General features: G+C 53.2%; 51 protein-coding genes and 3 tRNA genes (2 of these 54 running past the window's edge). 17 read left to right on the forward strand and 37 right to left on the reverse strand.

What is annotated here, in order from left to right:
- From ACH518_RS17985 to ACH518_RS18075, 19 genes are all read right to left on the reverse strand, one after another.
- Positions 1–979, reverse strand: the 5' portion of a protein-coding gene (locus ACH518_RS17985) for a glycosyltransferase (protein ID WP_445371071.1). Its footprint begins 137 nt before the window's first position; only the first 979 of its 1,116 coding nucleotides appear in the window; the start codon lies at positions 977–979; the stop codon falls past the left edge of the window.
- An 82-nt stretch (positions 980–1,061) separates the two neighbouring features.
- The gene (locus ACH518_RS17990) at positions 1,062–2,276 is read right to left on the reverse strand and encodes a TIGR04063 family PEP-CTERM/XrtA system glycosyltransferase (protein ID WP_445371072.1); all 1,215 of its coding nucleotides are present in this window, start codon (positions 2,274–2,276) and stop codon (positions 1,062–1,064) included.
- A 52-nt stretch (positions 2,277–2,328) separates the two neighbouring features.
- A complete protein-coding gene (locus ACH518_RS17995; RefSeq protein WP_445371073.1) occupies positions 2,329–3,396 on the reverse strand; it encodes a nucleotidyltransferase domain-containing protein in 1,068 nt (355 codons plus the stop codon).
- A complete protein-coding gene (locus tag ACH518_RS18000; protein WP_445371074.1) occupies positions 3,393–4,250 on the reverse strand; it encodes an HprK-related kinase A in 858 nt (285 codons plus the stop codon). The genes ACH518_RS17995 and ACH518_RS18000 overlap by 4 nt, the downstream gene beginning before the upstream one ends.
- Positions 4,251–4,619: 369 nt before the next feature.
- The gene (locus tag ACH518_RS18005; protein ID WP_445371075.1) at positions 4,620–5,405 is read right to left on the reverse strand and encodes a hypothetical protein; all 786 of its coding nucleotides are present in this window, start codon (positions 5,403–5,405) and stop codon (positions 4,620–4,622) included.
- 99 nt (positions 5,406–5,504) lie between these two features.
- Entirely contained in the window at positions 5,505–7,394 is a 1,890-nt protein-coding gene (locus ACH518_RS18010; RefSeq protein ID WP_445371076.1) for an XrtA/PEP-CTERM system amidotransferase, read from the reverse strand.
- A gap of 21 nt (positions 7,395–7,415) precedes the next feature.
- Positions 7,416–8,552, reverse strand: a complete 1,137-nt coding sequence (locus tag ACH518_RS18015) for a TIGR03088 family PEP-CTERM/XrtA system glycosyltransferase (protein WP_445371077.1) — start codon at positions 8,550–8,552, stop codon at positions 7,416–7,418.
- A 4-nt stretch (positions 8,553–8,556) separates the two neighbouring features.
- Positions 8,557–9,753: a TIGR03087 family PEP-CTERM/XrtA system glycosyltransferase gene (locus tag ACH518_RS18020; RefSeq protein WP_445371078.1), complete on the reverse strand. Its 1,197-nt coding sequence runs from the start codon at positions 9,751–9,753 to the stop codon at positions 8,557–8,559.
- Between the two features lie 2 nt (positions 9,754–9,755).
- A complete protein-coding gene (locus ACH518_RS18025; protein WP_445371079.1) occupies positions 9,756–10,775 on the reverse strand; it encodes a FemAB family XrtA/PEP-CTERM system-associated protein in 1,020 nt (339 codons plus the stop codon).
- Positions 10,772–11,641 carry an XrtA system polysaccharide deacetylase gene (locus ACH518_RS18030; RefSeq protein WP_445371080.1) on the reverse strand — a complete coding sequence of 290 codons (870 nt, stop codon included), beginning with the start codon at positions 11,639–11,641 and terminating at the stop codon, positions 10,772–10,774. Before ACH518_RS18030 ends, ACH518_RS18025 begins: the two co-directional genes overlap by 4 nt.
- A 7-nt stretch (positions 11,642–11,648) precedes the next feature.
- Positions 11,649–12,773 (reverse strand): non-hydrolyzing UDP-N-acetylglucosamine 2-epimerase, encoded by a 1,125-nt coding sequence (wecB, locus tag ACH518_RS18035; protein WP_445371081.1) that lies wholly within the window; start codon positions 12,771–12,773, stop codon positions 11,649–11,651.
- Positions 12,774–12,781: 8 nt separating this feature from the next.
- On the reverse strand, positions 12,782–13,810 hold the full coding sequence (locus ACH518_RS18040; protein ID WP_445371082.1) for an XrtA/PEP-CTERM system-associated ATPase: 1,029 nt from the start codon (positions 13,808–13,810) through the stop codon (positions 12,782–12,784).
- Positions 13,811–13,822: 12 nt separating this feature from the next.
- Positions 13,823–15,490, reverse strand: coding sequence for a TIGR03016 family PEP-CTERM system-associated outer membrane protein (locus ACH518_RS18045; protein ID WP_278211353.1), 1,668 nt, complete (start codon positions 15,488–15,490; stop codon positions 13,823–13,825).
- The gene (locus ACH518_RS18050) at positions 15,477–16,388 is read right to left on the reverse strand and encodes an XrtA-associated tyrosine autokinase (RefSeq protein ID WP_278211352.1); all 912 of its coding nucleotides are present in this window, start codon (positions 16,386–16,388) and stop codon (positions 15,477–15,479) included. Before ACH518_RS18050 ends, ACH518_RS18045 begins: the two co-directional genes overlap by 14 nt.
- Positions 16,389–16,395: 7 nt before the next feature.
- A complete protein-coding gene (locus ACH518_RS18055; RefSeq protein WP_140910598.1) occupies positions 16,396–17,949 on the reverse strand; it encodes an XrtA system polysaccharide chain length determinant in 1,554 nt (517 codons plus the stop codon).
- 55 nt (positions 17,950–18,004) lie between these two features.
- Entirely contained in the window at positions 18,005–18,685 is a 681-nt protein-coding gene (locus tag ACH518_RS18060) for a polysaccharide biosynthesis/export family protein (RefSeq protein WP_445371083.1), read from the reverse strand.
- Between the two features lie 21 nt (positions 18,686–18,706).
- Positions 18,707–21,127: a tetratricopeptide repeat protein gene (locus ACH518_RS18065; RefSeq protein WP_445371084.1), complete on the reverse strand. Its 2,421-nt coding sequence runs from the start codon at positions 21,125–21,127 to the stop codon at positions 18,707–18,709.
- A 41-nt stretch (positions 21,128–21,168) separates the two neighbouring features.
- Positions 21,169–21,906 (reverse strand): PEP-CTERM/exosortase system-associated acyltransferase, encoded by a 738-nt coding sequence (locus ACH518_RS18070; protein ID WP_140910595.1) that lies wholly within the window; start codon positions 21,904–21,906, stop codon positions 21,169–21,171.
- Between the two features lie 31 nt (positions 21,907–21,937).
- Complete coding sequence (locus ACH518_RS18075; protein WP_445371085.1) at positions 21,938–22,411, reverse strand: Crp/Fnr family transcriptional regulator; 474 nt, start codon at positions 22,409–22,411, stop codon at positions 21,938–21,940.
- A 75-nt stretch (positions 22,412–22,486) separates the two neighbouring features.
- On the opposite strand from ACH518_RS18075, the gene prsK reads away from it, so the two are divergent.
- Both prsK and prsR read left to right on the forward strand, forming a co-directional pair.
- Positions 22,487–24,571, forward strand: coding sequence for an XrtA/PEP-CTERM system histidine kinase PrsK (prsK, locus tag ACH518_RS18080; RefSeq protein ID WP_445371086.1), 2,085 nt, complete (start codon positions 22,487–22,489; stop codon positions 24,569–24,571).
- Positions 24,571–25,950 (forward strand): PEP-CTERM-box response regulator transcription factor, encoded by a 1,380-nt coding sequence (gene prsR / locus ACH518_RS18085; RefSeq protein WP_140910592.1) that lies wholly within the window; start codon positions 24,571–24,573, stop codon positions 25,948–25,950. Before prsK ends, prsR begins: the two co-directional genes overlap by 1 nt.
- Before the next feature lie 6 nt (positions 25,951–25,956).
- Here the strand turns inward: prsR and ACH518_RS18090 are convergent, their stop codons facing one another.
- The 5 genes from ACH518_RS18090 to ACH518_RS18110 all read right to left on the reverse strand — a co-directional run bounded on the left by ACH518_RS18090 (position 25,957) and on the right by ACH518_RS18110 (position 33,882).
- Positions 25,957–26,730, reverse strand: a complete 774-nt coding sequence (locus ACH518_RS18090) for a PEP-CTERM/exosortase system-associated acyltransferase (RefSeq protein WP_445371087.1) — start codon at positions 26,728–26,730, stop codon at positions 25,957–25,959.
- A gap of 142 nt (positions 26,731–26,872) precedes the next feature.
- Positions 26,873–30,187, reverse strand: coding sequence for a transglutaminase family protein (locus ACH518_RS18095; protein WP_445371088.1), 3,315 nt, complete (start codon positions 30,185–30,187; stop codon positions 26,873–26,875).
- Positions 30,184–31,440 (reverse strand): hypothetical protein, encoded by a 1,257-nt coding sequence (locus tag ACH518_RS18100; RefSeq protein WP_445371089.1) that lies wholly within the window; start codon positions 31,438–31,440, stop codon positions 30,184–30,186. Before ACH518_RS18100 ends, ACH518_RS18095 begins: the two co-directional genes overlap by 4 nt.
- A gap of 79 nt (positions 31,441–31,519) precedes the next feature.
- The gene (locus ACH518_RS18105; RefSeq protein ID WP_278211344.1) at positions 31,520–32,461 is read right to left on the reverse strand and encodes an alpha-E domain-containing protein; all 942 of its coding nucleotides are present in this window, start codon (positions 32,459–32,461) and stop codon (positions 31,520–31,522) included.
- Positions 32,455–33,882: a circularly permuted type 2 ATP-grasp protein gene (locus ACH518_RS18110; RefSeq protein ID WP_445371090.1), complete on the reverse strand. Its 1,428-nt coding sequence runs from the start codon at positions 33,880–33,882 to the stop codon at positions 32,455–32,457. The genes ACH518_RS18105 and ACH518_RS18110 overlap by 7 nt, the downstream gene beginning before the upstream one ends.
- 226 nt (positions 33,883–34,108) lie before the next feature.
- On the opposite strand from ACH518_RS18110, the gene ACH518_RS18115 reads away from it, so the two are divergent.
- Positions 34,109–34,990, forward strand: coding sequence for a carbohydrate kinase family protein (locus ACH518_RS18115; RefSeq protein ID WP_445371091.1), 882 nt, complete (start codon positions 34,109–34,111; stop codon positions 34,988–34,990).
- A gap of 4 nt (positions 34,991–34,994) precedes the next feature.
- On the opposite strand, the gene ACH518_RS18120 is transcribed toward ACH518_RS18115, so the two are convergent.
- The 5 genes from ACH518_RS18120 to ACH518_RS18140 form a co-directional block, all read right to left on the reverse strand.
- Complete coding sequence (locus tag ACH518_RS18120) at positions 34,995–35,729, reverse strand: DUF5765 domain-containing protein (RefSeq protein ID WP_140910585.1); 735 nt, start codon at positions 35,727–35,729, stop codon at positions 34,995–34,997.
- A 156-nt stretch (positions 35,730–35,885) separates the two neighbouring features.
- Positions 35,886–37,043 carry an HlyD family efflux transporter periplasmic adaptor subunit gene (locus ACH518_RS18125; RefSeq protein ID WP_445371092.1) on the reverse strand — a complete coding sequence of 386 codons (1,158 nt, stop codon included), beginning with the start codon at positions 37,041–37,043 and terminating at the stop codon, positions 35,886–35,888.
- 6 nt (positions 37,044–37,049) lie between these two features.
- Positions 37,050–38,501, reverse strand: coding sequence for an efflux transporter outer membrane subunit (locus ACH518_RS18130; protein WP_445371093.1), 1,452 nt, complete (start codon positions 38,499–38,501; stop codon positions 37,050–37,052).
- Positions 38,498–40,075, reverse strand: coding sequence for a DHA2 family efflux MFS transporter permease subunit (locus tag ACH518_RS18135; RefSeq protein ID WP_445371094.1), 1,578 nt, complete (start codon positions 40,073–40,075; stop codon positions 38,498–38,500). Before ACH518_RS18135 ends, ACH518_RS18130 begins: the two co-directional genes overlap by 4 nt.
- A gap of 22 nt (positions 40,076–40,097) precedes the next feature.
- Complete coding sequence (locus ACH518_RS18140; RefSeq protein WP_445371095.1) at positions 40,098–40,949, reverse strand: hypothetical protein; 852 nt, start codon at positions 40,947–40,949, stop codon at positions 40,098–40,100.
- A gap of 122 nt (positions 40,950–41,071) precedes the next feature.
- Here ACH518_RS18140 and ACH518_RS18145 point away from each other — a divergent pair, with 122 nt between their 5' ends.
- Positions 41,072–41,971: a LysR family transcriptional regulator gene (locus ACH518_RS18145; protein ID WP_445371096.1), complete on the forward strand. Its 900-nt coding sequence runs from the start codon at positions 41,072–41,074 to the stop codon at positions 41,969–41,971.
- Here ACH518_RS18145 and ACH518_RS18150 read toward each other — a convergent pair.
- Together ACH518_RS18150 and ACH518_RS18155 are read right to left on the reverse strand one after the other, a co-directional pair.
- Positions 41,944–42,930 carry a 2Fe-2S iron-sulfur cluster-binding protein gene (locus ACH518_RS18150; RefSeq protein WP_445371097.1) on the reverse strand — a complete coding sequence of 329 codons (987 nt, stop codon included), beginning with the start codon at positions 42,928–42,930 and terminating at the stop codon, positions 41,944–41,946. The two genes, ACH518_RS18145 and ACH518_RS18150, sit on opposite strands and share 28 nt — an antisense overlap.
- A 15-nt stretch (positions 42,931–42,945) precedes the next feature.
- A complete protein-coding gene (locus ACH518_RS18155; protein ID WP_140910579.1) occupies positions 42,946–43,326 on the reverse strand; it encodes a group I truncated hemoglobin in 381 nt (126 codons plus the stop codon).
- 197 nt (positions 43,327–43,523) lie between these two features.
- On the opposite strand from ACH518_RS18155, the gene ACH518_RS18160 reads away from it, so the two are divergent.
- The 9 genes from ACH518_RS18160 to ACH518_RS18200 all read left to right on the forward strand — a co-directional run bounded on the left by ACH518_RS18160 (position 43,524) and on the right by ACH518_RS18200 (position 49,549).
- On the forward strand, positions 43,524–44,156 hold the full coding sequence (locus ACH518_RS18160; RefSeq protein ID WP_445371098.1) for a helix-turn-helix transcriptional regulator: 633 nt from the start codon (positions 43,524–43,526) through the stop codon (positions 44,154–44,156).
- A gap of 124 nt (positions 44,157–44,280) precedes the next feature.
- The gene (locus ACH518_RS18165; RefSeq protein ID WP_445371099.1) at positions 44,281–45,444 is read left to right on the forward strand and encodes a D-alanyl-D-alanine carboxypeptidase family protein; all 1,164 of its coding nucleotides are present in this window, start codon (positions 44,281–44,283) and stop codon (positions 45,442–45,444) included.
- Entirely contained in the window at positions 45,441–46,283 is an 843-nt protein-coding gene (locus ACH518_RS18170; RefSeq protein ID WP_445371100.1) for a D-amino acid aminotransferase, read from the forward strand. Before ACH518_RS18165 ends, ACH518_RS18170 begins: the two co-directional genes overlap by 4 nt.
- A complete protein-coding gene (locus ACH518_RS18175; RefSeq protein ID WP_140910575.1) occupies positions 46,280–46,546 on the forward strand; it encodes a YbeD family protein in 267 nt (88 codons plus the stop codon). Before ACH518_RS18170 ends, ACH518_RS18175 begins: the two co-directional genes overlap by 4 nt.
- A gap of 8 nt (positions 46,547–46,554) precedes the next feature.
- Positions 46,555–47,169, forward strand: a complete 615-nt coding sequence (lipB, locus tag ACH518_RS18180) for a lipoyl(octanoyl) transferase LipB (protein ID WP_445371101.1) — start codon at positions 46,555–46,557, stop codon at positions 47,167–47,169.
- Positions 47,166–48,128 (forward strand): lipoyl synthase, encoded by a 963-nt coding sequence (lipA, locus tag ACH518_RS18185; RefSeq protein ID WP_445371102.1) that lies wholly within the window; start codon positions 47,166–47,168, stop codon positions 48,126–48,128. The genes lipB and lipA overlap by 4 nt, the downstream gene beginning before the upstream one ends.
- Positions 48,129–48,358: 230 nt before the next feature.
- On the forward strand, positions 48,359–48,658 hold the full coding sequence (locus ACH518_RS18190; RefSeq protein ID WP_140910572.1) for a PilZ domain-containing protein: 300 nt from the start codon (positions 48,359–48,361) through the stop codon (positions 48,656–48,658).
- Positions 48,659–48,695: 37 nt separating this feature from the next.
- Positions 48,696–49,100 (forward strand): 6-pyruvoyl trahydropterin synthase family protein, encoded by a 405-nt coding sequence (locus tag ACH518_RS18195; protein ID WP_140910571.1) that lies wholly within the window; start codon positions 48,696–48,698, stop codon positions 49,098–49,100.
- Positions 49,101–49,102: 2 nt separating this feature from the next.
- On the forward strand, positions 49,103–49,549 hold the full coding sequence (locus ACH518_RS18200) for a DUF1249 domain-containing protein (protein ID WP_140910570.1): 447 nt from the start codon (positions 49,103–49,105) through the stop codon (positions 49,547–49,549).
- Here ACH518_RS18200 and recQ read toward each other — a convergent pair.
- Complete coding sequence (gene recQ, locus ACH518_RS18205) at positions 49,546–51,681, reverse strand: DNA helicase RecQ (protein WP_445371103.1); 2,136 nt, start codon at positions 51,679–51,681, stop codon at positions 49,546–49,548. The genes ACH518_RS18200 and recQ overlap by 4 nt on opposite strands.
- A gap of 246 nt (positions 51,682–51,927) precedes the next feature.
- Here recQ and gshA point away from each other — a divergent pair, with 246 nt between their 5' ends.
- Genes gshA through ACH518_RS18220 form a run of 3 tightly spaced genes read left to right on the forward strand, consistent with a single transcriptional unit; the run spans position 51,928 to position 54,952 of the window.
- Positions 51,928–53,514 carry a glutamate--cysteine ligase gene (gene gshA / locus ACH518_RS18210; protein WP_445371104.1) on the forward strand — a complete coding sequence of 529 codons (1,587 nt, stop codon included), beginning with the start codon at positions 51,928–51,930 and terminating at the stop codon, positions 53,512–53,514.
- A 3-nt stretch (positions 53,515–53,517) separates the two neighbouring features.
- Positions 53,518–54,240, forward strand: coding sequence for a phosphoadenylyl-sulfate reductase (locus ACH518_RS18215; RefSeq protein WP_445371105.1), 723 nt, complete (start codon positions 53,518–53,520; stop codon positions 54,238–54,240).
- Positions 54,241–54,268: 28 nt separating this feature from the next.
- Positions 54,269–54,952 (forward strand): DUF4336 domain-containing protein, encoded by a 684-nt coding sequence (locus ACH518_RS18220; protein ID WP_445371106.1) that lies wholly within the window; start codon positions 54,269–54,271, stop codon positions 54,950–54,952.
- A 69-nt stretch (positions 54,953–55,021) separates the two neighbouring features.
- On the opposite strand, the gene ACH518_RS18225 is transcribed toward ACH518_RS18220, so the two are convergent.
- The 5 genes from ACH518_RS18225 to ACH518_RS18245 all read right to left on the reverse strand — a co-directional run bounded on the left by ACH518_RS18225 (position 55,022) and on the right by ACH518_RS18245 (position 57,242).
- Positions 55,022–55,097: transfer RNA gene (locus ACH518_RS18225), tRNA-Glu, on the reverse strand.
- Positions 55,098–55,170: 73 nt separating this feature from the next.
- Positions 55,171–55,246, reverse strand: a tRNA-Glu gene (locus ACH518_RS18230).
- 21 nt (positions 55,247–55,267) lie between these two features.
- Positions 55,268–55,343 (reverse strand) — tRNA-Ala (locus ACH518_RS18235).
- Between the two features lie 50 nt (positions 55,344–55,393).
- Complete coding sequence (gene gltX / locus ACH518_RS18240) at positions 55,394–56,791, reverse strand: glutamate--tRNA ligase (RefSeq protein ID WP_445371107.1); 1,398 nt, start codon at positions 56,789–56,791, stop codon at positions 55,394–55,396.
- A gap of 7 nt (positions 56,792–56,798) precedes the next feature.
- Entirely contained in the window at positions 56,799–57,242 is a 444-nt protein-coding gene (locus tag ACH518_RS18245; protein ID WP_445371108.1) for a tetratricopeptide repeat protein, read from the reverse strand.
- A gap of 171 nt (positions 57,243–57,413) precedes the next feature.
- Here ACH518_RS18245 and ACH518_RS18250 point away from each other — a divergent pair, with 171 nt between their 5' ends.
- Positions 57,414–57,671 carry the 5' end (the start) of an OmpA family protein gene (locus tag ACH518_RS18250; RefSeq protein WP_445371109.1) on the forward strand. 924 nt of this gene lie beyond the right edge of the window, so only the first 258 of its 1,182 coding nucleotides appear in the window; it begins with the start codon at positions 57,414–57,416; its stop codon lies off the right edge, out of view.

Consider the following 57,671-nt stretch of genomic DNA (forward strand, 5'->3'; position numbering starts at 1 on the left):
CTTGCCGGTCTCCAAACCGGACAACGATTCCGAGGTCACTGCTGCAGACCACTTCCCTGTTACCGCCGACATCCGTCGTGACAACCGGCAGACCGCAAGCCATGGCCTCAAGAAAGACGTTTGCCCAGCCCTCGTTCGCGGTCGCCAACACAAATACATCGGCAGCGGACAATACCTGATACAAACGATCGGACGCCATGGCGCCCAGAAAACGCACATCGGCCGTCAAACCCAAGGCTTCGACTTGGGCGACCAAGCGGGCCTTGATATCGCCTTCCGGACTTGCTCCGCCGACAATGAGGTACAACAAACGGGAGTGATTGTTTTTTAAGTCGGGCAATATCTCCAGGACGCGATGAAAGCCTTTTCTATCCACCAAACCGCCGACCGAAATCAAGACCTGGGCATCGGCGGCAATATTTAATGCCTTTCTGGCTTGGGCTTTATCGATCGGAAAAAATTTTGTGGTGTCCACGCCGTTGCCGATCACCCGAATTTTGTTGGTATCGGCACCCAATCCGACCAAATGGGTTTTCAAAGACTCCGATACAGAAAACACTCTGGCCGCGCGCGCTAGGGCGCTTAACATACGCCTCCTCCGGGCAGGAATTTTAGACAACGGTAACTCGGTACCCCGCAAAGTAATAGTCACCGGCAATTTCAACCATAGTCCGAGCCAGGAGGCTGCATAGCCGTCCGGATAGGCGAAGTGGGCGTCAATCAAATTGACCGCCGACTTGTTTTTGAGCTTTAGAAGTACCGGCAAGCTGCAAATTGCCATGAAAAAACCGTCCAGAGCCCGCCCTATTCCCGGCAACGCCAGAAAACGCGGAAAATATACGGTGATGCCGTTTTGTTCTTCTACTAGATCGGGTTGGGGCCTGTATCCGGGATGGAGTTTCCGAATCAACCCTTGCAAAGGGAACCAAGGCACCGGCGAAACCACTACCAACGCGCAATGCCCGGCTACTTTGGACATGCGTTCCCGAATAAATACGCCGGCGTTCGGCCGCACTCGACTGGGATATAACGAACTAAAAACAACGATCCGAGGCTGTCGTTCACACATTGCGTTGGCTTAGCAATCCATCGTAAACGGCTTGGTAATGACTGACGCTTCGCTGCCAGTTACGTTCTCGTTCCACGTAAGCTCGGCCCGCTCTCCGAATTGCATCCCAGTGTCCCTGATCCTGCAACGCAGACAATATGGTATTAGCCAAGGCATCGGCATTGCCCGCCTCAAATAAGTAGCCGGTTTCGCGATCTTTGATCAACTCATGGTGTCCGCCGACATCCGATGCCACCAATATCCGACCTTGCGCCATAGCCTCCAATGGCTTTAGCGGCGTAACCAGATCGGTTAATCGCATCGACATTCTCGGGTAAACCAACAAGTCTACTAAGTTGTAATACTGTTGCACCTGATCGTGCGGTACCCGCCCCGGCATGACGACCCATTCCTGCAAGCCGAGATTTGCAATTTTTTCGACAATTTGCGGCTGTTGCGGCCCACCTCCGACCAACAGCAAGCGGACATTCGGTTGTTGCCGGGCGATTGCAGGCAAGGCGTCCAGCAATAACAACAGGCCCTCGTAGGCGTAAAACGAGCCGATAAAACCCAAAATGGTTTTTCCGGTCAAACCCAATTGCTTTAACAACTCAGAGTCGGCTTGTTCGCCGTAATTAAACTTTTCTATATCGACCGCATTCGGGATGACGGTGATTTTATCTGCCGCTATCCCGCGTTGAACGATATCGCCACGCAGGCCTTCGCATATTGTGGTCACAGCATCCGCCCGTTTGAACACAAAGGTTTCCAAGTACTTGGTCAACCGATAACGCAAACTACCTTCCAGAGTCGTACCGTGGTCCACCGCTGCATCTTCCCAAAATGCTCTGCACTCATAGACTAACGGTAATCTGAACTTATGTGCGGCTCGGAGTGCGGCCAGACCGTTTAAGGCTGGCGAATGCGCATGCAGAACATCCGGTTTTATTTGCGGAATTATTTCGGTAAGACGCCGATACAGAGTTTCGACTATCGCCCATTGGTTTAAGACCGGCAACCCAGCCAGCCAGCCTGTTGGCTGATCCGAGCGATAAAATTGCAAACCGTCTATCTCTTCGAACGCTGCGGTGTTTCCCAGATGCTTGGCCGATGTGACGTGATAAGTGTCCCAGCCCAATTTACGTTGCTGCTCCAAAATGGCCCGGGTGCGGAAGGTATATCCGCTGTGCAATGGGATGGAATGGTCCAATATATGCAGAATTTTCATGTCAATTATTATTGTTTTGCAATTAGCTGCGACCCCCAGAGAGCATCACAAACTAATGTTTTTCTTTACCCATCAGCCTAAACCAAGCTTTTCTAGACAAATGCGGAAACAGCAAATACCAGGGCATTTTCAACCAATGGGACCTTACATATAACAGCCATCGGGCTAACCCAGTCCATTGATCGCCGCAACTCGGGTGCGCCGGCATGAGCGCCCTGAGAAACAAGAAATCCATCATCTGTAATCCGAAGCGTCCCGGCGCCGCCTGTTGGCTTCGTTGCTGCACTTCCGCAGAAATGGGTGTTTGCAGAATGATATTCAGATACCGGAAAGCATAAAAAATACTCAGTTGCAGCCCCAACTCAAAAGCCCGCTCGACCACAAGCATAGCAATATCCTCAGAACTGTTTCTAAGCAAACTGTCCAGGTCCACCAAATCGCGCAATCCGTGATCCAATTCGCCATCGTAAAACAAATGTACCGCGCTGTGGACTACCATGTCCGGCATTTGCAACACACGAATTTGCGGATTGTCGCCTACATTGACTGCTGCTTCGATAAGCAAACTGGCATTAGGACAGGCTTTGGATGTGAGCGGCAGAATATTATGATGCAAATCGATAACGCTGCCGCGAAATACATGCCGCAACGGCGGTATTTCGTGCATCCATTTCCGGTAGTAATACTGATCGTACGTATTGTGCAAACTACTGACCCAGCCATGGGCCATTAACTTTTTCTCGGCATCGGCGATGACCGGTTTCGGTACCAACAAGTCGATATCCGAAAAAAAACGGCCTCTAGCAGCCGGACAGGCAGAAGCGGCATAGGCGGCACCCTTAAGCAAGATTAAAGGCAAGCCCAACTCAGCAGCCACTTTCTTTAGATGATGAATTTCCCACAACAAATCGTTGACTTGCTTATCGGAATGAACCCGCGCCGATTGCAAATGACGTAACGCTCTACTCGGAATCGAGTCAGGATCGAACCGATAACATAAGACGCCCGCGAGCATTGACGCTTGAGCTTGGCGAATCAATAGTTCCCATTGTTTCAACGTCAGTTCTGGCGCCGACATCTCGCCGCTAAGAACTTTTACGATAAGAGGAAACTCGATCATTTTTTCGAGTAGGCCAAGTTCTCGAATGCCGCTATTGCATCGTCAAGCCGACTGTATCGAAAACGGTAACAATCGGCTTGGTCAACGATATCAGTAAGCACATTAAACCCGGTTGTGGCCAATATGCTGTAGTTGAACGAATTATCCGCCAGTTCCATAACTGTCTCGGCTTTACCAATATTTAGAAGCTCGGCCTCAACTCCTTGCTGGTATTTAGGGAACACCACCCAACCAATGGGACTCGATTGGTGTTGCATTTCGACGCTGGCAGTAGGCGGTTGCACATGGCAAACGCTACCTTTGACCGTGTCAGAGCTTAATGGGCCGAATACCGCTTTGGGGTAGCGGCACCGGATTAGATCGATAGACGCATTCTTTAAACTAATGGGACGTGGGAAAGGACTCGCGGAACCGGTCTGAAGATCCACCAAGGTTAATTCGTCGGACAGCAAGCGCCACCCTTCTTGTACCAAACTAGCCGTCAACGTACTTTTTCCCGAACCAGGCGGCGCCGGCATTACCACTGCGTAACCGTGTTTCTCGACCACAGCGGCGTGAATGATCAAAAATGTATTGATTTGGCTGGAAACACACCAGTTCATACCCCACTCTATTAAAGCGGGGGCATGCTGATATGGCAGCGGGTCAAACGGTGCGAAGCCGTCCGATAGAAAAACAGCCTTCTTGCGAAAAAAAAGTCTGCTTACATCGTTTACGACATTTAAGTCGACATGAAAGTCAATGAAGGAGTCATCCGCTAATTCGTAATCTCCATAAAGAGAAGATATAGCTTCCGCCAGACACTTAATTCTTGACTTAATTGAAAATACGAAACAACCGATTTGAAGTATCAATCCGCTCCCGGATATCGCCTCGCGAACAGCAGGTAAACTTAACTCACGTACTCGCAACGAATTGTTTCGATAAGGTTAATTTTGGAAATTTCTGCGAGAGTCGATAGCATCAAATCGCGCGAATGACACACGTCGGTTTTATCGCCATTTGTTTGACCAGCCCACTCCAGCAAATCGTCTAGACTAAATATAGCCCCCGAACAGCAATATTCAAGGAAAGATTTTGAAACACCTGCCATAAGGTGGGTTTCGCCAGAGGGCTCATGGAAAACAAGCAATGCGTCATCATACTCATGGCATATAACATTTCCAACACTACGCCACAGCACGGTATCACCATTTAGCACGGCGGGATTACTTCCCCAAATACTAACAATTACCGATAAGGTGTTTGCAAAAACCGATAACCGTCGCCTCGTCATAATCTGTGTAACATCTTCTGACATCGGCCGGAGTAGTGCCTATAAAGTTTTTGCCATGGCAGGCATTTACAAACAACCAAGCGAAACAGTTGTCCAGAGTGTAACTTCCGGCACTCAAATCTCGAATGCAATCGTGCAACGATCTGTCGTCCGGCACTCCATTGCTTCGCGCGTATTCCAAGGTGATATAAGTTGAAGCATTTTCTAACGATTTGACATCAGCATGCTTGAACTGGCCCACAGTATTGTATTGGGATGCAGTACTTGTTCCAACAGTAGAGTCCCAAGTATCTCTGGCCCTCCACTTACCTTTATTCGTTGTAGAAGTCGATGGCGAACCGTCGCTTACCAATCTATCACGCAAACAATAGCCACCTTCCAAAGGCGCCCCACTTTCGTGAGTCTTGGTGAATGGTCTGCACTTGATTGTGGTGTTTGTCGGCCAATTTGTTGCCGTGCCTGCTCCACAGTAATGACTGGGCGGATTTGGAGTCGGCGGCACATAGGTTCCTGTGCCTGAGGGATCGACATTGCCAGCGCTGGCGTATGATTGAAAACCGGAAATCGTGCCACAACTCCGTTTCCCTCCGCCCCATGCCGAACGGTTGGCTAAAGTCATGACTATCGGAACAGCGACACCGGCCTTTGCGAACGTCCGCCGCGTTTTGTCTACGGCCGCACCGCCGGTTGTTTGTTCGCCATGTTCGGGCAACGTATTATTTGCATCGCTCATTTCTGCTCACCCTGGATTTAACTTTGAATTACGTCACACTTTAGCAAAACACTTTTCCGGTGTCTATTGCACAGTTGTACAAGGGATATTTCTTAACTATCAGGTCAGATTATTCCGCGCAAAGGCTTCGAACATCAATAGAGACCAAATTGCGGCACTGTAGTCGCGCAACCCCGATTGGTGCTGACTAACGATATGCTGCAAATAACTATGATCGAACCAACCTGTGTTCGCCAACGTGCTACCCAACAAAGCGTCTTGCACCCGCTGTTTCAAAGGGCCTCTAAACCAACTGCATAGCGGCACCGAAAAACCCATTTTAGGTCGATAGAGAACATCGTACGGCAAATATGACTCCAAAGCTTTCTTGAAAACATATTTACCTTCCCGACCTTTTAACTTTAATTCCGGCGGCAAAGTTGCCATCCATTCCACCAGTTTATGATCTAGCAACGGCACACGCACTTCCAACGCGTGAGCCATACTGGCCCGATCGACTTTGGTCAAAATATCACCAGCCAAATAAGTCTTCAGATCTAAATACTGGACCATCGACAACGAATCCTGCGGAGCCCGATCCCGGTAACGATGGAACACCTCAACCGCCTGATAGCCTTGCAAATCACGCCGCAAACTTTCGCTGAACAATTCGGTACGCATAGCATTCGACAACACCGAAACGCTATGGAAATAACCGGCCATAGAATCTCGACCGATCGCCTCCAAAGTCGTTTTTGCGCGAAGTATTTTCGGCGCCCAATCCAACTTCGGATAGGCCCTACCGAGAGCGGAAAACAACGGCATGCGCAATGCGTCCGGCAATACGCATCGGACCCGTTCTTCATAGGTGTGCCAGCGATAGCGGCGATATCCAGCCAGATTCTCGTCGCCGCCATCACCGGAAAGCGCCACGGTAACCTGCTTCTTGGCCAATTCGCACACCCGATACGTGGGCAACGCGGAACTGTCGGCGTAAGGTTCATCGTACAAGCCGGAAAGCTGATCGATCAAACTGAAATCATCTGGATCGACCTGCTCTACGCGGTGGGCGGTGTGGTAACGCTCGGCAACTCTAGCGGCAAATTCAGACTCGTTAAACTTAGGGTCACCGAAAGAAATCGAACAGGTGTTCACCGGATCAGCGGACAAACCTGCCATCAGTGCCACCACGCCGCTGGAATCAACGCCGCCGGATAAAAATGCGCCTAAAGGCACATCGGCAACCATCCTAATTTTAACCGCTTCCCGCAAACGAGCAATTAGCTCCTCGCCGGCTTGGACGGGGTCAATCGAACCCATAGGCTGGAACGTTACATCCCAATATTGCTTCGGCCAAAAACCCGCATCGCCCCGCTTGATGGTCAAGCAATAACCGGGCTCCAACTTGTACACCCCCCGGTAGATGGTCTTCGGATCGGGAATGTAACCAAATCCGAAGTAGTCCTCTATGGCCGTGACATCGACGTCCTTAGGCAAAAACGGATGCTGCGTCAATGCCTTGAGTTCAGAACCAAAAATAAAATGTCCGTTTGGCAGCTCCGCATAGAACAAGGGCTTAACCCCAAGACGGTCACGAGCCAGGAATAAGGTTTGCTTCAGCCTATCCCAAATCGCAAATGCAAACATGCCGCGCAAGCGTTCGACACAAGCCTCGCCCCACGCCTGCCAAGCGTACAAAATCACCTCGGTGTCGCAGTGAGTTCTAAAGCCGTAGCCTAAAGCTTCGAGTTCCAAACGTAGTTCAGGAAAATTATAAACTTCGCCGTTGTACGTCAACACGACGTTTCCGTCCTGGCTGTGCATCGGTTGCTGCCCACTGGACAAATCAATAATCGATAAGCGGCGATGACCAAATCCTAATCCAGGTTCGGTATGTAGCCCACCCTCATCCGGGCCGCGATGGAACTGGGACTCGTTCATGCGCGACAGCAGACTGCGGTCTATTTCGCTCAATCCCCGAATATCGAAAATACCCACTATCCCGCACATATAAAATCTCTCCGACGCAAATTATTGCCCGTCATACAGTTGCTGGTAACGAGCCACCATACTATCGATTGAAAACTCAGCATGAATTCGCTTCAGGGAACCTTCTCCAAAGCGGCGGCGGCATTCGTCATCTAACGCCAATTCATTCAAAGCCATTGACAGACTTACGACATCCTGAGCCGGAACCAATCGACCTGTCTCGCCATCGGTCACGAGCTCCGGATTGCCGCCGACACGGGTTGCGATAACCGGCAAACCGCTAGCCATTGCTTCCAAAATCGTATTTGAGATCCCTTCTGCAATCGAGGGCAACACAAAAATGTCCATTGCACGTAATATCACCGGAATATCGGCTCTCTCTCCAGGCAACCAGACGCAATCCGCTAAATTCGCGGCACTCAACAAATCGATAGCTTCTGCTTTCAACGGGCCATCGCCAATTAAAAATAATCGGCAACGTTCGGCAAATTCTGCCGATTGCTGACAGCTTAGGATAAAAGCGCGGACTAGGGTAATTTGGTCCTTAACCCCATGCATACGGCCGACGGTACCAATCACAACTTTATCGCGCAATGCCAAACCGCAACCATCCGGAACGATAGCCTCATTCTCGCCAGGATAAAACACCGTTGTGTCGACTCCGTTACAAATACGAGTAATCTTGCTTCCCGATATTGCCACCCTATCCCGCAGGTAGCTTTCCAGATGGCGGGACAATGGAATAAATCGATGAATAATCGACCCCAGTATTCTGCGTAACAACTGATACTTGACGTTGCTCCCGTCGGGATCGAACACATCCCAGCCATGCTCGCCATGTATGCGGTAACTCACACCCGCCAACAAAGCGCAAACCTGGTATTCGATGGCCGCTAAATTGCGCGTGTGGACGATTGCCGGCCGCAATTGCTTCAATAACCGATAAACGCTACGAAAGGAGCGCCAATCCTGACCGGGCCGTTTGTGCAATTCAAAAATTTCGACGTCGGGCCGACAGATACGTTGACTGAAATCGGTGCTTTCAGTCAAACAAATGATCGCGTGACGATAACGAGTTGTCTGCAATTTATTGACAATATTAACCAGACCATTTTCGAGCCCACCAACTCCCAGTCGGTAAATGATATGTACAATCAACGGCGGCTTCGCTTCGGACACAGCCTCACTCCCCAGCCAGCATTTGGCGCAGCCGCCGGCCATTCTCAGCCCACCCGAAACGGTCTTGCACAAAACGGCGGTTTGAATCACCACGCTCCGGCTGGTTTTCTAAAAACGCCAAAACCCGGTCGGCGTAATTTTCCGCGGTGTCGGCCACCGCCAACTGCAAATCCTGCGTGATCGGTATGCCTTCCATTCCGGCAGAAGAGACAACCACTGGCTTATTCATCGCCAAGGCTTCCAAAACCTTATTTTGAATACCGCGAGCAATCCGCAACGGCGCCACGATCAAATCGGCGTAGGCTATATATGGCCTGACATCGTCGACGCGACCGGTGACAATCACCGCAGCACTATTCTCGGCCAGTTGCAGAACCTCGCGCGCCGGCTTGGAGCCAACTATGTAAAACCGCAATTCGGGACATTTTGCCAAAATCAACGGCAACACTTGTTCCGCAAACCATTTAACCGCATCAACATTAGCCCAATAATCCATGGCTCCGGTAAAGACAATCGATTTCATATCGGCGGAGAACGGCCGTTGATAACTAAGCGCAGGATCAAAGCGCTCTATATCGACACCATTATTCACGTACGTAATTTTGTCCGCGGCCTCGGGCGCCAACGATCTGAATAGACGGGCTTCTTGCTCCGACACGAACAAAGTGGCGGCGGTGCGCGCCGCCATGACGCGCTCGAACTCCAACAACTTTTGGGCCTCGCGCCGATAAACCCAGCGAGCAGGCCACGCCTTGCTCTGGGCGTATTGCCGCCATTTGTCGGAATCGACATCAACAAAATCGGCAACAACCGTTAACGCAGCATGCTTACGCACGAACTGAGCCATAGGCGAAGAAAATATCAACGCCCGATCGATAGAATGCTCACGGATAGTCTGGTCTACCCAAGCTTGCAATTCGGCATTGCGATAATACGGTAAACTTAAGGCTTCATTCGTCAACAAGCCGGACACGCTCTTGAGTTTTGCGAGTCGAGGATCGAGATCGACGCAACAGACTTGTTTACACACATCAGCCAAGGCACCGACGTACTGGCGATCATCAGGGTCGTCTACAAACGTACCTAGAAAAATGTCGTAGTCTGCCAACAACGCCTGTAAAAAGTGAAAGGAGCGGATCTTATCGCCCTTGTTCGGCGGATAAGGTATCCGATGAACCAGATACAGCAAATTGGGCTTCATGCTCAACCCAAGTCTTTGGCTAACCAAGGACCGATCCACTGACTAACCGGGAGCGGCAGTTTTTTCCAAGCAGCTATAAACAGTTGGTATTTCGGATTCAGCGGATTGATTTCCGGAATTTGTTTTGCCGTTACTAAATCTACTTCATAAAACAAGGGCTCGGGCTCGAAACCCCAGTGTTTCTTGAAACGGAAGGATCCGGTACCGATTTTACTGCGGCCGTAATCGAAAATCTTGCACCCTCGCTCTACAGCACGGCGCATCACTTCCCAATACATGAAATCGTTACCTTTCAGATCCCTAGCTGCTTCAACACCGCCGCCATAGTACGGTAAAACCTCATCCTTGAAATAGAAATTCATGACGCTGGCAATTAAGCGCCCTTCATGCTCTACAGTCAGCACTTCGCAACGGTTGCCGAAAACTTCCTTTAGGATGCGAAAATAGTTTTTCGAAAAAACAGGCGTGCCTAAATTTCTGACACTTTCCGAATAGGCGGCATAGAAGCGATCTACATTGTCGTCGATAATGCTAACCAAACCGGCCTTGATACCGGCACGTACCATCGCCCTTTGTTTTCTGGGTATCGCGTTTAGATTTTTTTCGACGTCCGGATCCAGTTCTTTTCTGAAGGTCACGTAAAGTTCCTTATGAGGCCACTCTGGATGTGCCTGCACCCGATTTCGCATTTCCAGACAATCGACCCTCAAATCCCTCGCTAATTGCTGCGCCTGCGTTTTTAAGGCGTTGAATGACTGATCGTCACTCGCCAGGATACCGCCGTATACGCAGAACGCATTCGAAACCAAAGTATTTCCGAACAACGGACTTTTAATGTGGGTTAAGGGCAATATTCCGGTGATTTGACCGTCTCGCTCGCAATAATAGTAATAAGTAGGATGCCCGAAAGCCTGGTTGATTACTTGCTGCCACCCCGCCAAATGAAAAAAACTGCCTCTGGAAGTTGCCAAAACAAACTTATCCCAACGCTCTGTTTGGGAGGGCTCAAGCAATTTAATCATGGTTGGTGGGGACGGTCTGATTGGGTTAGGAATACATTACGCATGGTGTCCCAGGCAAAATCGCTAAGCAGGTTATCCAGTCTATGGTGCATCTTGCCGAGATTTAGGTAATGTCTAAAGCGGGTTTTAAACGATAATCCCTCTCGCCGGGGCTGCTCCGGATCGATTTCCCACGGGTGAAAATAAAATATACCGGGCTGCTTTTCGTAATTATTAATATAGCGGTAAGCCCACTTAGAGAGAGAATAGGGATATAAGCGAAAAAATCCGCCGCCACCGCACGGAATATTACGCTGGAGCAGATTCAACGTAGTTATCGGAATTTCCAATAAGCCTGGGGCGTTGGCTGGCCGATAAGCGAAACGCGGCGCATCTGGCATGCCGTATAAATCGTGCTTTACTGGATAAATGCTGGAACTATAAACAAACCCTTCTTCCTGCAAAATTTCCAAAGCCCAAAGGTTGTTTGCGCCTATCGAATAGCTAGCAGCTCGGTAGCCGATAACCGCCTGCCCCGAAGTATCTTCCAGAATATTTCTACTCAGGCGCAGGTCTTCTCGAAATTGGTCCGGCGTCTGTTCAGTAACGCGAGTATGCTGGTAGCCGTGGGACGCTAACTCGTGGCCATCGGCAACGATTCTCCGTATCAGTTCAGGATAACGCTCGGCAACCCAACCCAACGTGAAAAACGTCGCTTTAACCTGCCTCTGCTCAAACAAATCAAGAATTCGGCTGGTATTTTGCTCTACCCGGTGCGGAAGATTATCCCACTGGTCGCGCGCTATATGCCGCTCGAATGCCGACACCTGAAAGTAATCTTCGACATCCACTGTCATCGCGTTAACAGGCTTAATTGCTACGTTCATCAGTTTGTTAGCCCGCTAATTGATAATGCCGCAAAATCTCCTCCACGATTCTAACGGCCGCCCGACCATCCCAATATTCAGGCACCCGACCTGATTTACCGCCGGTTGCCATAATATCGTCGACACACATCATGATTTTGCTTGGGTCACTACCCACAATAGTATTGGTACCTTCAGTTACGGTAATAGGCCGCTCGGTATTTTCGCGGAGGGTGATACAGGGCACACCCAATGCAGTGGTTTCTTCCTGTAGCCCGCCCGAATCAGTCAACACTAACTGGGCTGACTGCATCAATCCCAAAATCTCCAGATAGCCCACTGGTGGAAGCAATACGATATTCTGCTCCGCCAACTCCGATAACAAACCAGCCTCGCGCAGTTTTTGCTGGGTCCGAGGATGTACAGGGAAAACCACAGGCAATTTTTTACTGATATCCACAATTACCGAAACCAAGCGCGATAGTGTTTCAACATCATCGACGTTAGACGGCCTGTGCATAGTTAACAATGCATACTTTTTTTCGGAGACAAGGCAATCGACGCCATATTTTTGCAAAATCTGAGACAAGGAATCGGCCTGTCTGCAATTCGCCAGCAGGGTATCTATCATGACATTGCCGCTGAATTTGATCCGCTCGAGCGCAATTCCCTCTTTAACCAGATTGGTTTCCGCCGCTCGTTCGGTCGTAAATAGCAAGTCCGAAATCTGATCGGTAAGAATACGGTTTATCTCTTCCGGCATCTCCCGATCAAAACTCCGCAATCCCGCCTCCACATGAATCAGCGGAATATTTTTTTTAACCGCTACCAATCCGCATGCAATCGTAGAATTAACGTCACCAACAACCAGAACGGCAATGGGTTTGACCTCGTCCAGAACCGGCTCGAAACGCAACATGACATTTGCGGTTTGGACCGCATGCGTCCCCGATCCAACCCCCAAATCGCAATCCGGCTCCGGAATACCCAATTGTTGGAAAAACGTATCCTTCATCGTTTGATCGTAATGTTGGCCCGTATGCACAAGATAAGGGACGATCCGATCTTTTACTTGTTGCATTTGCCGAATAATAGGCGCCATTTTCATAAAATTCGGCCGTGCGCCGACGACACAGACTATAGTTTTAGGCATTATTAACCCTATTCGAAATCCGTTGTTTCACCGTAAACGCTATCCATATCCAACTGTAGCAAGATCGCCTTTCTCAGCAGGGCTTTCTCCTTATTGGCGCTAACCCTTAAGCCGTCCACGATACTTTCCAAGCGATCCAATCTTTGCTCCAAGCTCGCATCGAGACCACCAACACGACTGGAAACCAGGGGCGGCATATGAAAGTCTTCATCTCCCGATTCGAGCAACATCTCCTCTTTGACTTCGACAATCACCTTTTGCACTGCTTCTTCGTTCAATAGTGCCAGTTCCTCCAAATAACCGAACAACAATAGACGATCGCACAACGAGTTAATTCGCCGAGGTATACCGCCGGTAAATTCGTGAATCACATCGAAAACACCCGGAGCAAATTCCGGCGTTCCGCGCCAACCGGCAGTTTGCAGGCGAAACAAAATATATTCCTTCGTTTCTTCCAAATCCAAAGGATCGAGTTGGAATGTGGAAACTATGCGTTGTTTTAACTGTTCCATGTCAGCCGCATAAATAGTGCGCTTCAATTCCGTCTGTCCAACCAAAAACACCTGGAATACCGGGTTGCCGTTCACATCCAGATTCGTCAACATTCGCAACTCTTCCAGCGACTGTTTAGGCAAATTTTGCGCTTCGTCCACAATCAGCAATAACCGCCTTCCTTCTCTGGCTTTTTCGACGATGAATTTTTCAAAGCCCGATAGCAAACTAGCCTTGTCAGTCAAGGAAAATGTGAAACCGAACGTTGATGCAGCCATTCTCAAAGTATCTTCCGGTCCGACCTGAGACGTCATCATTACGCCAATCAACAATTTGTCTTTATTCAAATTTTTGATCAAACTTTTTACCAACATGGTCTTGCCGGTACCGGGCGAACCGATGACCAACACAAAGCCTTCACCTTGGGTCAGGCCGTAATGCATATAGGCCAACGCCCGTTTATGGACTGAGCTTTGGAAAAAGAAATCAGGATCCGCGCTGAGCTGAAAAGGCTTTTGGGTGAGATTATAAAAACCGTCGTACATTCTTAAGATAATTCAGAAACGAACATTGAAGTTGGCTGTTGCACGGTTTTCAGTATAGTCGAAACGTGAAGTGTCAGAACTTTGGTTGATGTGGCGAAACTCTAATCGGGTATTCATCAGTAACGGTCTTCCGAGATTTATAGGTATTGCTCGCGTAAGGCCCAATGCAACATCATATCGGGTGTTATCCGTAATTTGGCCTTCGTTATGCTGCCAAGAGGGCCTTAGGTAAAAGTCCAACCTTGGCTCGATTTGCCACTGCCACCCGCCGGAAATACCGTAAGACATGTCCTCGCCAGCTCGAAGTTCATATGACCGCCTCTCGTTATAAACCGAAGCGTTATAACTGCTTTTGCCGGATTGGTAACTGACCGACAATGCTCCGCGTTTGCGAATAATGACATCATTGACCAAATCGAATGGATTTGCCACGAGCCGAGAGTTATTAAAATTGGGGCCGGGAATTAACCGAGTTCCGGTTGGGTCTGACGGGTCCACCATCAAAAAACCCTGAGTAATTAAATCTTGAGTGTTGATCACTTGACTCAGATTCCCAGATGCATCTCTGAGGAAATAGCCCTGCTCGGTCAATAACTGCTGAGTTGTGGTAGTCTCTTGACTATAGTTGAAGCCGATATTAGCTCGCTGAAGCTGATACCTCAGACTCGCATCCCAAGAGTCTCCAGTGTTCAGCCCTACATCCTTGTTACGATAGGTAATGGTAGAACTAAAATTGTTCGACGGATTAAATTGTAGCGTGGCATGCTTGTTATTACCCAAACCTACTTCTAACCAATACCAGCGGCTGGGGCTCCAGCGTCCGCCAAGAGTATAGAAGAAGCCGTTTCGTATACTATTTTGCGTAGTCTGATAATCATTATTTTCGAACCCTGCCTGACCGAAAACGCTGAACTTTCGATTAAAAAAATAACGCATATCTCCTTGATACTGTTCAAAACGGACGTCCTGACCTGTTCCTCTAGTTTGTTCCGTCGACGAATAATTTAGAGCCCAATTCACGCTGCTAAAAAAAGATCCGCTCGATAAACGGGCTTGGCGCGTAAAAGTATCGGAATCAGTTACAAAATTATCCGGGACCACACCTGTTGTCCCTTCCGAAGTAGCGTTGTCAAAAGTAGACCGGCTATATCCAACCTTGACCAAACCACTCCCAAACGAACCGAACCGTGGCGTCCAATAAGGAGAGATACTAAAGTTCTTATTCTCGGTTCGCCCACCGGAACCAGAAATATTATCGGTGGTAACAAAGGCATTACTAATATTTTGTTGACTAATTGAACTTGTAGTCTGTATGTATAAAGTATTCCTGATCGCCTGATACAAAGACGACATATTCAGTTGGTGGTTAAAATCCAGATCATCACGCCCACCGGCATTGTGCAAACTCTGCAGCCGATAATTCAGATTAAAATTACTCCAAGGGGATGCACCGTTTAATGATAGCCCTGGGGTAACTTCGGTCACGAAGCCGCTTTTTTTATCAACGTTAGCGAGATTTATATTGTCAGTGAACGTTTCGGAAGCAGATAAACTAGGAGTCACGCGCCAATCAAATCCGTAACAGACTTCTGAAAAACCAAAATAAGCAAAAAGCCCTGCGGCAAGCAGACGCCGGCTGGCTTTATCAAACGAAACCCCACGACAATCAAAAATGGCCATATTTCCCGTAACTGTAGTTATGACCGTATATATCTATTTCTTTTCTCGTTTTATTTAGCAACGTCATTACCACGTCACAATTGCTCAGTTTCGAAACCGATTCATTTACAACACTCTGCGGAGTAACTTCAGCAGCAATAACAAGTACGACCTGCCCAACAAGCTCGGCAAGAATCTGAGCCTGGGTAGCAACCAAGAGCGGCGGGGAGTCAAAGATAACGATACGATCCTTATAGCGGCGACTAACTTCCTCGGCAAACAAATACATTCGCTGACTAGACAACAATTCGGTTGAATACTTATGCCGCTTACCCGCAGTAATAATGCTCAAATTCGGCAAATCGGTTTTTAATAAAATGTCTGAAAAAGTGACTCTGTCGTCCTCCAAGTATTCAATCAATCCGCGAGAGTTATCAATTCCAAGCTGTTTTGCTACGCCCGGTTTTTCGACATCGGCATCAATAAGCAGAACGCTTTTATCTCTTTCATTAGCGATGCTAAGTGCCAAATTAATCGAAACGAATGTTTTCCCTTCTCCAGGTAAACTGCTACATATTAAAATCAGGTTAGACCGGTTAATCCCGTTATTCTCAGCACCTTGGATATTGTTAACCAAAGGACGCTTTATCACCCGAAACTCTTCAGCAAGTTGAGACTTAGCATTGTTACTATCAATGAAACCATTTTCAGATAGTGCTTGCCAATCGATAACGACCTGCCTGTCCGCAACGACTTTGGTCCCAATACCTAAATTTGTGTTGTCGGACTCTACTAAATCGATATCCTGCAAACCCGGCTTTTTACCGACACCCAAACTGGCTGACTCGACAGCTTCGCTATTGGCAACCAAGCCTTGTTTAGCCGCTTTCTTTAGCGCATTTTCAATAATACTCATCATTAACGCCTTATTTAAGTATTTCTAGCGCCATAATTCCAAAATATCCAGCCACCAACAACAGCAACGTCGATACTAACACCCAGTCGACGTTACTAGATTTGGTTATGCCCTGGGAGGTTAAGGACACACTGCCCAAAGAAGGGAGCCCAGTTACGACGCGAACTTGGCGCGTAGACATAAAAACCGGACGAATAAAATAAATTAAAAAAGCGACGCAAAACCCTATTACAATACTTACGAGTAAAACCAACGAATAAAATAGCTTTCTGTTCGGAAAGCTCGGCTTATCAGGTTTACTCGGAGGATCAGCTATTTTAAACTTTAATCTTGAAGTTTGATCATCCACACGCTCGGTGATATGTGCCTGCTCTCTTCTTTCCAATAACTCAGAATATTTACGACTGATCGTTTCGTAATCGCGATTTAGATTTTTCATCTCCGTCTCGATAGTTAAACGCTCATTCAAACCCTCCTCCAGTTTGGCTATTCGTTTTCGAATCGAATCTACTAAAGCCTCATTGGAAGCCACCTCTGCTTGGGCATTATCAAAACCCATTTTCAGGGCTTGCACGTATGGGTTTGTCATTTTAGCGGGCGCGATCGAAGTCTGTTCATCGCTCTTAGCTTCTTTTTCCACTGAAACCTGTTTACCTGCCGCCTGCTGTTCTTCCTGAGTTTTCAGGGTATTTATCAACTTATCTATTTCGATTATAGACGGATGCTTTTCGGTGTATTTCAATAAAAGCTCAGTTCGCTTGTCTTTTAGCGACTCGATTCTGGCGTTATCGGCGGACGGCACATCTTGGGAGGTCGTAGGAATTCCCCAATCTTCATCTGAATCTCGGACTTCGGCTACCTGTTCCGCGAGAACGTCTCTTCTTGATATGGCTTGCTGAAGTGCAGTATTGGCGTCCTGGAACTGCTCCTTCATTTTCTGCAACGCTTGAAATTGATCGGTATCGTTCAATAAATCCAAATTGGTTCGTTTAAACTCTTCTTTGGCCTTCTCTGCATCCTGCAATCTAATTTCATAATCCCGTATCTGCTGCTCTATGAAACGTTGAGCATCACTGGCATCAGCCAGCGCTTTACCTTCGGTTTGTTCCGAAAACACTGTTAACACCGCTTGCACCACACTTCTTGCCACTTCGGGATCCTTAGAAGCAAAGGCGATGTCGAATATATCCCCCCTTCCGCCAGTGATGGTAATGTCTTTCTTGAGACGTTCGATTAAATCCGATTTACCGCCGAAATCGTCCTGAACTCGGCTCAACTGAGACAATTCGATAATTTTTTCCAAATTAGGCCGGGTGAACATTAACTGCTGTATTATTCTTATCAAAGCAGATATATCTGGCTCAATCACCATCCCTCTCATGAGCGGTCTAATCACTGTGGCCGAATCTATATGCACCTTCGCCTTAGATTCAAACCTATCAGGCATTAAAAACACATAAGCCCAAGCACCAATACATACCACCAACGCGAATATAACGGCTACTCGTTTGTACTTAAGCGTACCTTTTAAATAAAAATACACTTCTGAAAGATCTTGCTGCATAATTAAAAGACCTTAAATTCATTCACCATTATTAAAAAAACACCCCGAAACAGTTTTAAAAATACGCATCAGGAATAATTAAAATATCCCCTGGCATCATTAAAACATTGGCCGTTAAATCCGCATTATCAATCAAATCATCGATTCGCACAGCATACGGTTTTAACTCTCCGTTAACGTTTCGTATAACGCTTGCCCTGTTTCCATCGGCAAATTGATCAAGCCCAATTTGGATAATAACATCCAGCAATGTCATGCCTCTCTCGTAAGGGATGGATTTCCCTTGATATCGACCGATCCCTCCGCCGCCGCCACCGCCGCCACTGGCACCTCCGCCACCGCCGGCCCCACCGCCACCAATTCTTCCGATAATTCGAATTTGCTGATCTCGCACACCTTTAAAGCCTCCAACCATAACCACGACCTGAGGGCTTTTAACGTAAGTAGACAGCACCTTCTCGATATCTCTCGCCAACTCGAAGGGTGTCTTACCGCTTGCCAAAAGCTCTTCAACCAACGGCACAGTTATTTTTCCATCCGGCCTTACAGCTGCTGACGTCGACAACTCCGGATTACCCCATACGAATATGTTTACGCTATCTCCGGGGCCGATACGATAAGTGTAATCGGATGCCTGCTCTACGTCTTCAAGTAAAGGCTGAGCGCATCCAGAAAAAAATACGTAAGAAAATACCGCAAACCAAGCTGCGCAGAATATTTTATTGTTTATCAACATAGCCTACTAGGAAAGTCTCATTTATTTAGTTACAGAATGTTCGATCTCGAACAGCATCTTCTTCGCTATATCCACGCCAGCAAACCCCTTCTTCTGCTTATCAGAGAGAGCAATTGCCTGCTTTAATTCCGATACTGCAGTAGCTTTGTTGCCACTGCGGTAGTGCGCCACACCCAAATGGTACCTAAATTCAGGCAGTTTTGACTCCTTGATGACGATTTCCTCCAATAATTTCATCCCATCGGCGATCTTACCGGATCTCACAAGCCCCCAAGCGTACGTATCTTGAAAATAAGGGTTTTCCGAATTTTTAAACTTCTCCGCCAACAGCACGCCTTTAGCCACATCATCGTCGCTATCAGATTCCACAAGCAAGGAAGATAAATTATTGATCGCCACGTCAACATCAGGATCTTTGGCAAGCAATTCCTGATAAATTTTTCTTGCCATTTGTTTTTCGTTAGCCTGTTCATACAGCCCTGCCAACGCCAGACTCAATTGTATGTCTCCAGGATTGGCCTGTAGACCCTTCGAATAGACTTGCTTTACGGTGTCGACATTTCCGCCAGATAACGCTTCCACTTTGGCCAAAGCCAAATAGGCTGAAGGGACTTTAGGAAACTGTTCGACCTGCACGGCAAGCAACTTTTTAGCTTTGCTGTAATCTTTACTGGTCAAATAAACGTCCGACAAAACCCCAACAATCACCTCATCGGCAGGATGTCGCTCATGGTGTTTTTCGAGATATGCCAGTGCCTTTTCTTTCTGGCCTAAAGCATCATAGCTACGAACCAGATTCATCATCGAATTGAGATGACCGGGAAATTCCTGAAGAATCTTTTCATACAACACTACTGCATCGGCGTACTTGCCCCTACCTTGCAACACGTTAGCCTGCAAATAAATAGGAACCGCTTTTTCTTTGGAAAACAAAGCTATTTTATGCACAACATCTTGAGCTTGATCCCAACGTTTTTCTAAGATATCAAGTTCCGCTTCGCCAATAAGAAAATTAATTTGATTTGGTTTTAATTTAAGCGCCTTTTCCACAATCTGTCTGGCCGCATCTCTCTGACCAATCTGAAGATAAGCTCCAAAGCTATTTGTAAAGGCCACCATGTTAACCGGATTCACTTCCAAGGCCTGTTTAAAATATCTATCTGCTGTTTTGCGATCTTTCTTGACTTGATGGGCCTGCCCCAATAAAGAGTAGACTTCGTCTAAATTCGACTTATCCCAGACTAGTTTATTAAGCAGAGCCACAGCTTCGTCAGGATTGCTATTTATCAGAAAAAGCCTAGCCTTTAATAACTTAGCCGGAACAAAATCCGAATTTGACGAAAGCACTTTATCAACGATTTGTGCTGCAGAATCGTATTGCTTGGCACCAACAGCGATATCCGCAATAAGTACTTGTGCAGTTAAGCCCAACTCGCTACTTCCTTCCGAGGCAACGACTTTCTTCAAACCGGTTTCAGCATTGCTTGTAAAGCCATTTGCCATCATCCATTTCGATAGTTCCACAATCGAAGCCGCCTGTTGCTGATGGCGACTCACCATAGCTTCATATTCCGTAGGCACTCGATCTTTGGATCTAGCATTGAAAAATTCAAGCAATGTAATTTCCGAATCGGGTTTATAACCTTCTTTTTCTACAACATCCCGAAGCAGGGATTCAGCCGAATCCAGCTTATTTGTCATGGAATAAATCGAAGCCAAACTCAATTTAAAATTGTTATTCTCCGGATATAGCTCGACAAGCTGCTTGTAGTCTTCTATTACCTTATCGACTGCATTATTCGCTGCGTTGATTTTTACCCTGAATAAACGCAATGCAATATTCTTACCATCAATACTCAAGCCCTTGTCAATTAGATTCAAAGACTCTGCCGTTTGGTTAGCTTTATAAGCCAGAGCGGCCGCCAATGAAAGCACATCGACATTACTCAGGTTGTCTTTCAATAATTGTTGTACGATAGTATTAGCTTGATCGTTCTTTTCTTGCTTCACATAGACAGAGGCTTCGATAATCTGAGCTTCTAAGTTGGCCGGATCTACATTCAATACGGCTTTAGCCTGCTCCGATGCTTTATCTAACTCACCAAATAACACATGCAACTTACCCAACTTTAATCTAGCCTGAAGTAAATTAGCATCTAGCTCTAACGCCCTGATCAAGTTTTGTTTCATCGATTTATAATTATTGGATTTTTCATCCAACAACGCCAAATAGTAGTAAACCTCTCCTCTTTTATCATCACTCTGATTGGCGCTTTTTAGCTCAAGGAAAGCCTTATCAAACTCTCCTTTCTCGATAAAGTCTTTCCCTTTTTGCAGATGGGTATCGGCAGTTTCAACCGGAGAGTTACACCCAATCAGCAGAAGAAAACAAAGTAATGCCAGACCGTTATCGACATTATCTTTAATTATTTTTATAGCCACTTACTAGCACTCCCAAAAATACAGCTACAATTTAGCAAATGTTATTCAGCAATAGTTTGTTTGATCCAAGCGTATAGTTCCCGCAATTCCGAATGCATATTTTCCAATACAGACTGCGTAGTAATAAAGTAGGGCGCTCGAATACCGTGATAGTCAATGTCCCTACCGACACGCTGAAAATCTATACCTGACCGATGCATCATCCTCGGCAAAAATGGCTCCATCATCGCGAAGACATTAGTTCGCTTATCGAGCTCGGTTAAAACAGTTGCCGCAAAAAAGCAGGCAACCGCAATGGATGAAAAAGTCCTTTGCTCCTGCTGCGAGAAATGCAAACCGTTTATCTCGCCGAACCGGGTCAAAGTTTCCCCAGTTCTTCTGCGAAAAGCACCGTCGACCGCCAATCTTGATATCTCGCATACCGTATGCCGCTCAAGCTGAAGACTACCGATCACATCTCGATCCAGACTATTGCTGCAGTATTTCTCCAAAGGCAGTGGCGATTCGGATTCTGGACCCAACGCCGGAACCATCCTGACGCAACCAGCGGGCAAACCAGTTTGAATGTGGGTGATCAAGCAATGCCGAGAATGCGGATCGTACTCGTCGATCTCAAGTTGATCTATGAAATGCTCTTGCGATTCGTACTTAAACTCTTCGCAATACACTCGATATCTTATTCGAAATACTTGCTGTTTTTGCGCAACGGTCTCCGCCAAGGACACCCTAAAATAGCGACTAAAGCTTTCGACTAATGACAGCTTTTGTGCGACTTCCATTTTATGCGCTCTCTAAAATATTGGTTATCGACTATAAATACTTATCGATATCATGAGCTTTGATACCCCATGCCAGTAAATGCTCGATACGATCATTTGCCAACCCCAATCGCCTCGACATTGTTTGAAACAACTCTTTCAGAAACAAATACCCCTGAACCGGATGGTCATCCATGTAAACGCTTAACATGTCACTACGAATCTCCAGTAACTGGACATCTGTCAACGATATGACTGAGGCCGTGCGCTCCCTAGCCTCGTACAAACATACGTCGCCAAAAACGGCTCCGGCTTCGAGATCACATAGACCTGGACTGACCCGCTTATTGCCATCCAGTTCAGCCCCTCCTAAAACCCTGACCGAGCCTGCTTCCAAGTAAAACAAACTTTTTCCTTGCTCACCCTTTTTGACGATAGTGGCACCTGCGCTCAGCTTATACCTCCGCCACGCACTACCCTCTTTAAACAACGGGTTTTTCAGAACGTCACTAAGTATCTCAATCATCAGGCGAAACCATATCAATAACACTGACTCGCTGGTTATAATGCCGCGGGAAGCATGCAGCCCCAACACCCATACATGGAAAACTATATTTACTACAGCTACTTCACTGCCAGCGTCGCGTACGGGCTTTTATTGATTTTCGTTGTAACCATTAAAACCCGATATTACCCTTTCATAATAGCAGCTCTCTGCTCCGTCGTATGGTCGACGAGCGTGACGCTCGCAACAAAAAATAGCCACTATTTCTTCGCCGACACCCTCGCCTACGAAACGATACGCAACGGAGCATGGTTTTTCCTACTAGGATCGTTACTTTCGAAACAGCGTTACAATAGCTACAAGCAATTGTTCAAAGGGCACACGAGCATCGTTATTTCAGCGTTTGCATTGCTAATTTTTTGCCTGGAGGCGTTTCCGCAAGCGTTGAGGTGGACAACCAGCGTTCTCGACACCGATCCCAGATTTGCCGGTCATGTTGTATTTGCAGTTCTCGGTCTGATTCTGGTCGAGCAACTTTATCGCAGCACCCCCTTGAAACAGCGCTGGAATTTAAAATTCCTTTGTGTCAGCCTGGGAGCCATTTTTGCCGTAGATTTACTGGTTTACAGCAAATCTCTGTTGTTCAACCATCTGGACTTCGCACTCTGGCAATCGCGCGGCATCACCAATGCGATGGTAACCCCATTTTTGGCGATCACTTCTACCCGACTCAAGCTTAACAGTGAAAACCAGGAACTGACAACACCCCGCAAGACTATTTTTTACACCACAATCTTATTTGGCTGCGGTGCATACCTCATTTTAATGTCTTTCGCCGGGTTCTATATCAAACGCGCAAACGCGGAGTGGGGTGAAACCGCTCAAACAGTATTCATATTTCTGGCACTACTGCTACTGATCATACCTTTCACGTCGGGCAAGATTAGAGCCCTAGCCAAGGTTTACTTTAGCAAACATTTTTTTCACTACAGTTACGACTACCGCGAGGAGTGGCTCAAAATCAGTAAGGCTCTAGCCAAACTTGAATCCTTGGAAGAACTGAAAGGCTTTATTATCAACACCCTGACCGACTTGGTGGAAAGCACTGGCGGCGGTTTATGGCTAAAAAATGACCAAGGCAAATTTTTTCTGGCCGCGGAGCAAAATTTGCGACTGACACCTCAGGAAATTGATTACCTACATAACGTAGGCGACCTGCCCCTTTATTTGGCAAACAAACAGTGGGTTATAGACTTCTTTGAATTATCCCATGCTCCCGAAGTATACGACGACATCGATTTGTCCCCCTGGTGCTACGAAGACAGTCAAGTCTGGTTGATAGTCCCGCTATTTCACTTAAACAAACTGGAGGCTTTCGTCGTCTTAACTCAGGCCAGAGTGCCGAGAAAACTCAACTGGGAAGACCATGACCTACTGAAAACGGTCGGCATGCAACTAGCGAACGCGTTAGCGCTGAATCGAGCCAGCGAAGAGTTGGCTAACAATCGCCAATTCGAAACCTACCATAGGCTCTCCGCTTTTTTAGTGCACGATTTAAAAAACTTAGTCGCACAAATCTCATTGATTGTCAGAAACGCCGAAAAACACAAACATAACCCCGATTTTTTCGACGACACTATCGACACGTTGAATAATGTTGTCAAAAAAATGCACCATATTGTCGAACAACTAAAACAAGGAGAACCTCAAGCCACCGCAAACAGCATCGTCAATCTAGCGGCCATCGTCCGCTCAATAGCCCAACAACACCTCGGATCGCCGCCGATTGAGTTAACAACCAACCTAGACGAGTGCCCGGTCTCCGCAGACAAAATAAAATTAACCAATATATTGACCAACTTGGTACAAAATGCCCAGGACGCCACGCGGGGCGACGGTGGCTGGGTTAAGCTTGAATTAACAAAAAACCAAGACTATGCTCAGGTGAAGATCGTGGATAACGGCACAGGCATGAATCAACAATTCATAGCCGAACGCTTATTCAAACCATTCGACACCACCAAAGGTAACGCCGGTATGGGAATAGGTGCTTACGAAGCCCGTGATTACATCACTAAGAACTCAGGCCAGATTCACGTCGACAGTGAACTTGGCTTCGGCACGACATTCACGATACAACTGCCGTTAGCAAAACGCCTTTCCGAAACCCCAAGAAATTAATGACCCAATCAAGACTACTGCTCGTTGTTGAAGACGACCCAGGTTTGCAAAAACAGTTGAAATGGAGCTTCGAACAATACGAAGTCGTTGTTGCCGGCAACCGGAGTGAAGCCATTGCCGCTTTTAGAAGACATACGCCCAGTGTTGTCACGTTGGATCTGGGCCTGCCTCCGGACCCGAGCAATGCCAGTGAAGGCTTAGCTACACTGCGAGAAATTCTGGCTCTTGCCCCCGCAACAAAAATCATCGTCGTCACCGGCAACGATGACCGTGCCAATGCAATTCACGCCGTAGCATTGGGAGCTTACGATTTTTACCAAAAGCCTGTCGACCCGGATATTCTCGGCCTGATTATCGAACGCGCCTTTCAATTGGATACCTTAGAGCGCGACTATCAGAATCTGCAGCAGCAAAAGCCGCTGCACGGCGTAATAGCCACCAGTCCGCAGATGCAGTCGGTTATGCGCATGGTCGAGAAAATTGCGCCAACCCAGGCCACCGTTCTCTTACTCGGCGAAAGCGGCACCGGTAAAGAATTATTGGCCAAAGCCTTGCACAAGCTAAGTTCGCGCGCCGACCAGCCATTTGTCGCGGTGAACTGCGCAGCAATACCCGAAACGCTGCTGGAAAGCGAACTGTTTGGCTACGAAAAAGGCGCATTTACCGGGGCGGTCGCCCAAACCAAAGGCAAGATCGAATATGCCCAAGGCGGTACTTTTTTCTTGGACGAGATCGGCGATTTGCCGTTCGCGTTACAGGCCAAATTACTCCGTTTTATTCAGGAACGCGTGATAGAGCGCTTGGGGGGCCGCAAGGAGATAGCTGTCGATGTCAGAATCATCTGCGCCACCCACCGCAAATTACCGGACCTGATCGAGCAAGGCGCTTTCCGCGGTGACCTGTATTATCGGTTGAGTGAAATCGTGGTCGATATTCCGCCATTGCGCGAACGGGAGGGCGACATAATTACTATCGCTAACGCCCTGCTACAGCGCTACTGCCGGGAAAACCATATGAAGGAAAAACATTTCTCCCACGACGCCGCCCAGGCTATGGAGGCCTACTACTGGCCTGGCAACATCCGGGAGATGGAGAATAAAATCAAACGGGCAACGATATTGTCGGACGGCAACGTCGTCACCGCAACCGATCTGGAGATCGGCCACTCGGCAGAACATACGATGCCGCTCAATCTGAAATCGGTACGGGAGGCCGCAGAAACGGTAGCCATCAAACGCGCCTTGAATTATGCGGACAACAATGTTTCCGAAGCGGCTAAATTACTGGGAGTAACTCGCCCTACACTTTACGGGCTGTTCGAAAAGTACGGCTTACAGGGCTTAATCAGAAACCATTCTGACGACCAGCCACCACCGTAGTCACCGTCACGCACGGTTTACGTAGGAAACTACCCCGATTTGGTGCAAATCGCGACCGCCGTAACGGACCGCACGTGTCTCGGCTAATTCCGAATACAAACGGTAATCCTGTTGGTAGTCCTGTAACCACAGCGGATTTTGCAAGATGTGTTTAACGTTCAAACGATAAGGGGTTCTTTGCCCGCGATGGTCGCACGCATCGCCGATTTGGCGCATCGAGAAGCCTTCCTTGCTAACAAAGTACGCTAGTGCCGGCGTAACCAAAATAAACCAGTCGTCTATACCGCTCCGGGTCGAATAAACCGTTGCCGCCCGATAAAGCCCCCACATGATGCTTCGATTCAGATTACGGTAATCGTGCAAAAAGCTGATATTCGTCGATTTAGCGTCGAAATGGACATTGCTTTTGCGCAGCGCAAAACGCCTAGCCTCTTTGACCACGCAGAGCCTGGAAATCTCTACAGCACGGCTGTAACAAGCCTTTGGGAGGCTTCGATACGGGGTACAATGTTCTTCGAATGGAAAGCCTTGCTTGCCGGGCCTGACCAATCTGAGCGCACCCAGCCACTCGCCGCTGAATTTATGCCGGACCAGAAAATGCACAGCGCGACTATCCCACTCGTCGCTCTCGATCCCGTCCGGATACAACTGCTTGTCCTCGAAGCCCAACTCGTCACAATAAACACGGTAGCGAATACGGTAATGGATATCTTTTGCTTCAGGCGTATCGGCTAAAAACACCTCGAAACAACTATCGAATGAATGCGGACTTTGGATCACGCGGCACCACACTTAATAAATTTGTTTAATAAGTTCAACTAACTATGAAAACTTTTTCACGCGCCATTTCAAAATGGTATCTCAATTCTGTTAATTTTGAAACCGCGTGACAAAAAAGTACAACCTCCACCGAGGCAACAAGTTAGCTAGTGGCATTCCAGCGTAAATCCAGAGTCAACGGATAATCCCTATTCAGTTGCTCGACAGGCACTTCCGCCGATCCGGCACTCGGCGTGTAACCGTGCCGCAAAAACCGACTAACCCGCCGGCCTTCGGCTTCGTAAGCATTCACCGGCAAAGTATCGTAATTCCGCCCGCCGGGATGACTGACATGGTAGGTGCAACCACCCACCGAACGGCCGTTCCAGGTATCGATCAAATCGAATACCAACGGCGCCTGTACGCCGATGGTGGGATGCAAGGCAGAAGGCGGATTCCAGGCCCGATAGCGAATCCCGGCTACCATCTCGCCTTGCTTTGCCGTCGGCCGCAACGGCACCCGCCGGCCATTACAACTCAACAGGTAACGCTCGCCCATCGCACCGTTCAGCGATACTTGCAGCCGTTCGACTGAAGAATCCACATACCGTGCAGTACCGCCGCTGGTGATTTCCTCGCCCAGCACATGCCATGGTTCAATCGCCTGATGTAAATCCAACTGCAAATTACCCACGCGCATGCTACCGATGTGCGGAAACCGGAATTCCAAAAACGGCGCAAACCACTCGCTCTTGAAATCGTAGCCGGCGGTCTGCAGATCCAGCACCACATCCTGGATATCGCTGGCGATAAAGTGCGGCAGCATGTATTTATCGTGCAATTGCGTCCCCCAGCGCACCAGCGGCTTCCGGTAGGGCTCGCGCCAAAACCAAGCCACCAAGGTTCTGAGCAGCAACATTTGCATCAGACTCATCCGCGCATGTGGCGGCATCTCGAACGCGCGCAACTCCAGCAGCCCCAGTCGACCGGAGTCGCTACCCGGCGCGTAGAGCTTGTCGATGCAAAACTCAGCGCGGTGGGTATTGCCGGTCATATCGACCAACAAATTTCGCAACAACCGGTCCACCAGCCAGGGCGCCGGCACTTCGCCGTCCGGCATTTGCTGAAACGCAATTTCCAGTTCGTACAAACTATCGTTACGGGCCTCGTCGACCCGCGGCGCCTGGCTGGTTGGGCCGATAAACAAACCGGAAAACAAATAGGACAAGGCCGGATGGTGCTGCCAATAGGTGACCAAACTGCGCAGCAAGTCGGGACGGCGCAGAATCGGGCTGTCTACCGGCGTGATTCCGCCCAGAGTGACATGGTTGCCACCGCCGGTGCCGGTATGACGGCCGTCGAGCATGAACTTTTCGGTACTCAACCGGGACAGCCGCGCATCTTCGTATAGCGTGGCCGTATTCTCGACCAGCTCGCGCCAACTGGCGGCGGGATGGATGTTGACCTCGATCACCCCCGGGTCCGGCGTCACCGGCAAGCGGTTCAGACGCAAATCGTGCGGCGGCTGGTAGCCTTCGATCACAACCGGAAGTTTCAATCCCGCAGCGGTGGCCTCCACCGAGGCGATCAGATCCAGATAGTGCTCCAGTTCATTAGTCGGCGGCAAAAACACATACAAGCGCCCCTCCCGGCTTTCTACCACCATTGCGGTATGCGGTATCCACAGCGGGTCTTTCGAGTCGCGCTCGTCCACGGCCTCCATTTCGGGGGGATGCCATTCCTGTTTCGCGGTTTGGCTATAGCGCCGGCTGACTTCCGAGTCGATATCGCCCAGCGGTTCAACCGTATCGTACAAACTGCGCTCCATCAGCTGTTCCCGTTGTTCGAACGGCACCCACGGCAGGCTATTCAACGGCAACCGTAAGCCCATCGCCGAATCGCCGGGCAACAAATACATCTCGCCGCGACGAAATGACCACACAGCGCTATTCCAGGAGCGAGCCCTATAACTCCAGTGTAACGGCAAGGCGTAGCCAGCCGCTTCACCCAAATTGCCGCTCAATATTCTGACCAGCCGCTGCCGTTCCAGATCGTCGGTTAAATCGGCCTGCTGCGGGTCGAAATTAGCTGGCAATAGGCTTTCCTGGTGTAAATAATGCACGGGATCTTCATAACCCGGCACGATGCAGGCCGCCTTCAAGCCCAGCCGCTTGGCCAGATCCCGCACAAATCCCTCTGCCTGTTCCCTACCGAATCCGTAATCCCGGCTTTCGTCGGCCAGCAATCCCGGATTTTTCCAGACCGGCACGCCGTCCTTGCGCCAGAAGCAAGCCAGCTGCCAGCGCGGTAAAGCCTCACCCGGATACCATTTACCTTGGCCGAAGTACAACAAACCGCCCGGTGCAAAACTCTCGCGCAAGCGCCGAATCAATTTGCCGGCCAGCTTACGTTTTTCCAGGCCGTCGGCCTCCGTGTTCCATTCCGGCGCATCCATGTTATCGATCGAGACGAACGTGGGCTCGCCACCCATCGTCAGCCTGACGTCGCCGGCCACTAATTCCGCGTCGACTTTCTCGCCCAAGGCATCAATCTCGGCCCATTGCCGCTCGGTGTAAGGTTTGGTGACGCGCGGATCTTCATGAATCCGGGTGACGCGGTTGGCAAATTCGAAACGGGTCTGAGCCTCTCCGGTAAAGCCGCCGCTAACCGGCGCCGCGCTGACGTAATCCGCGGTACAGGCCAACGGTATATGGCCCTCCCCGGCAAACAAACCCGAGGTCGGATCCATCCCGATCCAGCCCGCGCCCGGAATGTAGACTTCGGCCCAGGCATGCAGGTCGGTGAAATCGTGATCGGTACCGGACGGCCCGTCCAACGCTTTGACGTCGGCCACCAGTTGCACCAAATAGCCGGAGACGAAGCGGGCCGCCAAGCCCATATGTCGCAGCACTTGCACCAACAGCCAACCGGAGTCGCGGCAGGAACCCAGTTTCTTCTGCAAAGTCTCCTCGCAACTTTGCACACCCGGCTCCATCCGGATCGAGTAAGCCACCGCCTGATTAACCGCCCGGTTCGCCGCCACCAGAAAATCGACCACAGCTTGTTCCTTACGCGGCAGGGATTTCAGAAAATCGGTCAGCAACGGCCCTTTCTCCCGAATTTCCAGATACGGGGTCAATTCCTTGGCCAGCTGCTCCGGATACTCGAACGGATACTTCTCGGCGTATTCCTCCAGGAAAAAATCGAACGGATTGATCACGGTCATTTCCGCGATCAAATCCACCTCAATCGACAGCTCCCGGGTTTTTTCCGGAAACACCAGCCGGGCCAAATAGTTGCCGAACGGGTCCTGCTGCCAATTGATAAAGTGCTTTTCCGGTTTGACCCGCAGCGAATAGGCCGAAATCGGCGTCCGCGAATGTACGGCAGGCCGCAAGCGCAACACGTGCGGCGCCAGTTGCACCGGCTTGTCGTAGAAATAGCTGGTCTTGTGGTTTATCGCGACCCGGATACTCATGCATTCACCAATGGATTGGCGGCTTCGCTTTCAGCCTGTAATAGCCGCAAGTTTTCCTCCACGCCCGCGGCATGGGTTAACTCGGCAACGTTTTGCTTGGTAAAAAAGCCGTCGAAATCGCCGAAGCGCTGCACGTATTCGATAATCAACGACGAGTGCTCGGAGGCGCTGGAAAAAATCTGCTTCAAACCCTCTTCCCGCGAGCCGATCACATCCAGCAGGAAATCCTTACCCCTGGCCCGGATCGCATCGACCACGTAATCGATATTGGCCTGGTTGCCGGTCTCGCCGTCCGCGACCGCCAGCGCCAAATGATGCAGACGCGGCCCGTAATTGCGGACAAAATTTTCGGTCGGCGACGGCAATCCCACCAAATGGTTGACGAAATACGGCTGGTTGGCCGCCGTGAATACTTTGGCCGGACTAATGCGCTCGTCGGCGTAATGGATGCTCTTGGTGACGTTGGTCGACGAATTCTGGTTGGCGATATCGTAGGACCCCCAGTAGTAATAGCTGGACAGGGTCAAATACTCCAGAATCGCCACTTCCCGGTTCTGGCTGTAAACCCGCGTCGCCAAATGGTCGATCGGCCTGATCAGTTTATCCAGCCCCAGTTCTTCCTGAATCGCCTTGGCGGCATGGTAACCCCGATTGACTTCGTCCAGGATCACGCTATTGCCCAATGCGTACACCCGGATGTCTTCCGGCGGCCGTTCCCAATAAGCGACGATGTTGTGGGTGTAAGGCGACGGCTTGACGATGGCCATATTGCCGGGCAATTCCAGTTTGCGGATCTGGTCCTGGTTGAAAAAGCGGATTTCCCGGCTTTTTTGCTGCTCGACCACTTCGTGCAGATTGCTGACCCGGAAAATCTCGCCCATATAGCGCGAGTTGGGTTTATGCGCTCCGATCGGATAGACCTCGTTCAGACTGCGAAAGATATCGCCGCGCCCCGCATCGCGCACTTCCCTCACCAGCAAGTCCGGCGACTCCATATCGATGCGCAGGATATGAGTCCAATGCGACTCCGACTCCAACGTCACCAAGTAATGATAGGGCGTCATCAGGGCCAATTCGCTGACATAAGCCGCCGAGCAGCCCGGCTCTACCGTGATCATCAACGCATCGATCTCGCGAATCATTTCGGTCAATCCGGTACGGTCGCGGTTTTCCAGCAACCGGACCAGAAACTCGTCGAACCAGGCCGAATTGGCCTTATCGCCCTGCTTGGGGTGTATCAATGAATTAACCATCCTGCTTCCTTTAACACTTGTTGTCCGTTCCGCATCTGTAGCGGACGTCGTCCGCGGCCAGCCGCAATTACCCGGCGGTTCAATCCGGGCTATTCAAAAACGCGCGCTGAATCTCGATGCCGAGCGCATTGTTACGGGCGATAAAATCCTGCAAAAACTCGTGCAGTCCGCTATTAAAGATGTGGGTAATCCGGCCGAAATGCAGCCGGGCATGGTTCTCGCCGGCCAAACGCAAGCATTCGCAACCGGGCTGGCGGCAAAGCTGTTCCAGAATCGGCGCCAACTCGTCGTAGCAGGCATGCAGCGACCGCGGCATATCGTCGCGCAACACCAACAGTTCGGCGACTTTGGTCGGTTCTATCGTATCGCGGTAAACTTTCTGATAGGCCTCGAACGCGGATACCGAACGCAACAACGAGCTCCATTCGTAGTAATCCACCTCGGCGGCCGGATCTTCGTTAGGCAGCAGCAACTGAAACTTGGCATCCAGCAACCGCGCGGTATTGTCGGCGCGTTCGACGAAACTGCCCAGCCGCACGAATTTATAGCCGTCGTCGCGCAACATGGTACCGAAGGTCACGCCGCGGAACAGGTGCGAGCGCGACTTGACCCAATCGCAAAATTCGCCGATATCGGCCTCGCGCAGGCCCAGCCGAATCCGTTGCCGCAATTCCAGCCACAGCGCGTTGACCGTTTCCCACATCTCCGACGACATCGCCACTCGCACCGCCCTGGCGTTCTCCCGTGCCGCCCCCAGCGCGCTGACGATGCTGGACGGATTGCGCTCGTCCAAGGCCATATAACGCATCACGTTCGCCGCCGTGTAACTGCCGTAATCACGCTCGAACGCGGCAACGTCGTCAGCGATCAAGACCGGCGGTTTCCAGCGCGCCGCTTCGTCGTAGGCGCTGTTGGCGACCAGCGACATGCGGTCGGTCACATCCAGCACCCGAGCCATGTTTTCGGCACGCTCGATATAGCGGGCCATCCAATATAAATGATCGGCGGTACGGCTCAGCATGGTTTATCTCCGTTCAACACCCAGGTGTCCTTGGTACCGCCCCCTTGCGAGGAATTGACCACCAACGAACCCTCCCGCATCGCCACCCGGCACAATCCGCCCGGCACCAGCGTTACGGTCTTGCCGGACAACACGAACGGCCGCAGATCGACGTGGCGCGGCGCCACACCCTGCTCGACCAAAGTCGGACAGGTCGACAAGGCCAAAGTGGGCTGGGCGATGTAATTGTCCGGTTCGGCCAGAATCCGGGCCCGGAAATCTTCGATTTGCTGTTTGGAAGCAGTCGGGCCAACCAACATGCCGTAACCGCCGGAGCCCTGCACCTCTTTCACCACCAGTTCGGCCAGATGCTCTAATACATATTTCAAGTCGTCCGGGTTTTCCAGCTTGTAGGTCGGCACGTTGGATAATATCGGCTCTTCGCCCAGGTAAAAGCGGACCATGTCCGGTACGTAGGTATAGGTCGATTTGTCGTCGGCAACGCCGGCGCCGATCGCATTGGCCAAAGTCACGCCGCCGTTGCGGTAAACCGAAACCAGCCCTGGTACGCCGAGCATGGAATCCTCGCGGAACGCCAAGGGGTCGAGAAAATCGTCGTCGATCCGGCGGTAAATCACATCCACCCGTTTCGGTCCTTCGGTAGTGCGCATGAACACGGCATTGTCTCTACAGAACAGGTCCTGGCCCTCCACCAATTCGATACCCATTTGTTGCGCCAAAAATGCGTGTTCGAAATAAGCACTGTTATAGGCGCCCGGCGTCAACAACACCACCACCGGATCGTGCACACCAGGCTGCGCCACGGCGCGCAAGTTGTTCAACAACACCTGCGGGTAGTGTTCGACCGGCGCCACCGCGTAACGGCGGAACAATTCCGGAAACAGCCGCATCATCATTTTGCGGTTTTCCAGCATGTAGGATACGCCGGACGGCGTGCGTAGGTTGTCTTCCAACACGTAAAACTGGTTTTCCGCGGTGCGGACGATATCGATACCGGCGATATGGGCGTAGATGCCGCCCGGTACGTCAACGCCCTGCATTTCCGGCCGATACATTTCGTTTTCCAGGATGCTCGCCGGCACGATGCCGGCCTTGATAATTTCCTGGTCGTGGTACAAGTCGTTCAGGAAGGCGTTCAAAGCCGCGACGCGTTGAATCACGCCGGCGGAAAGCTGGCGCCATTCGTTAGCCGCCAGGATGCGCGGAATGACGTCGAACGGAATCAAGCGTTCGGCGCCGGCTTCCTCACCGTAAACGTTGAACGTGATACCAACCCGCCGGAACAGCATTTCCGCTTCACGGGATTTCTGCATCAGTTGAGCATGATCGACACCTTTCAGCCACTCCGAAAACGGTTGATACAGGCGTCGCACCTGGCCGTCTCCGGCCCGCATTTCATCGAAAATATTTTGTGTATTCATGACTTAACCCAGAGCAAACCACATGCCAAACAAATTAATGCTGATTTATCAGCCGGTTAAACAGGCGTCGACAGACAACCCGAAACCAGCGCACCAATCCGGTGCATAAGACGTCAGCTGCCGCCCTTAAAACGACCGTCGGCCCGTTTGCCAATCGCAACGGATTGCCATTTTTCGGCCGATTGGCTAAGGTTGCCGCCCCACACCTATACAAGAGGCTGACACCATGCCGGCAGATTCGATCACCATTTTCGGCGAAGCACTGTTCGATTGTTTTGCGGACGGCAGCCGGATTCTCGGCGGCGCACCGTTTAACGTTGCCTGGCATTTGCAAGGCTTGGGGGCCGAACCCTTATTCGTCAGCCGCATCGGCCGGGATTCGGCCGGGGCGGAATTGTTGGCGGCCATGCAAACCCAAGGCATGCGCCAAAATGGGGTGGAGATAGACGCCGCCCGCCCGACCGGTAGCGTGACAGTCAGTATCGACAACGGCCAGCCGAGTTACCATATTCTGGCGGAGCAAGCTTACGACTACATTGCCGCCCCGGAGTTGCCCATCGGCCACGAGTCAGGTTTGCTCTACCATGGCAGTCTAGCGCTGCGGCATGGCGTATCCCGCGCGACTTTCGAACAGATCAAACCCCAATGGCGCGGCCCGGTGTTTTTCGACGTCAATCTGCGCGCGCCCTGGTGGAATGCGGACGACATTCACACATGGATAGCCGATGCCGATTGGTTGAAGTTGAACGACGAAGAGCTGGCATTGTTGCTGCCGGAGAACCAAACCATCGACAGCAAACTGCTGCTATTGCAACAACGTTACGATTTGCAGGGCGTGGTGGTGACTCGCGGCGAGCATGGCGCACTAGCGCTGACCGCGGGCGGCGAATTTGTCGAAGTGAAACCGGTCGGTAGCGTGGCGGTGGTCGACACGGTCGGCGCCGGCGACGCCTTTGCCGCGGTGTTGCTGTTGGGGATAGCCCGCGGTTGGCCGCTGGCGTCGGCGCTGGAACGCGCCCAAGATTTCGCCTCGGCCATCGTCGGACAACGCGGGGCCACGGTCAGCGACCCCGAATTTTACCGGCGGTTCAGAGAAGCCTGGCATTGACCGACTAAGACTCCTGCCGCGCCGGCATACCGTCGGCAGAATTAGCGGCCCTGCCGATGAAAATCTGTTTGAATTGCGGCATGAAACTGGCTGTGATCGGAATCGAGTAAAAGCAATACATCGCCGCCGCTTCGCCGGTCGAAACGCCAAACAGCCACTGCGGCACGAACAAGGTCATCAACGCCCCGAAGCAATGGTAAGTGCCGATCCGCCAATTGTTTTTCCAGACAAAGCCGCTCAAAGCCAGCGCAAACAACGAGCCGTGAGTGACCAGCAGGCCGAAGGCGCTGGAGATCGCATAGCCGATATGGTAAATCCCCATGAACAGGCAGGACTGCATGCGGCCGATGAAGTTGGGATCGATACCGAACAACTGCCAATCGTTGGGCAAGCGGGTCAGAATCAAGAACAAGCCACTCAGACTGGAACCGACGAAAAAGGCTTTGCGTAAGGCATTGGGGTCGGTCGAATACGTCGCCAAAGCCGGCATGATCGCAAAAGCCTGCAAGCTGATATGCACCGACGACAATTCGCTGAGCAATAAATTAGTGCCGTAGCCGCACTGGTCGGCGACCGGATAGGCGAAATACTGAATGAATTCCATCAGCGAAAAATGGAAAATCGCATAGGCCCGGGCCAGTCTGACCCAAAAGGTTTCGTCCTTATCCAGAAACGTGACGCTGGACGCGACCAAGCCGGCCACCCCCAATCCCAAAGACATATTGGCGCTAAAACACATGGTTGATCCGTGAGTTAAACAGTCGAGAAAGCCGCCCCTGTCGGGCTGGCGGTTAAACTTTTCGTTATGGTCATGTTAACCAATCCACAAAGATACACGGACAGGCCGTGAATTGCAGCAATTTTTACGGTTATTCCGACCGGCGCAACGGCTCGGTCAGGACCGGTTGGCGGCGATAATCTGGCCGATTTTGTCCTCGACCCCATCCAGTTCGTGGTCGTAAATATCGGTGCGGTAGGCGGCTCCGGCCAAAGTCACCTCCGATGCCAAAGCCGACGCACCACCACCGGCAATATGCACCCGGGTCAAAGTCGATAATCCCGGCTGTAACGGCGCGGCGCGCAATTCGTCCGGCGCCAGCGCAATCCGTACCTGCACCCGCTCGGCAATGTGAATGAAATTGCCGGTGGCGTTATCGGTCGGCAACAGCGCGAAACTGCTGCCGGAACCGGGATTCAAGCCCTGTACCCGGCCGTGGTACAACCGTTCGCCGCCGAAAGCATCGACCCGAATCTCGGCGGCCTGGCCCGGTCGAATATCGGCAATCTGGGTTTCCAGAAAATTGGCTTCGACCCAGAGCTCTTCCAGCGGCACCACCACCATCAACGCCGCGCCGGCATGCAAATTGTCGCCGACCTGCACCTTGCGCTTGGCGACATAGCCCGCCACCGGCGCCCGCACCTCGCGCCGCCGGTAATCCAGATAAGCCCGGCGCAAGCGGCTCTTGGCCTGTGCCACCGCCGGATAGTCCTCGACGCCGGAGTCGCGCAACTGGGCGGCCACGCCGTCCTGCTCGGCGCGGGTCTCGCGTATCGCCGCCGCCAATTCGCGCAATTTGTCTTCGGCATTCTGTACTTGCTGGTCGGACACCGCACCGTCGCCGGCCGCGGCTTTAAAGCGTTGCAAATCATGTTCGACTTGAGCCACGGCAGCTTGCTTGGCCGCCAGGCGCTGTCCCAAACTCGCCAACCGGGCTTTCAAGGCATAAAACTCGCGCACGGTTTTCGCCAACTCGGCTTCGGCCTGTTGCATCGCCACCCGCGCGTAGCTGCCGTCCAGCCGCACCAGCACATCGCCTTTGTTAACCGCTTGGGTATTCTCGGCCAGGATCTCGACCACCGTGCCGTCGACCTGAGCCTTGACCCCAATCAAATGCCCGGCGATGAAGGCGTCGTCGGTCTTTACCCAATCGCGTTGCGTGAGCCACCAATAGAGTCCGCAAGCAAGCGCGGCCAGCAACAACATCATGGTGACAAAGCGCAGCCGGCGGCGACGCTGCTGGAGAATCTCGCGCGGGCGAATCGTTTTCTGCATAGGGGTTCAGGGTTGGTTTGCGGATTCGGCGGCTGCTTGGTAACCGCCGCCCAAGGCTTTGATCAGGCTGACCGCGTTTTTATGTTGTTCGGCCGCCAAGCCGGCCAGCAGCAGGCGCTCGCGATTGGCTTCGAGCCGCGCCAGCACAGGCTTGCCGCGATCGTGCAAACCGTTGCGCATCAGGCTTTCGCTGAGCCGGCTTTGCGCTTCGGCGGCCGCCACGGCTTGCTGCTGTGCGGCGGCTTTGGTATCCAGTTCGCGCCAACGGCTCAAGGCGTCGGCGACATCCTGCACGGCATGCAGCAAGCCGGCGTTATAGCGCTGCACCGCCAGGTCGTAGGCCGCCTTCCGATAACCAAGCTGGGCGCGCAAGCGGCCGCCTTCGAATATCGGCAACTCGACGGACGGGCCGACGGCATAGGCCAGACTCGAGCCTTGCAAGGCAATATCGATCAGGCTGACGCTGTGAAAGCCGGTGAAAGCCAGCAAATTGACATCCGGATAAAACGCGGTTTTGGCGACATGAATATCCTCGGCGGCGGCCTCGGCCTGCAAGCGCGCGGCATGCAGATCCGGCCGCCGCGCCAGCAACCGCAACGGCAGATCGGCCGGCAAGGCCAGCGCTTGCGGAACGACCTTGGCGTCGATACCGATCCGCGTTCCCCAATCGGCACCCTGCCCGGCCAACGCGGCCAATTGGTTACGGCACAATTCCTGTTCGGCGCGCAAACCGGCCGCCGCCTGTTGGGCCGCGCGCAGATTGCGTTCGGCTTGCCACAGCGGCGTTTCGCCAATCAAACCGGCGGCGCGGCGGCTCTGTTCCAACCGGTAAAGCGTCTCCCGGTCGGCGACGATATGTTCGGCCACTTCTGACTCTTCGGCGGCCGCCAGTAAATCGAAATAGGCTCCTGCCACGGCCACGGCCAGCAACAGCCGGGCGTCGGCCAGTTCGGCACTGGCGGCCAGCGAGCGATCGACCGCGCTTTGCAGACTGGCCTGGTCGCGCCCCCAAAAATCCAGGTGGTAGCGCAACACCAGCGGGTTGACCAACAAGTGGCGGAAGTGCTGGCCGGCGAATTTAGCCTGCACGCTGTCGGCGGAAAAGCGTTGCGCGGCAAAGCTGACGTTGGCGTCTACGGTCGGATACAGGTCGGCAGCTTCAAAGTCGGCCAAGGTTTCGGCCTGCTGCAGACGCGCCTCGGCGACTTTCAGATTGGGATTGCCGGCCAGCGCGGTTTCGATCAAGCCGTTCAAGGTCGGGTTGCCGAACGCCGTCCACCAGCGCTGCTCCGGCCAAGAGCCTTGCACGGCCATCTCGGTGCTGGTACGCGCCAAGGTTTGCTCGATGGACGGCATCAGCGCCAGTTGGGCGCGAGGGCTGTCCTCGCCGAACAACGCGCAGCCGCCTGTAGCGATCGCCAACAATACCAAGCTGAACCGTTGCGCCACGGCCATCATGCATCCTCCTCCACTAATGCTTCTTCCAGCGCGCGCTGCATGGCCGGCGCGGCACGAACCGGGGCGCGGGTCGGCTCGGCCAACCAAACCAAGGCCGCCAGAACGACGAAAATACAGCCGGCCAACCAGAAGGCGTCGTTCAAGCCGCGAATGGCTTGGGCCTTGCCCGCCAGTTTGGCGAATTTGGCCAGCGCGGCATCGGCCTCGAAGCCGCCGGCCAGTAAATTTTGCAGCGCATCCGCGCCGGCATCCGACCAAGCGTCGCGGCTTTCGGCGAAACGGGTCATATGCAACGGCGTACGCCGGTAGAAAATCACGCCTTGCAAGGCAATACCGATCGCGCCGGCGGCGATACGCAACAGATTGGCCAATTCCAGCGCCCGCCAATGCCGCTCGGCCGGAATGCCGTGCAACATCAACGCGGTTAACGGTACGAAAAAACTGCCCAGACAGGCGCCCTCCAGCAGTTTCGGCCAGCACAACTGGGCAAAACTGTCCGGGTCGTCGAATCGGCTCAACCAAAAATAAGTGGCGGCAAAACCCAACAGATTGGCGCTGGCCAGCAGGCGGGCATCGACCCGCTTGACTACCTCATGAAAAATACCGGCTATCGGTTTGGCGAAAATCGCCATCGGCAAAAACACCAGGCCGGCCAGAAACGACGAGTAACCCAGCGCCAGTTGCAATTGCACGATCAGCAACGACAACAAACCCTGAAAACACAGAAAACCGACGCACAAGCCGATCACGCCGATCGTAAAATTGCGTCGGGCGAACAAGCGAATATCCAGAAACGGCCGGCGGCAACCCCATTCCCAAATCAGCCAATACAGCAGCAACACGACCACGCCGACACCCAGCGCCAGGAGGTAACCGGAATTGGCCCAATCCCAGTCATTGCCTTGGTTCAGCAGGGCTTGCACGCCAAATAAAATCGCTATCGCCATCAGGCAACCCGGAACATCCAAGCGTTGCCGCAAGCGCGGCCCGCCGCGGCCGTACAGCAAGGCGCCCAACAAGCCGGCAATCGCCAACGCCAGCGGGATATTGCCCCAAAACAGCCAGCGCCAACCCAGCGAATCGGCCACCCAGCCGCCCAGCGGCGGACCGAAGGTAAACGGCGTCAGGGTAAACAAACTCCAGACACCGATAGCGAGCGACTTGCGCTGGTCCGGATATTCCTTGAGCAACAAGGCCTGGCCCAACGGCAGGGTCAGGCCGCCGCAGAAGCCCAGCACCACTCGCGCCGCCAGATACAGATGAAAGTCTTCGGCGAGCGCGCACAGCCACGAGGCCAACGCAAAACCGGCGAACGCCCAGATCAGCGGCCGGTATTCGCCGAATCGGCGGCCCAGCCAGCCCCCGATCGGCAAGCCCAGGGCCAGCGCGATCATGTAGTCGGTCTGGGTCCAGGTGCCGAAGCTGGGCGGCACGCCCAAACCGGCCGCGACCCTGGGCAGCATCGCGATATAGGCGCCGGCGTTGAAAATCACCAAGGCATGACCGCCGCCGAGCAGCAGGTTGAATAAACTGAAGCGCCAACCGCGCAGCCGTTTCGGGTAATCGGCGCTCATCCTTCAATCTGCTTGCCCGTTCTCAGCTCTGATTGGCGTTCGACACATTGCGCAGCCCCAAATCGCCGAGACTTTGCCGCAACAGCGGTACCGCCATCTCGGCAATCAGTTGCCGAAATGCCTTACCATCGTGTTGAAGCGACGCCAGCGCGCCATCGTCGACCCGAAAGCTCTCGGAATGGGCGCGGGCCAACACGCGGCCCGAAGCTGGATCAATCAATTTCAGCATCAGTTGCAACGAGGTTTGGCCTTCGAAGATTCGGTAACGGCCCACGCCCAATTCGATTACGGCATCGTATTGACCACGGCTCGCATAGTTGGTCTGGCTGAGATCCTGCGCATACCAAGCTTGAATGGCTCGGCGCCATTGTGGCAGGCTGGCATCATCCGTCGCGGCCAATCGGTAGCCGTCGCGACTCAATTCGGCACCGCGGTTAGATTGGGCCAACAAGCCCTGCAAGGCTTCGGCCGCAGACTTTTCCGGCGTCCACGGGGTTTGAGCCGCGCGGCCACCGGCGGCGGTCGGTGGCAAAGCGTCGATCATTGCATCGACGTCGTCCGCCGCATTGCTCAGCATGCCGGCGACGACGATGCCGCCCGCAGTCTGATAATTTTGCCTATCCAGCGCCACGCCCATCGCCATATTCTGGGTGTGGCGATACGCTGCGTCGCGTTGCTCCAGCAGGTCGGGTATGACTTCCAGAGGCGGTGCCGCGACCGGCACAATCAACAAGGACTGGATTTGGCTGGTTTGAAAGGCGACCGGTTTTGTCGGCGACGCGGCACAAGCTGCCAATAGCAACGGCAGCGCCAAGCCCAGCAGCCATCTTGAATTGACACGAATGTATTTATCGGTGTGTGTTGTCGTTTTCATGCTGTACTCCTAGATCGGATATACGATCGAATCGATATATTTATTCACTATAAAAACCCAGCACGGATAAGACAAACGATATTTATTGGAGTTTAATATCGAGGAGACCGATACTAAACCGCATGGACATCGACCAAATCAGAACCTTTTTGAGCGTCGCCGCCAACGGCAGTTTTCTGGAAGCCGCCAACCGCCTGTACGTGACCCAATCGACGGTCAGTACCCGGATTCAGCGTCTGGAAGCCTATTTGGGCGTTACCTTGTTCCTACGCAACCGGGCTGGCGCCAGCCTGACCCAGCCCGGCCAGCGCTTTCTGCGCCACGCCAAGGCCTTATTGCTGACCTTGGAACAGGCCCGCCACGACATCGGCTTGCCCAGCCGCTTCCGCGACAGCGTAAGCATCGGCGCCCGCATCGCCTTGTGCGAAGGCTTGTTGCCGGAATGGATCGGTGCGATTCGGCGGCAAATGCCGGATGTTTCGATCCGCACCGATATCGGCTTCGAGGAAGATTTGATGCGCAGCCTGATTTCCGGCGCGCTGGACATCGGCATGATGTATACGCCGCAACACAGCCCGGGCCTACTGGTGGAGCACATCTTCGACGAAACCCTGCTACTACTGAGCACCGATCCGGACCAGCCCTGGCCCAACGACGACTACATCTACGTCGATTGGGCGCCGGGTTTTTACGCCCAGCACAGCAATGCCTTTCCGAATCTGGAACGCTCGGCACAAGTGGTCAACATCGGCTGGATGGCGCTGCAATTGATCCTGGCGCAAAACAGCGGCTCCTGTTTTCTGCCTATCCGCCTGGCGGCACCGCTGCTGCAATCCGGCCGCTTGCATCCGGTGGCGGATAGCCCGCGTTTCACGCTGCCGGCTTACATGGTATCCGGCCGCGATAACGACTCGCCGGTGCTGCAACAAGTGCTGGCTCAACTGCGCGGCCTGGCCGCCGCCGAACGGCAGCGGGATTATTCGACGCTCGCCGCTCAGTCCAAGGTGGCCGACGCCACATGAAACGCGTCGGCATAAATGTCGTCGAATTTGGCGCCGTTCAGGAAAGCCTGGCGTTTGCTCTGCTGCACCATGTCCGGATGGCCGCACAAGTAGACCCGCCACCCCTTCAAATCCGGCAATTGCTTCATCGCCACGTCGTTGGCTCGGCCGCTGGCGACGCCATCCGGGGCTTCGCCGCGCGATACGCAGGGCGTGTAATGGAAATTGGCGTGTTGCGCCGCCAGGCCGCGCATCTCCTCTATCCAATACAAACCATCCATTTCCCGGCTGCCGTGGTAGAGGTGGATCTGGCCGGCGTGGTCGTGGTGCAAGGCCTCGCTGACAATACCCGCCAACGGCGCCAGGCCGCTGCCGGTGCCGATCAACAATAGGTTGCGCGGCTGCCCGCTAGGTAAGTAGTAACACAGGCCTTGCGGATCGGATACTTCCAATAGATCACCGACTTTCAGTTCGTCGTGGGCCCATGCGCTGAAGCGGCCGCCGGCCAACCGGCGGATGTGGAAGGTCAAGTTTCGGGCATGGGCCCGGTTGTTGGCGATCGAATAACTGCGCTGCAAACCGTCGCCGCGCTTCAAATTGACGAACTGGCCGGCGTAGTAGTCCAGTGCCTGGTCGGTATGCAGCGTCAGCAGCAAAGTCTCGGCGTTGAGCAACTGCCTGCCGGTCACGGTGGCGTGGCAGAAGCGTTGTTCCGGCGAACCGATGCCGATCGCCATATCGCGTTCCGGATAGCACAGGCAGGCCAGAAAGTGGTTCTGATGGCGCAGCACGTCCTTCAAGCCGGCCTGGGCCGCGGCCGGCGGCGCTCCGTCCAGGCTGCGGGCGATACAGCTCTGGCAAGCGCCCTGCCGGCAACCGTAAGCAATCTCGACCTGTTCCCGCAGCAAAGCGTCCAATACCGATTCGCCCGGCCGGCAACCCAATTCGCGCTGGCCGACGCTAATCTTGCGTGTCTGCATGACCTGCATCTCCGCTTAGCGGCCCAGCACGTCGTTGCGTGTGGTTTCGGCAATCGCCGCGACTTGCTGAATCAAAGCCTGCGGCACATTCAATTCCTGTAAGGTCATCGCCAGATTTTCGACCACGGCGTCAAAATGGGAGTCGTCCAGGCCCAGTTTTTTCACCAGATGAGCATGGGCCTGGCGCATGTCGGCGCCGGAATAATTATTGGGACCACCGAAGGCCATCGTCAAAAAGGCTTTTTGCTTGGCGGCCTGTTTGTCCATGTCGGTGTGGTCGAAGAAGCGGTTGATGCGATGGTCGCTCAGCACTTTGCGGTAGAAGATATCGACCGCAGCATTGACTGCGGCTTCGCCGCCCAGTTGTTCGTACAGAGTTGCAGTGGTTTCGCTCATATTGTTCTGCCTATATGGAATGGATGAATCGGTACGGCTTGTCGAAGCCGGGAGCAGAATAAGCCAACCCGACGACTTTTACAATATTTGTATTATAAAACTTATTTATATTAGCTATCGGCTTTTCCGATATTTTGCCGAGCACCGATTCCGGCATAGAATTGCGCCATCTCCAGCCTTTGACTTGCAGCATTGCCATGACCCAACCCAGCGGCTCCCGCCAAGAACAAATCCTGAATTTACTGCTCGCTGCATCGAACGGGCTAAGCATCGACGAACTGGCCGTCGAAATGCAGATTTCGCGCAATGCCGTGAAACAGCATTTAGTCGGGCTGGAAAAAGAACAACTGGTCGCCGAAGCGGCCTTGAACAGCACCGGCGGCCGGCCGGCGCGCAGTTACAAATTGACGGAGCTGGGACGTAACCGCTTGCCGAAGCAATACGGCTGGTTCTGCTCCTTGTTATTGACGGAACTGAAATCAGAACTCGGCGAAGCCGCCCTGCGGCAAATGCTGGCGCGGATGGGCGTCAATCTGGCGCAGTCGTTGGCACCGCAGTTCAATGGCAAAGATCCGGCAGCGAAACGCCAGACTTTGGTCGAATTGATGCAGACCCTGGGCTACCGCGCCGAATTGGAAACCGAAAACGGCCAACTCAGCCTGAAAGCGGTGAACTGCGTCTACCACGACTTGGCTCAGCAATTCCCGGAATTGTGTGAATTCGACCGGGCGCTGATCGGCACCTTATTGGAGAGCCCGATCGAACAAACGGCGTGTATGGCGCAGCAGGATTGCGCCTGCCGATTCAGGATTTGCGCCGGCGAACGCTAGCCGTCGGACGCCGACCGGAACGCACACCGCTTGCGTATTGCGGCCCCGGCGTTCGGGTTTTTCTAAGCGGGAGCCGGGGGTGATACAATACCGGCTTCCCGAACGACATACGAATATCGCAATCATGAGACACCCTCTTCGCATGACATTCAGCCTGTTTGGCGGGCTGCTGTTACTGTTCACCAGCCTGTCTTTGTCAGCCGCCGGCCCGATTTTCACCCCGGCCGCCCCCAGCGTCGCCGCCTCCAGTTACTTTTTGTTGGATTTCGACAGCAGTCGGATTCTGGCCGAGAAAGATGCCGACAAGCGCGTCGCACCGGCCAGCTTGACCAAAATCATGACAGCCTACGTCGTGTTCCGCGAATTGAAAGCCGGACATTTAACCTTGGACGAGAAAGTCACGATCAGCCAGAACGCCTGGGAAACCGGCGGCTCGAAAATGTTTGTCGAAGTCAATAAACAAGTCCGGGTCGAAGACTTGCTGCAAGGCATGATCATCCAATCCGGTAACGACGCCAGCGTGGCCTTGGCCGAACACGTCGCCGGCAGCGAGCAAACGTTCGCAACGATGATGAACGAACAAGCCAGCCGCCTGGGCATGGCCAACAGCCATTTCGAAAACGCCACCGGCCTGCCCAGCCCCAACCATTACAGCTCGGCGCGGGATTTGGCACTGCTGGCGCAGGCGGTCATCCGCGAATTTCCGGAATACTACCGCTGGGATTCGCAAAAGGAATTCACCTACAACGGCATCACCCAACAAAACCGCAATCTGCTGCTGTGGCGCGATCCGTCGGTCGACGGCCTGAAAACCGGCTTTACCGACGACGCCGGCTACTGCATGGTGGCTTCGGCCAAACGCGAAGACATGCGCCTGATCTCGGTGGTGATGGGTACCGCCAGCGCCAATGCCCGCTCCAACGAAAGCCAGTCGCTGCTGAATTACGGGTTCCGTTTCTTCGAAACCCACCGCTTGTACGAGGGCGGCAAGGCCTTGGCCGAAACTCGGATTCGCAAAGGCGTGACATCGAAATTGGCCGTCGGATTGGCGGAAGACCTGTACGTTACGGCGCCGCGTAAGCACTTCAACGAACTGAAAGCCGAAACCCAGATCGACAAAGGCGTATTCGCCCCGCTCAACAAAGGCGATACCGTCGGCAGTTTGAACATTACCCTGGCCGGCGATCCGGTTGCCAGCAAGCCTTTGGTTACGTTGGATAGCGTGGCCGAGGGTGGCCTGTTCCGTCGCCTGTACGATGCCGCGATCGGTTTGCTGGAGAAGGAATGACGCAACAAGTCTATCTAAACGGCGAATACCTGCCGCTGGCGGACGCCAAGGTCTCGGTACTTGACCGCGGCTTTTTGTTCGGCGACGGCGTCTACGAAGTGATTCCGGCCTACAAAGGCCGCCTGTTCCGGCTGGAAGACCACATCGCCCGCCTGAACAACAGCCTGGCCGGTATCCGTTTGCCGCTGTCGCATAGCGTGGCCGAATGGGAAGCGATATTCCGGCCGCTACTGGCCGACGACGGCCGCGACCAATACATTTACCTGCAAGTCACCCGCGGCTGGGCGCCGAAACGGGATCACGCGTTCCCGGCCCAGACCACGCCGACCGTGTTCGCGATGTCTGCCGACATCCTGCCCTTCCCCGGCCGTAGCGAGGGCATCAAAGCGATTACGTTGGACGACACCCGCTGGCAATTGTGCGACATCAAAGCCATCACGCTACTGGCCAACATCCTGCTACGCCAGGAAGCCGTCGACCGCGGCTGCACCGAAGCGATTCTGGTCAAAAACGGTTACGTCATCGAGGGCGCTGCCAGCAATCTGTTTGCCGTTATCGACGGCGAGTTGATCACGCCGCCGAAAGGCCACGAAATCCTGCCAGGCATCACCCGCGACGTGATTCTGGAATTGGCGGCAGCGCACCAAATCCCTTACCGGGAAGACATCATCGCCCTGGAAGCGCTGCAACAAGCCAGCGAAGTCTGGGTGGTCAGTTCCACCCGCGAAATCGTACCGGTGGTAAACCTGGACGGTGCCGCGATCGGCGACGGTAAACCCGGCCCGCTCTGGAAACGCATGGACGAATTGTTGCAAGCTTATAAGAACGCTTTGTCATGACCGAATCCGAATCCTTACTCGAATTCCCCTGCCAATTTCCGATCAAGGCCATGGGCAGAAGCCGCGACGACTTCGACGCGATCGTGGTCGAAATCATTCGCCGCCACGTACCGGACATCCGTGAGGGCGCCGTCACCAGCCGCCCCAGCAAAGGCGGCAATTACACGGCGGTCACCGTCGTCATCGAAGCCACCAGCCGCGAACAATTGGATGCAATCTATCTGGGCCTGACCGCCTGCCCGGACGTCTTGATGGCGCTGTAAGTTCGCCCGTGAACGGCAACACCGAACTGCGCCAGTTGGGCCTGCGCGACTACGTCGAAGTCTGGCGCGCCATGCAACAGTACACAGCCGACCGGCTGGCGGACAGTCCGGATCAAATCTGGATCGTCGAACATCCGCCAGTCTACACGCTGGGTCTGAACGGCAAACGCGAACATCTGCTGGCTAACACCGACATCCCCGTCGTCGAATCCGACCGCGGCGGCCAAGTCACTTACCACGGCCCCGGCCAACTGGTAGTGTATCTGTTGGCCGATTTACGCCGCTTGAACCAAGGGCCGCGGCAAATGGTCAGCCTGCTGGAAAACGCCGCCATCGCCACGCTGAGCCAATACGGTATATCGGCAGCAGCCAGACCCGATGCGCCGGGGGTGTACGTCGCAGGCCGCAAAATCGCTTCGCTGGGCTTGCGCGTCAAACGCGGCTGCTGTTATCACGGTATCAGTATCAACAACGCGATGGATCTCGGCCCGTTTCGAGACATCAACCCCTGCGGCTACCCCGGACTGCAAGTGACCCAACTCGCGGATTTGGGGGTTAAGATATCGACTCAAGAACTGGCGGTGCCGCTGGTCCACCAATTGCTGAAGGCTATCGAACCATGACATTCAACGCCCCGTCCCGCACTACCCCGCAAACCCACCAACGCAAAGCCGACAAGCTGTCGCGGATACCGGTCAAAGTGGAACAGACCGGCGAACCGCCGTTGCGCAAGCCGGATTGGATTCGGGTCAAACTGCCGAGCGGCGACCAAGTCAACAAGATCAAGCAATCGCTGCGCGAACACCGTTTGCATAGCGTCTGCGAAGAAGCCGCCTGCCCCAATCTGGGCGAATGTTTCAGCCACGGTACCGCAACCTTCATGATCATGGGCGATTTATGCACCCGGCGCTGCCCGTTCTGCGACGTCGCCCACGGCAAACCGGAGCCGCTGGACCCGGAAGAACCGGCCAATCTGGCCGAGACCATCGCCGCGATGGGCTTGAAATACGTCGTCATCACCTCGGTCAACCGCGACGATTTGCGCGACGGCGGTGCCGGCCATTTTGCCGCCTGCATAGCCCAAGTCCGGGCCAAGTCGCCGCAAACCACGATCGAAGTATTGGTACCGGATTTCCGCGGCCGGATGGGTACAGCACTCGACATTTTGCAAAACCAACCTTGCGACGTGTTCAACCACAACCTGGAAACGGTGCCGCGCCTGTACCTGCAAGCCCGTCCCGGCGCCGATTATTCAACCTCGCTGCAATTACTGGAACAGCACAAACAACGCTTGCCGCAGGTGCCGACCAAATCCGGCCTGATGCTGGGGATAGGCGAAACCGAAGCCGAAGTGGTGCAAGTCATGCGGGATTTGCTGGCCCACGGTTGCAGCATGCTGACGCTGGGCCAGTATCTGCAGCCTAGCAAAGACCACCTGCCGGTACGGGAATACATCCATCCGGACCAATTCGCCCGTTACGCCGAGATTGCCCGCGAATTGGGCTTCCGCCAGGTTGCCAGCGCTCCTTTGGTCAGGTCGTCTTACCATGCCGATATGCAGGCTGCCGGCTTGACGGAATAGGCGCATTACGGCCGGGCGTGCCGGCAAGCGCCGACACCGGCGCGTAGCCCAAAATCCGCCCTTATCCAATGCCTGGCCGGCGACGGAACCCAAAATTCCTGAGCTGCTCGGCAAAATAAACATGTCAAGTGCAAGCGCAACGTTTTCCTGCCCAGAACCGGTTTTTTTTATAGTACACTCCCGCCATTGTTCGTTTACCCACCACGCTCACTTCGAATCGGAGGAACTCAATGCTGACTCATGATGAAAAACGCGATTACATCCGCATGGACGTCGACTGCGACATTACTTACCGGTTGGCCGACTCGGACCAAGTCAGCACTGGCAGATGCACCACGCTGAGCGGCGCCGGCGTCTCGTTTATCGCCGCCCGCCCGTTCGATATCGGCTTGGCTCTGGAAGTGAGCATTCTGCCGAAAACACCGATCACACCGCCGATGACCGCGTTCATCGAAGTCGTGCGCAGCGTCAAACAAAACGACGGCAATTACGAAATCGCCGCGTCGATCAAAAGCATCAAAGGCAATTAAGGACCCGATCCGCCGCTCCACAAGGAAGTCGCACGCTATGTATATCATCACCAAAGAAGTTTATTTTTGTTACGGTCACCGCCTGATGAACCATCCGGGCAAGTGCCGCAACCTGCACGGCCACAGCGTCAAGGCCAGCATTTCGATTCGGCAGGAACAACTCAACCAGCAAGGCATGGTCTGCGATTTTTCCGACGTCAAAGCCTGCGTCGAAAGCTTTATCGACGACATCTTGGACCATAATTTTCTGTTGCACAAAGACGACCCGATCATTCCGGCACTGATCGCCAATAACGAACAATATCTGGCCATAGACGAACATCCCACGGCCGAAGTGCTCAGCAAAATGATTTACCAGTACGTCAAACAGCAGGGCTTCAACGTCGACCAAGTGGTGTTGTGGGAAACCGCCAGCGCCAACGCCTGCTATCGGGAAGATTGACGATGAGCTTGGTGCAGCCGGTCAACACCTCGTTTTGCCTGGAACAGCTGTGCGAATCCAACTACCAGAAATTGTTCAAGTTAATCCCTAATTTACGTTCCTTCGATAAATCCGCAATCGGGTTGACCCAGAACAGACCGGCTCTCTATCTGGACGTGCTGGAACGCAATCCGTACACCTTGACCATCGAACTAACCCACTGCTTCAATCAGCAACGCTCGGAACTGGTGGTACCGGCGGTCAAAATCCGAATCTATCTCGATGCCCAACTGGCAGAAGTCATCCGCGACAACGACCGACCGACGGTGGATAAGGTCTACCAGGACCCCGGCGACCTGATTGAAATTCGCGATTACAAGTGGCGTTTGAACTATTTTCTACAGAAATGGCTGGACCATTGCCTGAAAACCGACTACTGCTTCCAGCTGGCAGAGGTCGCTCAAGTCTAGGCCGTCTGCCGCTGTAGCGCGGCCCGGACGCAGCGCAGTATGCCGTAACTGTAAGCCCCACCCAGCTGTTCGTATACCGGTTTCAATGCATTGCGTTGCTCGTCCGGCCGCACCAGTAACGCGGCTTCGATTTCGCCGAGCTCTGCCGGCGACAGGGTCAGGACATCGCCCAACTCCACCAAACCCGACTCCAACGCTTTCGCCATGTGGTTGTAAACGGTATCCTCGCTCAAGCCCCGCTGCCGCGCCACCTGCTCCACGCTATAACCCAAGCGAAACAAATCCAGACTCTCGACGACGGTATCGGAGCTGGAACTCGGCTCTGCCGCGTTATCGAACTCGGCCAAGACGGCCAAAAACTCGTCGCCGTACAATTCCAGCTTGCGCTGGCCGATGCCGGAAATCAGCCCCAACTGCTGGTGGTTGTGCGGCCGGGCCTCCACCATCGCCATTAACGTCGCATCGTGAAAAATCACATACGGCGGCACGTCCTGCTCGTCGGCCAACTGTTTGCGCTTGGCCCTTAGCGCGTCCCACAGGGCCGTATCCGCCGCCCCGCCCGGCTGGCGTTTTTCGTATTTCTCCCGCCGGGTCTTGGCGCTTTGCACATCCTTGCGCAGCATCAAGGTTTGCTCGCCGCGCAGCACCGGCCGGCAGGCGTCGGCCAGACGCAAACTGCCGTGGCCGTCGAAGTCGATCTCCACCAACGATTTGGCCACCAATTGCCGGAACACCGAGCGCCAGCGCTTTTCGTCGAGCGCCTTGCCGATGCCGAAAGTCGACTGCGAATCATGGCCGAATTGCTTGATGCGTTCGTCGTCCTTGCCGAGCAACACGTCGATCAGGTAGGTCACGCCGAAACGCTGGCCGGTGCGGTAGATACAGGACAAGGCCTGCTGCGCCGCCAGGCTGCCATCCCAGGTCGCGACCGGCTCCAGGCAGGTATCGCAATTGCCGCAGGCCTGCTCCAGGACGTCACCGAAATAGCCTAGCAAAGCCTGGCGCCGGCAACTGACCGTTTCGCATAAGGCCAGCATCGCGTCCAGCTTGTGCAGTTCCACCCGTTTATGGGCCGGATCGGCGTTGGAGGCTCCCAGCATTTGGCGCAAGGTCAACACGTCCTGCAAACCGTAAGCCATCCAGGCGTTGGCCGGCAAACCGTCGCGGCCGGCACGGCCGGTTTCCTGGTAGTAAGCCTCAATGCTCTTCGGCAAATCCAGATGGGCGACGAAGCGCACGTTAGGCTTGTCGATCCCCATACCGAAGGCGATGGTGGCGACGATGATCAGGCCGTCCTCCATCAAAAATTGGTGCTGGTTCTTCTGCCGCAGTTGGTGGTCCAGACCGGCGTGGTAAGGCAACGCCCGCAGGCCTTTTTGGTTGAGCCACTCCGCGGTTTCCTCGACTTTTTTACGCGACAGGCAATAGACGATGCCGGTATCGCCGGGATGCTCACTACGGATAAAACTCAGCAATTGCTGGCGGGCATTGTCCTTCTGCACGATCCGGTAGCGAATGTTGGGTCGGTCGAAGCCGCTGACGAAAACTTGGGCTTGTTCCAGCGCCAAGCGGCTAATGATTTCCTGGCGGGTACGTTCGTCGGCGGTTGCAGTCAGCGCAATCCGCGGCACCGTCGGAAATTGCTGGTGCAATACCGACAATTGCAGGTAATCGGCGCGGAAATCGTGGCCCCATTGCGAGACACAATGCGCCTCGTCGATCGCGAACAAGGCAATCTTGCAACGGTTGAACAAGGCCTGGGTGCGCGGATTGGATAAGCGCTCGGGCGCGATATACAACAAATCCAACTCGCCGCTTTGCAAGCGCTGTTCAATGTCGCGCACCTGCTCCAGAGACAAGGTGGAATTCAAGTACGCCGCTCTGACGCCGAGCTGATGCAAGGCGCTGACTTGGTCTTGCATCAAGGCAATCAACGGCGAGATGACGATGCCGACGCCGTCCATCACCAAGGCCGGAATCTGGTAACACAACGATTTGCCGCCGCCGGTCGGCATCAACACCAATACGTCGCGACCGGCAATCAGTTGTTCGATGATAGCGTGCTGCTGGCCGCGAAAACTGTCGTAGCCAAATACGCTACGTAGTTTGTCCAGCGCGGGGTTATGGGTCATCAGCAAAATATCGGGGTTTCGAAGCGGCAATCGCCGGATGTGGTATCAAGCGCGTATTACAACACAGATAACCTCTCGAGACAGCGACGCGGAACCCGACAAACGCTGTTGCGCGGGCGAACCTTGAAATGGCCGGCGCACCGCCTCATCTCTCCATTCGATGTCAGCCCGATTTCTATAAACCGGACACCAGCCTTTATAATGGCCCGCTAACTCCAGACGCCACAGGCGCCGACCTTTTCCTTTATGATAATTACTTATTGCTGCTTTCCCGACCGTCTCAAATACCTGATCGACCGCGATCAACAATACCTGCTAAAACAAGGTCTGAAAGGCATCGAGAAAGAAAGCCTCCGTATCACCGAACACGGCCTGATCGCGCAAACCCCTCACCCGCATGCCCTAGGCTCGGCCTTGACTCACCCCCACATCACCACCGACTATTCGGAAGCGTTGCTGGAGTTCATCACGCCGCCGTTCGCCGATATCAAGCAAACGCTGCATTTCATGCATCAGATTCATCAGTTCGTTTACCCGCACCTGGGCGACGAAATGCTGCTTGCCACCAGCATGCCGTGCGGCATCGACGGCGATCTGAGCATTCCGATCGCCGAATACGGCAGCTCGAATATCGGCAAGATGAAACACATCTATCGCAAGGGCTTGTGGCATCGTTACGGCCGCACCATGCAGGCGATCGCCGGCATTCATTTCAATTATTCGGTACCGGAAGCGTTGTGGCCGGCACTGCACGGTTACGACGGCGGCGACTTGTCGCTGGAAGACTTTATTTCCAAGTCGTATTTCGGCTTGATTCGCAACTTCCACCGCCAAGGTTGGCTGATTTTGTACCTGTTCGGCGCATCACCGGCCATCTGCAAGACTTTTTTCAAAAGCCGGCCGCAGCTGATGGAACAGTTCAAGGAATTCGACGACCATACTTTGTTCCACCCTTACGCCACATCGCTGCGGATGAGCGACATCGGCTACAAAAGTAAAAACCAAGCCAGCCTGAAAATCGACTACAACTCGTTGGAAGGTTACGTGCAAAGCCTGAGTGCGGCGATCAACACACCGTATCCTGAATACCAGGCGATTGGCGTCAAGATCGACGGCGACTACCAGCAGCTGAATGCCAATATCCTGCAAATCGAGAACGAGTTTTACAGCACCATGCGGCCGAAACAAATCGCCAAATCCGGCGAGAAGCCGACTTTAGCCCTGAAGCGCCGCGGCGTGTTGTATGTGGAAATGCGCTCTTTGGACCTGAACCTGTTGAATCCGATCGGGATCGACGAGAGCACCGCCCGTTTCGTCGAGGCGTTCTTGCTGTACTGCTTGTTGCACGATAGCCCGCCACAGGGGCCGGACGAGTTTCAAGTCAACAACAGCAACCAGTTGCTGGTCGCCAACCAGGGCCGCCGGCCCGGATTGGAGCTAAACCGCAACGGCACTCCGGTTACCCTGCAAAATTGGGCGCACGACATCCTCTGCGCGATGCAACCGATCTGCGCGGTACTCGACCGCGGCAGCCTGGATCGACCTTACCAACTCGCCTTGCAGCAGCAGCTCGCCGTCGTCGACAACCCGGCGTTGACGCCGTCGGCACGGATTCTGGCCTGCATGCGCGAAAACGGCCAGGAATTCGGCTGCTTTGCCAGCAACACCTCGGCCTTGCACAAACATTATTTCAACGCCGAACCGCTGGATGCCAACAGCCAGCGCCAATTCGAAGAACTGGCCGCCAGCTCGCTGCAGAAACAAGCTGAAATCGAAGCCGGCGACGAGCTCGATTTCGACGAATTTTTATCTCGTTACTTTGCCCAGAGTTAATTTATGACCGCATTCGATCTGAACACTGCCCAAACCGAACTGCAAGGCAAAAATCCGCGCACCATTCTGAAAGCGGCGCTGGCCAATTTCGACAACATCGCCATTTCTTTCAGCGGCGCCGAGGATGTGGTGTTGATCGATATGGCATTGAACATCCGGAAAGACATTCAGGTGTTTTCTTTAGATACCGGCCGCCTGCATCCGGAAACCTACCGCTTCATCGAAAAAGTGCGCAAGCATTACGGCATCGCCATCGATATTTTGAGCCCCGACCGCGGACAGTTGGATATATTCGTCAAGGAAAAAGGCCTGTTCAGTTTTTACGAAGACGGCCACCAACAATGTTGCGGCATCCGCAAGGTCGAGCCTTTAAAACGGAAATTGGCGACCTTGGATGCCTGGATCACGGGCCAACGCAAAGACCAGAGCCTGGACACTCGTGGCGATATTCCGGAAGTGCAGCTCGACGCCGGCTTCTCCGGTCCGGGCAAACAGCTGGTCAAGTTCAATCCGTTACTGAATTGGTCGTCCGCTCAGGTGTGGGATTACATCGAGGCATATCAGGTGCCGTACAACGACCTGCACCAACACGGTTATATCAGTATCGGCTGCGAGCCTTGCACCCGGCCGGTGTTACCGAACCAACACGAACGCGCCGGACGCTGGTGGTGGGAGGACAGCGCGAAAAAAGAGTGCGGCCTGCATGGCGGAAACATCGGCAAATAAACCGGCGAAGCGGCGGCCGGATCGATTTATGAGCTTGCAAACACTGGTTCCCGGCCAAATCTGGCATGCGCAACAGCCGCTTAAGTTCGGTCCGCTAAACTTGACTACCCGGGCAACGTTCGTCAGGCTCGCCAATGGCGAAGTCTGGGTGCATTCCCCGATATTGCCTGCGCCGGAATTGATTGGCGCGATCGCCGAAATCGGCCCGGTTAAACACGTGATCGCACCAAACAAAAGCCATCACCTATTCTTCTTACCTTTTCTGCAGGCCTGCCGCGACGCTCAAGGTTATATTGCACCGGGGCTACCAGAAAAACGGCCGGATTTAGCCGATTTTCCGATTGTTCCTTCAGCGGAAGGAGCGCCATGGGCCGCAGAATTGGACAGCCTGTTTATCGAAGGGCTGCCGGTTATCAATGAAACCGTGTGGTTACATAAACAAAGCGGCACGCTGATTTTGACGGACCTGCTGTTCTGTTTCGGTAACGACCATGCTTTATTGGCGCGGCTCGCCGCCCGCTTGCTCGGCGTCTACGGCCGGCTGGGGATGTCGCGCAGCATGAAGTTATTGATAAAGGATCGAACCGGCCTATCTCGTTGTGCGCATCGGATTCTCGATTGGGATGTGCGGCGCATTGTCATTGCTCACGGCGAAATCATTGAACTGAACGTCAAACAGCGACTGATCGAGGCATTCAAGGATTTGAATTAGAGATGTTCGGACCGACACAAGCCGATGCAAAACAGCTGCAGATAAATCACGGAAAGGAATGACGAGAATTGGCGTCCCCACGGGGGTTCGAACCCCGGTTACCGCCGTGAAAGGGCGGTGTCCTAGGCCACTAGACGATGGGGACTCAGGACTATTAGCAGAGGCGTCTGCTGATTTTTTGATTTGCGATTACCGGCCTTGACCGGTTTTAGCCAGATTGGCGTCCCCACGGGGGTTCGAACCCCGGTTACCGCCGTGAAAGGGCGGTGTCCTAGGCCACTAGACGATGGGGACTTAGGACTAAATCAACTAATTTGGTGGAGCCAAGGAGGATCGAACTCCTGACCTCTTGCATGCCATGCAAGCGCTCTCCCAGCTGAGCTATGGCCCCGTAGTTGAGTTCTCGTATTATACGGATATTTAGAGCCTTGTCCAGAGAATTTATAATTTTTTTATAAACTCGATCGCCCGATCCAAGCGATTCAAGGTTTTTTCGCGGCCCAGCAGTTTCAAGGTCAGGTCTATAGCCGGCGACACGCTGCCGCCGCACACCGCTACCCGCAACGGCTGCGCGACTTTACCCAAGTTTAGTTCCAACCGCTCGGCACTATCCAGCACGACCTGATGCAGCGCCTCGGCCTCCCAGCCTTCCAGCGCACTGAATTGATCGCGCAAGTGCTGCAAAACGGCATCGACACCGGCCTTGAAATTCTTCTTCACGGCCTTGTCGTCGTACTCGTCAAACTCGCGGTAGAAATAGACGCTGTCGTTGGCCATATCCACCAAAGTCTTGCAGCGTTCGCGCTGAGCTTTGACGACCTCGCTCAACGCCGGGCCGCAGGCCGGATCGATGCCGCGCTCGCCCATGTGCCATGCCAAATGCCGGGCCACGTGCGCCGGATCGGAGTTCATCATGTATTGGTGATTTAACCAAACCAGCTTGTCGGTGTTGAAGGTAGAGGCCGACACGTTTACCTTTTCTAACTCGAACAACTCGATCATTTCCTCGATCGAAAACAATTCCTGATCGCCGTGCGACCAGCCCAATCGCACCAGATAATTCAACAATGCTTCCGGCAGATATCCGTCGTTGCGGTATTGCATAACACTGACCGCACCATGGCGTTTGGACAGGCGCGCGCCGTCCGACCCCAGAATCATCGGCACATGGGCATAAATCGGCAATTGCGCGCCCAACGCTTGCAAGATATTGATCTGCCGGGGCGTATTGTTGACGTGATCGTCGCCGCGAATGACGTGCGTCACCCCCATATCCATATCGTCGACGACGACGGTCAAATTGTAGGTCGGGGTACCGTCGGAACGAGCGATGATCAAATCGTCCAATTCCTTATTGGCAACGACGATACGACCTTTCACCAAATCGTCAATTACCACCTCGCCGCTTTCCGGATTTTTGAAGCGCACCACCGGCTCCCCCCGCGAGTCGGACACACAATGGCGGCATTTACCGTTGTAACGCGGCTTTTCCTTATTGGCCATTTGCTGCTCGCGCAACGCATCGAGCTCTTCACGACTGCAGTAGCAGTGGTAGGCATCGCCTTGGTCGAGCAGTTGCTGAATCACTGCTTTATAACGATCGAAGCGCTGGGTTTGGTAAAACGGACCTTCGTCGTATTCCAAGCCCAACCAAGTCATGCCCTCCAGAATCGCGTTGACCGATTCCTGGCTCGAACGCTCCAGATCGGTATCCTCGATCCGCAATATAAAGCGGCCGCCGTGCTTTCTAGCATAAAGCCATGAAAACAATGCAGTTCTTGCACCACCAACATGAAGATAGCCAGTGGGACTCGGAGCAAATCGGGTTCTTATACTCATTATCGAATTATTTCGTGATTAAAAATTTCTTTGCGTATTCGCCGGGAATCGAGCGCGACGCATTCAGCCGCATCGCCTGATAATTGAATTGCACGCTGCCCTTGGCAGCATCGTTCTTACCGAGGATGGCCAGAGACGTCCCATGACCTTGGGCAGCGGCCTTTTCATACCAATAGGTGGCTTTATCGCGGTCGGCGGTAAGCCCCAAACCGCGATCGTACATCGCTGCCAGCGCCACTTGGGCATCCACCAAGCCTTGGTTGGCCGCCTTTTCCATCCAATATGCCGCTCGTTCCTCGTCTTTCTGCTCCCCATCGCGGCCCAACAACAAACGCGATGCCAGCTTAGCTTGGGCCAGAGCATTGCCTTGCTCGGCAGCATGCTTAATATCGTCGGCAAGGGCCGAATTGAACTGCACCAACAACAAACTGAGTAAAAGCCAATTTCGCATCACGCGTCTCCGGGTAAAAAATCAACGGCAAGGCCAAACCGCTATTATTTCACGGCACGCAGCCCAATTGAATGAACTATAAAAAAATAAGGGATTGATGTTAGACTTTATCCACCAAGGCAAACACTCCAGCCTTGCCCGCCCAAGAATAACAACCAGGAGACTTGATATATGAAAAAAAACCTAATGATCACGGCCGCTCTGGCTGGAGCAGTACTATCCGGCTGCGCCACTCAGTCGAGCAATAACTTCCCGCCGTTCCAGGCTGAAGATCTGAATGCGCTGGTCAAATCGGGCAAACTGGTACAAAAAGCCAACAGTTTCCTGATTGTGAACGACTCTTCGTCGTCCATGAGCCGTATCTACCTCAATTCTCAGGATTATAGTGGCACCAAGCTGGATGTCGAAAAAGCGCTGCTGAACAAGTTC

It is taken from the genome of Methylomonas sp. HW2-6, assembly GCF_052474525.1.

What these genes read in the sequence shown, in the direction of transcription:
- ACH518_RS17990 (WP_445371072.1), bottom strand. Translation starts at nt 2,276, where the DNA reads ATGAAAATTCTGCATATATTGGACCATTCCATCCCATTGCACAGCGGA.
- ACH518_RS17995 (WP_445371073.1), bottom strand. Translation starts at nt 3,396, where the DNA reads ATGATCGAGTTTCCTCTTATCGTAAAAGTTCTTAGCGGCGAGATGTCG.
- ACH518_RS18005 (WP_445371075.1), bottom strand. Translation starts at nt 5,405, where the DNA reads ATGAGCGATGCAAATAATACGTTGCCCGAACATGGCGAACAAACAACC.
- ACH518_RS18010 (WP_445371076.1), bottom strand. Translation starts at nt 7,394, where the DNA reads ATGTGCGGGATAGTGGGTATTTTCGATATTCGGGGATTGAGCGAAATA.
- ACH518_RS18020 (WP_445371078.1), bottom strand. Translation starts at nt 9,753, where the DNA reads ATGAAGCCCAATTTGCTGTATCTGGTTCATCGGATACCTTATCCGCCG.
- ACH518_RS18025 (WP_445371079.1), bottom strand. Translation starts at nt 10,775, where the DNA reads ATGATTAAATTGCTTGAGCCCTCCCAAACAGAGCGTTGGGATAAGTTT.
- ACH518_RS18030 (WP_445371080.1), bottom strand. Translation starts at nt 11,641, where the DNA reads ATGAACGTAGCAATTAAGCCTGTTAACGCGATGACAGTGGATGTCGAA.
- wecB (WP_445371081.1), bottom strand. Translation starts at nt 12,773, where the DNA reads ATGCCTAAAACTATAGTCTGTGTCGTCGGCGCACGGCCGAATTTTATG.
- ACH518_RS18040 (WP_445371082.1), bottom strand. Translation starts at nt 13,810, where the DNA reads ATGTACGACGGTTTTTATAATCTCACCCAAAAGCCTTTTCAGCTCAGC.
- ACH518_RS18045 (WP_278211353.1), bottom strand. Translation starts at nt 15,490, where the DNA reads ATGGCCATTTTTGATTGTCGTGGGGTTTCGTTTGATAAAGCCAGCCGG.
- ACH518_RS18050 (WP_278211352.1), bottom strand. Translation starts at nt 16,388, where the DNA reads ATGATGAGTATTATTGAAAATGCGCTAAAGAAAGCGGCTAAACAAGGC.
- ACH518_RS18055 (WP_140910598.1), bottom strand. Translation starts at nt 17,949, where the DNA reads ATGCAGCAAGATCTTTCAGAAGTGTATTTTTATTTAAAAGGTACGCTT.
- ACH518_RS18060 (WP_445371083.1), bottom strand. Translation starts at nt 18,685, where the DNA reads ATGTTGATAAACAATAAAATATTCTGCGCAGCTTGGTTTGCGGTATTT.
- ACH518_RS18070 (WP_140910595.1), bottom strand. Translation starts at nt 21,906, where the DNA reads ATGGAAGTCGCACAAAAGCTGTCATTAGTCGAAAGCTTTAGTCGCTAT.
- ACH518_RS18075 (WP_445371085.1), bottom strand. Translation starts at nt 22,411, where the DNA reads ATGATTGAGATACTTAGTGACGTTCTGAAAAACCCGTTGTTTAAAGAG.
- prsK (WP_445371086.1), top strand. Translation starts at nt 22,487, where the DNA reads ATGGAAAACTATATTTACTACAGCTACTTCACTGCCAGCGTCGCGTAC.
- prsR (WP_140910592.1), top strand. Translation starts at nt 24,571, where the DNA reads ATGACCCAATCAAGACTACTGCTCGTTGTTGAAGACGACCCAGGTTTG.
- ACH518_RS18095 (WP_445371088.1), bottom strand. Translation starts at nt 30,187, where the DNA reads ATGAGTATCCGGGTCGCGATAAACCACAAGACCAGCTATTTCTACGAC.
- ACH518_RS18100 (WP_445371089.1), bottom strand. Translation starts at nt 31,440, where the DNA reads ATGGTTAATTCATTGATACACCCCAAGCAGGGCGATAAGGCCAATTCG.
- ACH518_RS18105 (WP_278211344.1), bottom strand. Translation starts at nt 32,461, where the DNA reads ATGCTGAGCCGTACCGCCGATCATTTATATTGGATGGCCCGCTATATC.
- ACH518_RS18110 (WP_445371090.1), bottom strand. Translation starts at nt 33,882, where the DNA reads ATGAATACACAAAATATTTTCGATGAAATGCGGGCCGGAGACGGCCAG.
- ACH518_RS18115 (WP_445371091.1), top strand. Translation starts at nt 34,109, where the DNA reads ATGCCGGCAGATTCGATCACCATTTTCGGCGAAGCACTGTTCGATTGT.
- ACH518_RS18120 (WP_140910585.1), bottom strand. Translation starts at nt 35,729, where the DNA reads ATGTGTTTTAGCGCCAATATGTCTTTGGGATTGGGGGTGGCCGGCTTG.
- ACH518_RS18125 (WP_445371092.1), bottom strand. Translation starts at nt 37,043, where the DNA reads ATGCAGAAAACGATTCGCCCGCGCGAGATTCTCCAGCAGCGTCGCCGC.
- ACH518_RS18130 (WP_445371093.1), bottom strand. Translation starts at nt 38,501, where the DNA reads ATGATGGCCGTGGCGCAACGGTTCAGCTTGGTATTGTTGGCGATCGCT.
- ACH518_RS18135 (WP_445371094.1), bottom strand. Translation starts at nt 40,075, where the DNA reads ATGAGCGCCGATTACCCGAAACGGCTGCGCGGTTGGCGCTTCAGTTTA.
- ACH518_RS18140 (WP_445371095.1), bottom strand. Translation starts at nt 40,949, where the DNA reads ATGAAAACGACAACACACACCGATAAATACATTCGTGTCAATTCAAGA.
- ACH518_RS18145 (WP_445371096.1), top strand. Translation starts at nt 41,072, where the DNA reads ATGGACATCGACCAAATCAGAACCTTTTTGAGCGTCGCCGCCAACGGC.
- ACH518_RS18150 (WP_445371097.1), bottom strand. Translation starts at nt 42,930, where the DNA reads ATGCAGACACGCAAGATTAGCGTCGGCCAGCGCGAATTGGGTTGCCGG.
- ACH518_RS18155 (WP_140910579.1), bottom strand. Translation starts at nt 43,326, where the DNA reads ATGAGCGAAACCACTGCAACTCTGTACGAACAACTGGGCGGCGAAGCC.
- ACH518_RS18160 (WP_445371098.1), top strand. Translation starts at nt 43,524, where the DNA reads ATGACCCAACCCAGCGGCTCCCGCCAAGAACAAATCCTGAATTTACTG.
- ACH518_RS18165 (WP_445371099.1), top strand. Translation starts at nt 44,281, where the DNA reads ATGAGACACCCTCTTCGCATGACATTCAGCCTGTTTGGCGGGCTGCTG.
- ACH518_RS18170 (WP_445371100.1), top strand. Translation starts at nt 45,441, where the DNA reads ATGACGCAACAAGTCTATCTAAACGGCGAATACCTGCCGCTGGCGGAC.
- ACH518_RS18175 (WP_140910575.1), top strand. Translation starts at nt 46,280, where the DNA reads ATGACCGAATCCGAATCCTTACTCGAATTCCCCTGCCAATTTCCGATC.
- lipA (WP_445371102.1), top strand. Translation starts at nt 47,166, where the DNA reads ATGACATTCAACGCCCCGTCCCGCACTACCCCGCAAACCCACCAACGC.
- ACH518_RS18190 (WP_140910572.1), top strand. Translation starts at nt 48,359, where the DNA reads ATGCTGACTCATGATGAAAAACGCGATTACATCCGCATGGACGTCGAC.
- ACH518_RS18195 (WP_140910571.1), top strand. Translation starts at nt 48,696, where the DNA reads ATGTATATCATCACCAAAGAAGTTTATTTTTGTTACGGTCACCGCCTG.
- ACH518_RS18200 (WP_140910570.1), top strand. Translation starts at nt 49,103, where the DNA reads ATGAGCTTGGTGCAGCCGGTCAACACCTCGTTTTGCCTGGAACAGCTG.
- recQ (WP_445371103.1), bottom strand. Translation starts at nt 51,681, where the DNA reads ATGACCCATAACCCCGCGCTGGACAAACTACGTAGCGTATTTGGCTAC.
- gshA (WP_445371104.1), top strand. Translation starts at nt 51,928, where the DNA reads ATGATAATTACTTATTGCTGCTTTCCCGACCGTCTCAAATACCTGATC.
- ACH518_RS18215 (WP_445371105.1), top strand. Translation starts at nt 53,518, where the DNA reads ATGACCGCATTCGATCTGAACACTGCCCAAACCGAACTGCAAGGCAAA.
- ACH518_RS18220 (WP_445371106.1), top strand. Translation starts at nt 54,269, where the DNA reads ATGAGCTTGCAAACACTGGTTCCCGGCCAAATCTGGCATGCGCAACAG.
- gltX (WP_445371107.1), bottom strand. Translation starts at nt 56,791, where the DNA reads ATGAGTATAAGAACCCGATTTGCTCCGAGTCCCACTGGCTATCTTCAT.
- ACH518_RS18245 (WP_445371108.1), bottom strand. Translation starts at nt 57,242, where the DNA reads ATGCGAAATTGGCTTTTACTCAGTTTGTTGTTGGTGCAGTTCAATTCG.